The 57433-nt window shown below is 48.4% G+C and carries 66 protein-coding genes, 1 riboswitch and 1 other annotated feature (1 of these 68 cut by a window edge); of the genes, 5 read left to right on the top strand and 61 right to left on the bottom strand.

The genetic code is table 11. The annotated features are described in order from the left end of the window. From spoIVA to CF651_RS03115, 24 genes are all read right to left on the bottom strand, one after another. Nucleotides 1-99: the 5' end (the start) of a stage IV sporulation protein A gene (gene spoIVA / locus CF651_RS03005; RefSeq protein WP_094013323.1), read on the bottom strand. It extends 1380 nt beyond the left edge of the window; the window shows 99 of its 1479 coding nt (coding positions 1-99); its start codon is at nt 97-99; its stop codon lies off the left edge, out of view. A gap of 255 nt (nt 100-354) precedes the next feature. Further along, on the bottom strand, nt 355-1089 hold the full coding sequence (locus CF651_RS03010) for a hypothetical protein (protein ID WP_245855648.1): 735 nt from the start codon (nt 1087-1089) through the stop codon (nt 355-357). Then, nucleotides 1086-1427: a 2Fe-2S iron-sulfur cluster-binding protein gene (locus tag CF651_RS03015; protein WP_094013324.1), complete on the bottom strand. Its 342-nt coding sequence runs from the start codon at nt 1425-1427 to the stop codon at nt 1086-1088. Before CF651_RS03015 ends, CF651_RS03010 begins: the two co-directional genes overlap by 4 nt. Next, complete coding sequence (locus CF651_RS03020) at nt 1427-2053, bottom strand: nucleotidyltransferase domain-containing protein (RefSeq protein WP_179232656.1); 627 nt, start codon at nt 2051-2053, stop codon at nt 1427-1429. The genes CF651_RS03015 and CF651_RS03020 overlap by 1 nt, the downstream gene beginning before the upstream one ends. Nucleotides 2054-2206: 153 nt before the next feature. After that, nucleotides 2207-2500, bottom strand: coding sequence for a 2Fe-2S iron-sulfur cluster-binding protein (locus CF651_RS03025; RefSeq protein ID WP_094013325.1), 294 nt, complete (start codon nt 2498-2500; stop codon nt 2207-2209). Nucleotides 2501-2519: 19 nt separating this feature from the next. Further along, a complete protein-coding gene (locus CF651_RS03030) occupies nt 2520-2699 on the bottom strand; it encodes a DUF2768 family protein (RefSeq protein WP_094013326.1) in 180 nt (59 codons plus the stop codon). A gap of 126 nt (nt 2700-2825) precedes the next feature. After that, entirely contained in the window at nt 2826-3089 is a 264-nt protein-coding gene (locus tag CF651_RS03035; protein WP_094013531.1) for a stage VI sporulation protein F, read from the bottom strand. Nucleotides 3090-3200: 111 nt separating this feature from the next. After that, the gene (locus tag CF651_RS03040; RefSeq protein WP_094013327.1) at nt 3201-4244 is read right to left on the bottom strand and encodes an NAD(P)H-dependent glycerol-3-phosphate dehydrogenase; all 1044 of its coding nucleotides are present in this window, start codon (nt 4242-4244) and stop codon (nt 3201-3203) included. A 16-nt stretch (nt 4245-4260) separates the two neighbouring features. Further along, nucleotides 4261-4854: a glycerol-3-phosphate 1-O-acyltransferase PlsY gene (plsY, locus tag CF651_RS03045; RefSeq protein ID WP_179232657.1), complete on the bottom strand. Its 594-nt coding sequence runs from the start codon at nt 4852-4854 to the stop codon at nt 4261-4263. Nucleotides 4855-4872: 18 nt separating this feature from the next. Continuing rightward, on the bottom strand, nt 4873-6198 hold the full coding sequence (gene der / locus CF651_RS03050) for a ribosome biogenesis GTPase Der (protein ID WP_094013328.1): 1326 nt from the start codon (nt 6196-6198) through the stop codon (nt 4873-4875). A 117-nt stretch (nt 6199-6315) separates the two neighbouring features. Then, on the bottom strand, nt 6316-6507 hold the full coding sequence (locus CF651_RS03055; protein ID WP_094013329.1) for a capping complex subunit for YIEGIA: 192 nt from the start codon (nt 6505-6507) through the stop codon (nt 6316-6318). A gap of 1 nt (nt 6508) precedes the next feature. Next, complete coding sequence (locus tag CF651_RS03060; RefSeq protein ID WP_094013330.1) at nt 6509-7423, bottom strand: YIEGIA family protein; 915 nt, start codon at nt 7421-7423, stop codon at nt 6509-6511. Between the two features lie 15 nt (nt 7424-7438). Next, nucleotides 7439-8074, bottom strand: coding sequence for a YphA family membrane protein (locus CF651_RS03065; protein ID WP_094013331.1), 636 nt, complete (start codon nt 8072-8074; stop codon nt 7439-7441). Between the two features lie 76 nt (nt 8075-8150). Beyond that, nucleotides 8151-9245, bottom strand: a complete 1095-nt coding sequence (gene fni / locus CF651_RS03070; protein ID WP_179232658.1) for a type 2 isopentenyl-diphosphate Delta-isomerase — start codon at nt 9243-9245, stop codon at nt 8151-8153. Between the two features lie 26 nt (nt 9246-9271). Then, nucleotides 9272-10516, bottom strand: coding sequence for a 30S ribosomal protein S1 (gene rpsA / locus CF651_RS03075; protein ID WP_094013332.1), 1245 nt, complete (start codon nt 10514-10516; stop codon nt 9272-9274). A 130-nt stretch (nt 10517-10646) separates the two neighbouring features. Then, entirely contained in the window at nt 10647-11231 is a 585-nt protein-coding gene (locus CF651_RS03080; RefSeq protein ID WP_094013333.1) for a lysophospholipid acyltransferase family protein, read from the bottom strand. 1 nt (nt 11232) lies between these two features. Then, entirely contained in the window at nt 11233-11913 is a 681-nt protein-coding gene (gene cmk / locus CF651_RS03085; protein ID WP_094013334.1) for a (d)CMP kinase, read from the bottom strand. A gap of 124 nt (nt 11914-12037) precedes the next feature. Then, nucleotides 12038-12271, bottom strand: a complete 234-nt coding sequence (locus CF651_RS03090; protein ID WP_094013335.1) for a hypothetical protein — start codon at nt 12269-12271, stop codon at nt 12038-12040. Between the two features lie 62 nt (nt 12272-12333). Then, nucleotides 12334-12987, bottom strand: coding sequence for a flagellar brake protein (locus CF651_RS03095; RefSeq protein WP_094013336.1), 654 nt, complete (start codon nt 12985-12987; stop codon nt 12334-12336). A 140-nt stretch (nt 12988-13127) separates the two neighbouring features. Further along, entirely contained in the window at nt 13128-14486 is a 1359-nt protein-coding gene (gene ypeB / locus CF651_RS03100) for a germination protein YpeB (RefSeq protein WP_094013337.1), read from the bottom strand. A gap of 104 nt (nt 14487-14590) precedes the next feature. Further along, entirely contained in the window at nt 14591-14752 is a 162-nt protein-coding gene (locus tag CF651_RS32145; protein WP_179232659.1) for a hypothetical protein, read from the bottom strand. A 50-nt stretch (nt 14753-14802) separates the two neighbouring features. Then, nucleotides 14803-15495 (bottom strand): glutamic-type intramembrane protease PrsW, encoded by a 693-nt coding sequence (prsW, locus tag CF651_RS03105; protein WP_094013338.1) that lies wholly within the window; start codon nt 15493-15495, stop codon nt 14803-14805. 212 nt (nt 15496-15707) lie between these two features. Next, the gene (locus CF651_RS03110; RefSeq protein WP_094013339.1) at nt 15708-16310 is read right to left on the bottom strand and encodes a genetic competence negative regulator; all 603 of its coding nucleotides are present in this window, start codon (nt 16308-16310) and stop codon (nt 15708-15710) included. A gap of 201 nt (nt 16311-16511) precedes the next feature. Then, nucleotides 16512-16859 (bottom strand): hypothetical protein, encoded by a 348-nt coding sequence (locus CF651_RS03115; protein ID WP_094013340.1) that lies wholly within the window; start codon nt 16857-16859, stop codon nt 16512-16514. A gap of 104 nt (nt 16860-16963) precedes the next feature. Between CF651_RS03115 and CF651_RS03120 the strand changes: the two genes are divergently transcribed. Further along, nucleotides 16964-17896, top strand: a complete 933-nt coding sequence (locus CF651_RS03120) for a polysaccharide deacetylase family protein (RefSeq protein WP_094013341.1) — start codon at nt 16964-16966, stop codon at nt 17894-17896. 31 nt (nt 17897-17927) lie between these two features. On the opposite strand, the gene CF651_RS03125 is transcribed toward CF651_RS03120, so the two are convergent. After that, nucleotides 17928-18143: a hypothetical protein gene (locus tag CF651_RS03125; RefSeq protein ID WP_094013342.1), complete on the bottom strand. Its 216-nt coding sequence runs from the start codon at nt 18141-18143 to the stop codon at nt 17928-17930. Continuing rightward, complete coding sequence (locus CF651_RS03130; protein WP_094013343.1) at nt 18140-18736, bottom strand: CPBP family intramembrane glutamic endopeptidase; 597 nt, start codon at nt 18734-18736, stop codon at nt 18140-18142. Before CF651_RS03130 ends, CF651_RS03125 begins: the two co-directional genes overlap by 4 nt. Before the next feature lie 66 nt (nt 18737-18802). Between CF651_RS03130 and CF651_RS03135 the strand changes: the two genes are divergently transcribed. Then, entirely contained in the window at nt 18803-19723 is a 921-nt protein-coding gene (locus CF651_RS03135) for a hypothetical protein (RefSeq protein WP_245855674.1), read from the top strand. A 79-nt stretch (nt 19724-19802) separates the two neighbouring features. Here CF651_RS03135 and CF651_RS03140 read toward each other — a convergent pair whose 3' ends face one another. Then, nucleotides 19803-20297 (bottom strand): rhodanese-like domain-containing protein, encoded by a 495-nt coding sequence (locus CF651_RS03140; protein ID WP_094013345.1) that lies wholly within the window; start codon nt 20295-20297, stop codon nt 19803-19805. Between the two features lie 154 nt (nt 20298-20451). Then, nucleotides 20452-20694, top strand: a binding site (T-box leader). 96 nt (nt 20695-20790) lie between these two features. On the opposite strand from CF651_RS03140, the gene serA reads away from it, so the two are divergent. After that, nucleotides 20791-22374: a phosphoglycerate dehydrogenase gene (gene serA, locus CF651_RS03150; RefSeq protein WP_094013347.1), complete on the top strand. Its 1584-nt coding sequence runs from the start codon at nt 20791-20793 to the stop codon at nt 22372-22374. Between the two features lie 80 nt (nt 22375-22454). Here the strand turns inward: serA and CF651_RS03155 are convergent, their stop codons facing one another. From CF651_RS03155 to CF651_RS03280, 25 genes are all read right to left on the bottom strand, one after another. Beyond that, nucleotides 22455-24308 carry an ATP-binding protein gene (locus CF651_RS03155; protein WP_094013348.1) on the bottom strand — a complete coding sequence of 618 codons (1854 nt, stop codon included), beginning with the start codon at nt 24306-24308 and terminating at the stop codon, nt 22455-22457. Continuing rightward, nucleotides 24309-25025: a response regulator transcription factor gene (locus tag CF651_RS03160; RefSeq protein ID WP_094013349.1), complete on the bottom strand. Its 717-nt coding sequence runs from the start codon at nt 25023-25025 to the stop codon at nt 24309-24311. It abuts the gene before it with no gap. Between the two features lie 33 nt (nt 25026-25058). Further along, nucleotides 25059-26306, bottom strand: coding sequence for a cytochrome c biogenesis protein CcsA (gene ccsA, locus CF651_RS03165; protein ID WP_094013350.1), 1248 nt, complete (start codon nt 26304-26306; stop codon nt 25059-25061). Next, a complete protein-coding gene (resB, locus tag CF651_RS03170) occupies nt 26303-27991 on the bottom strand; it encodes a cytochrome c biogenesis protein ResB (protein WP_094013351.1) in 1689 nt (562 codons plus the stop codon). The genes ccsA and resB overlap by 4 nt, the downstream gene beginning before the upstream one ends. Nucleotides 27992-28148: 157 nt before the next feature. After that, nucleotides 28149-28673: a thiol-disulfide oxidoreductase ResA gene (gene resA / locus CF651_RS03175; protein ID WP_094013352.1), complete on the bottom strand. Its 525-nt coding sequence runs from the start codon at nt 28671-28673 to the stop codon at nt 28149-28151. Between the two features lie 67 nt (nt 28674-28740). Next, nucleotides 28741-29487 carry a pseudouridine synthase gene (locus CF651_RS03180; RefSeq protein WP_094013353.1) on the bottom strand — a complete coding sequence of 249 codons (747 nt, stop codon included), beginning with the start codon at nt 29485-29487 and terminating at the stop codon, nt 28741-28743. Nucleotides 29488-29508: 21 nt separating this feature from the next. Then, nucleotides 29509-29850, bottom strand: a complete 342-nt coding sequence (locus CF651_RS03185) for a hypothetical protein (RefSeq protein ID WP_094013354.1) — start codon at nt 29848-29850, stop codon at nt 29509-29511. A gap of 55 nt (nt 29851-29905) precedes the next feature. Then, nucleotides 29906-30439, bottom strand: a complete 534-nt coding sequence (locus CF651_RS03190) for a spore maturation protein (protein ID WP_094013355.1) — start codon at nt 30437-30439, stop codon at nt 29906-29908. Between the two features lie 6 nt (nt 30440-30445). Next, nucleotides 30446-31063, bottom strand: a complete 618-nt coding sequence (locus tag CF651_RS03195; protein WP_094013356.1) for a nucleoside recognition domain-containing protein — start codon at nt 31061-31063, stop codon at nt 30446-30448. Nucleotides 31064-31112: 49 nt separating this feature from the next. Then, nucleotides 31113-32285, bottom strand: coding sequence for a D-alanyl-D-alanine carboxypeptidase family protein (locus tag CF651_RS03200; RefSeq protein ID WP_094013357.1), 1173 nt, complete (start codon nt 32283-32285; stop codon nt 31113-31115). A 248-nt stretch (nt 32286-32533) separates the two neighbouring features. Then, nucleotides 32534-33241, bottom strand: a complete 708-nt coding sequence (locus tag CF651_RS03210) for an SOS response-associated peptidase (protein WP_094013359.1) — start codon at nt 33239-33241, stop codon at nt 32534-32536. Next, a complete protein-coding gene (locus tag CF651_RS03215; RefSeq protein ID WP_094013360.1) occupies nt 33231-34337 on the bottom strand; it encodes an HD-GYP domain-containing protein in 1107 nt (368 codons plus the stop codon). The genes CF651_RS03210 and CF651_RS03215 overlap by 11 nt, the downstream gene beginning before the upstream one ends. Before the next feature lie 165 nt (nt 34338-34502). Next, nucleotides 34503-34979, bottom strand: a complete 477-nt coding sequence (ytfJ, locus tag CF651_RS03220; protein ID WP_094013361.1) for a GerW family sporulation protein — start codon at nt 34977-34979, stop codon at nt 34503-34505. A gap of 135 nt (nt 34980-35114) precedes the next feature. Continuing rightward, a complete protein-coding gene (locus CF651_RS03225; RefSeq protein WP_094013362.1) occupies nt 35115-35798 on the bottom strand; it encodes a DUF2953 domain-containing protein in 684 nt (227 codons plus the stop codon). A gap of 127 nt (nt 35799-35925) precedes the next feature. Next, entirely contained in the window at nt 35926-36543 is a 618-nt protein-coding gene (scpB, locus tag CF651_RS03230; protein ID WP_094013363.1) for an SMC-Scp complex subunit ScpB, read from the bottom strand. Beyond that, nucleotides 36512-37300: a segregation and condensation protein A gene (locus CF651_RS03235; protein WP_094013364.1), complete on the bottom strand. Its 789-nt coding sequence runs from the start codon at nt 37298-37300 to the stop codon at nt 36512-36514. The genes scpB and CF651_RS03235 overlap by 32 nt, the downstream gene beginning before the upstream one ends. Nucleotides 37301-37514: 214 nt before the next feature. Next, nucleotides 37515-37982, bottom strand: coding sequence for a 6,7-dimethyl-8-ribityllumazine synthase (gene ribH / locus CF651_RS03240; RefSeq protein WP_094013365.1), 468 nt, complete (start codon nt 37980-37982; stop codon nt 37515-37517). 73 nt (nt 37983-38055) lie between these two features. Further along, the gene (locus tag CF651_RS03245) at nt 38056-39270 is read right to left on the bottom strand and encodes a bifunctional 3,4-dihydroxy-2-butanone-4-phosphate synthase/GTP cyclohydrolase II (protein WP_094013366.1); all 1215 of its coding nucleotides are present in this window, start codon (nt 39268-39270) and stop codon (nt 38056-38058) included. A gap of 28 nt (nt 39271-39298) precedes the next feature. Next, nucleotides 39299-39964 (bottom strand): riboflavin synthase, encoded by a 666-nt coding sequence (gene ribE, locus CF651_RS03250; RefSeq protein WP_094013367.1) that lies wholly within the window; start codon nt 39962-39964, stop codon nt 39299-39301. Next, nucleotides 39965-41077 (bottom strand): bifunctional diaminohydroxyphosphoribosylaminopyrimidine deaminase/5-amino-6-(5-phosphoribosylamino)uracil reductase RibD, encoded by a 1113-nt coding sequence (gene ribD / locus CF651_RS03255; RefSeq protein ID WP_245855650.1) that lies wholly within the window; start codon nt 41075-41077, stop codon nt 39965-39967. Nucleotides 41078-41458: 381 nt separating this feature from the next. Further along, nucleotides 41459-41620: riboswitch (FMN riboswitch) on the bottom strand. Nucleotides 41621-41680: 60 nt separating this feature from the next. Further along, on the bottom strand, nt 41681-42112 hold the full coding sequence (locus tag CF651_RS03260; RefSeq protein WP_094013368.1) for a peptidylprolyl isomerase: 432 nt from the start codon (nt 42110-42112) through the stop codon (nt 41681-41683). 155 nt (nt 42113-42267) lie between these two features. Next, entirely contained in the window at nt 42268-43599 is a 1332-nt protein-coding gene (gene lysA / locus CF651_RS03265; protein ID WP_094013369.1) for a diaminopimelate decarboxylase, read from the bottom strand. Nucleotides 43600-43676: 77 nt separating this feature from the next. Then, nucleotides 43677-45515 carry a spore germination protein gene (locus tag CF651_RS03270; protein ID WP_425436187.1) on the bottom strand — a complete coding sequence of 613 codons (1839 nt, stop codon included), beginning with the start codon at nt 45513-45515 and terminating at the stop codon, nt 43677-43679. A 32-nt stretch (nt 45516-45547) separates the two neighbouring features. Beyond that, entirely contained in the window at nt 45548-45973 is a 426-nt protein-coding gene (locus CF651_RS03275; RefSeq protein ID WP_094013371.1) for a stage V sporulation protein AB, read from the bottom strand. Continuing rightward, nucleotides 45970-46602: a stage V sporulation protein AA gene (locus CF651_RS03280; RefSeq protein ID WP_094013372.1), complete on the bottom strand. Its 633-nt coding sequence runs from the start codon at nt 46600-46602 to the stop codon at nt 45970-45972. Before CF651_RS03280 ends, CF651_RS03275 begins: the two co-directional genes overlap by 4 nt. A 206-nt stretch (nt 46603-46808) precedes the next feature. Here CF651_RS03280 and CF651_RS03285 point away from each other — a divergent pair, with 206 nt between their 5' ends. Together CF651_RS03285 and CF651_RS03290 are read left to right on the top strand one after the other, a co-directional pair. Beyond that, the gene (locus CF651_RS03285) at nt 46809-47018 is read left to right on the top strand and encodes a DUF378 domain-containing protein (RefSeq protein ID WP_094013373.1); all 210 of its coding nucleotides are present in this window, start codon (nt 46809-46811) and stop codon (nt 47016-47018) included. Between the two features lie 135 nt (nt 47019-47153). Continuing rightward, a complete protein-coding gene (locus tag CF651_RS03290) occupies nt 47154-48272 on the top strand; it encodes a nitric oxide synthase oxygenase (RefSeq protein ID WP_094013374.1) in 1119 nt (372 codons plus the stop codon). Nucleotides 48273-48314: 42 nt separating this feature from the next. Here the strand turns inward: CF651_RS03290 and sigF are convergent, their stop codons facing one another. The 9 genes from sigF to deoB all read right to left on the bottom strand — a co-directional run bounded on the left by sigF (nt 48315) and on the right by deoB (nt 57271). Next, nucleotides 48315-49070: an RNA polymerase sporulation sigma factor SigF gene (gene sigF, locus CF651_RS03295; RefSeq protein WP_094013375.1), complete on the bottom strand. Its 756-nt coding sequence runs from the start codon at nt 49068-49070 to the stop codon at nt 48315-48317. A gap of 12 nt (nt 49071-49082) precedes the next feature. Beyond that, nucleotides 49083-49529, bottom strand: coding sequence for an anti-sigma F factor (gene spoIIAB, locus CF651_RS03300; protein ID WP_094013376.1), 447 nt, complete (start codon nt 49527-49529; stop codon nt 49083-49085). Beyond that, nucleotides 49526-49879: an anti-sigma F factor antagonist gene (gene spoIIAA, locus CF651_RS03305; RefSeq protein ID WP_094013535.1), complete on the bottom strand. Its 354-nt coding sequence runs from the start codon at nt 49877-49879 to the stop codon at nt 49526-49528. The genes spoIIAB and spoIIAA overlap by 4 nt, the downstream gene beginning before the upstream one ends. Nucleotides 49880-50000: 121 nt before the next feature. Next, nucleotides 50001-51182: a D-alanyl-D-alanine carboxypeptidase family protein gene (locus CF651_RS03310; RefSeq protein ID WP_094013377.1), complete on the bottom strand. Its 1182-nt coding sequence runs from the start codon at nt 51180-51182 to the stop codon at nt 50001-50003. 163 nt (nt 51183-51345) lie between these two features. After that, nucleotides 51346-52677 (bottom strand): pyrimidine-nucleoside phosphorylase, encoded by a 1332-nt coding sequence (locus CF651_RS03315; RefSeq protein ID WP_094013378.1) that lies wholly within the window; start codon nt 52675-52677, stop codon nt 51346-51348. Nucleotides 52678-52966: 289 nt separating this feature from the next. Beyond that, complete coding sequence (locus CF651_RS03320; RefSeq protein WP_094013379.1) at nt 52967-53344, bottom strand: cupredoxin domain-containing protein; 378 nt, start codon at nt 53342-53344, stop codon at nt 52967-52969. 950 nt (nt 53345-54294) lie between these two features. Then, nucleotides 54295-55149 (bottom strand): purine-nucleoside phosphorylase, encoded by an 855-nt coding sequence (locus CF651_RS03330; protein ID WP_094013381.1) that lies wholly within the window; start codon nt 55147-55149, stop codon nt 54295-54297. A gap of 79 nt (nt 55150-55228) precedes the next feature. Further along, nucleotides 55229-56059 carry a purine-nucleoside phosphorylase gene (locus CF651_RS03335; RefSeq protein WP_094013382.1) on the bottom strand — a complete coding sequence of 277 codons (831 nt, stop codon included), beginning with the start codon at nt 56057-56059 and terminating at the stop codon, nt 55229-55231. Between the two features lie 36 nt (nt 56060-56095). Continuing rightward, entirely contained in the window at nt 56096-57271 is a 1176-nt protein-coding gene (gene deoB, locus CF651_RS03340; protein WP_094013383.1) for a phosphopentomutase, read from the bottom strand. Between the last annotated feature and the right edge of the window lie 162 nt (nt 57272-57433).

Genomic DNA, 57433 nt, shown 5'->3' on the forward strand with positions numbered 1-57433 from the left:
GAACGTTGATTTCCCAGTACGGACCGCTCCAACGACCCCCAGGTAAATATCCCCGCCAGTACGCTCTGCAATGTCCTTAAAGATATCCACTTTTTCCAATGAGAATCCCTCCTACAGGTTGTTTAAGACGAAACTCGTACCCATGCTTTCTGGACTAGTAAAAATATATGTACTAGCAGACGAATTATGATGAAATATTGTCTTTTATTTATGAATCACTCCTTAGCTTATCGCGGCATCTCGCGCCACAGGTTCATCTCTATGAGAATATATGAACCAAGAGGAGGGGTTATTCTTTGCAAAATAAAAAAACCTCTATCTCCCTTTTATTTCAGGTTGATAGAGGTTCCATTCTCACTTCAGCGAAGGTGTAGGCTGTCCGTTAATCCAGTGATAGGCCACCGTCCGGGCCGGAACGAAAAACGATTCCTTTACTAACAGCTCTCTTAGATCCTGCGTGGCGTTGAGCCCGCTTTGAAGCGATTTTTTATCAATTAGTCGCATGAGCTCTTCCGTGTAATCTATCGATACTTGTCCATTCTCGTCCATGAAGAAAGGAAGCATCACATTCCTTGTATACATACTTTGCGCCTGCACAGCCTTTTTGTTCATTTTGGCAAAATCGACCCGATAATAAGAAGGCGCGATTTGCTCTCCTAACGGAAGTTTTCCGAAATTTTTGGAACGAAACTCGTCGACCAGCTTTTGCACTTCTACTGTAAGCTGAAAAGAGGCCAGATCCATCATTTTTACAGTCGGCTTCGTTTCAGCATCCACAAGCACGTACATGGCGCTGCCGCCGTTTTCAAACGCATTGGCCGGCACATTGCTCAGTACGCCGCGCTCCTTCATCTTTTTGAAGTCAATGGGGTATTTCTCATAAAGAGGAGTTGTTTCCTCACTGTTTTTGATGGGGAGCACACCGGTTTTGGCATGGTACTGATCCACTGCGTTTTGAACGACGACAACATATTCACCTGTAGCGACCTGATTTTCTTTTCGCATTTCATTCGGATACATGCAGCCTGCACTTAGGACACACAACAATAGAAGCATCCAGGCTGCACTTGCTTTTTTCCATCCCTTCAAATCCCTTCCTCCTCCTGCTGTCTTTCCAGCTGCTTTCTTACCGCCGCCTTCAGCGGGTCTTCGGGCAGCTCCGCAATAACATGACCGACAACCTTGGCTTGGCAAGCAAGCCGGTATCCTTGTTCCTCCAGCCCGCCAAGCTTTAGCCGTTCATTCTGGTTCATCGGTGCAAGCCCGGCTGGATCCGCCACACGCACTTTGCACATTAAACATGCGGCTTTGCCTCCGCATCTCGTACGAATTTGAACCCGCACCTTGCGGGATGCATCCAGGATGGTTGTTCCCGGTCTCACTTCAATCGATTTGCCGTCAGGCACGAAGGTCACTCTTGCCCCCATCATTCGGCGACTCCTTTCCTGCCGACCGGCCCATTCCCCGCAACAAGTTCTCTTAGCCTGGCATCCATTTCCTCAGTCCAGCAATGACGAATCAACAGTTCTTCCAAGACTCCGGTCAGGCCCGGCTCCTGATTTCGCGCTTGGATCACCTGTGCAATACTCTCATAACGGTCAGGCCTATTTCTTAATACGTTAAATACAAGCTCATGCTCCAGAGGCATCAGCCTTACTGTGTCTAATGAATAATCGGTGCCATGAGGTAAACCTGCGTAATGATGAAACAAATAAGCCGCCTCCACCTTGTAGAAGCAGCCGTAAGCCTTCACCTCGAAACCGCCCACAAGCTCTACTTTCACATCATGAATTACATAATGGCTTAAGACAGAACGATACAAGCCGGAGCGATCCTCTGTCTGCTCATCTATCGAATAAGCGGCTAGAGCGGCATGAATCACCTTTGCCCCTTCATCATCAGCGTAAATATCCAAATCTCTGGGCGCTGCATCAAGCGGTACTCCCTGCAGAAGCAGGCCCGTGCTGCCACCAACCAACCAGGGGACACCAAGCGGTTCAAGCCGCCGCCGGATCGTCGCCAGCGCTTCTATAAGCTTGTCCATCATCTCCATACCAGAAACCCCTTTTCCAGGCAAAGCATACCCTTAATGAGAAAACCTTTATCAAGGCCTCTCGAGGTGAGCGACCGCGTTAAGCGGTAGGTTTTATCGCCAAATATAATTTCCACATCCGATGACCTCGGAAGCTTTTAAATTCTATTGTGGTTAAAAATAAGGCTTATGCGTCACCGTTACCACTCCCAATTGTTTCACAGCTGCCTGACAGGCTAAACGAAAGCCTTGCTCGATCTCCTCCGGCTCCAGCCTGTCCAGCTCCGCGTCCGTAGGTTGATTGAGGAATTCCATACCCTCCGTGACCAAGCAGCGGCAGCGGGCGCAGGTCCCTCTCGTACAGGAAAATGCCCAATCCACCTGATGCTTCATTGCCAAATCCAGCAGTGTCAGCCCTGTATCCGGCTCAACCTGCTTTTGATTTTTACGTCCTTTAATAGTAATCACGATGCCCTGCGCCCCCGGTTTACAATATAGATACAATCATATAAAGCAGAATAGGTAAAAACAGCATAAACGCGACCATGGAAAGCACGATGCGGAGCACTCCCTTGGTTTTGCTGCGCGCAAAACTAATCAGGAAAGATGCAAGCACCATAAGTCCGATCGCAATAAACGACGCCCACATTTTATCCATCGGTGACATGTAACGACCTCCCTAATGAAGCGCCTTACTTATGTAAGGTCATTCTTCGATCCCCAAAATATTCTAAGCTATTATAGCACAAAAAAAGCACAAGCGCGCCGTATGGCTGCCTGTGCCATGAAACTGTTACTTTTTACTGATCATTTTCATAAGCTGTTCCATACTGTTGCCGTTCATTTTGCTGCTCTTGATCGCTTGAATGAGTTCATTCATCGTCGATTCAGAAACCGGAACATTCACGAGTCCGGAAACCTGCTTAATCAACTGCCTCAGTTGGGCATCGCTTTGCATGGTGGAAGGCTTCACGCCACTGGCCAGCTTGTATATGTCCTTTTCACTGACGCTTTTACCGGTTTTCTTCTTAACGACGTTCAGTACGTCCTTGGACATGTTTTTATTGGTCACTGTCCTGTCCCTCCTTAGTCATCTAACTGCCAAGAAACTGGCTGATGAGTCTAAGGTATTTTATGAACAGAAGCCCTAAGCCGTGTAGGCGGTTGTCTAACCGAACCACTTTGTTTGAACAGGCTTGGCTACCTCTTCAATCTCATGAGTCCGCCCGCGGCCCATCAGGTCCTCCACAGCTGCCTCCGGCGATTTGCCTTCGAACAAAACCCGGTATAATTCATCCGCTATCGGCATCGTCACATCGTATTGACGCGATAAGGTATAGGCGGCTTGGGTCGTCTTCACACCCTCAACTACCATTCCCATCTGCTTCAACACTTCTTCCAGCGGATGCCCTTGCGCCAATAAATAACCTGCCCGCCAATTGCGGCTGTGCTTGCTCGTGCAGGTTACAACCAGATCACCAATCCCTGCCAAGCCTGCGAAGGTAAGGGGATTGCCGCCCATGGCCGTTCCCAACCGGGAAATCTCAGCGAGCCCCCGTGTCAAAAGTGCGGCTTTGGCATTATCGCCGTAACCCAATCCATCTGTCAGCCCGGCGCCAAGGGCAATGATATTTTTCAAAGCACCGCCGACCTCAACCCCAACGACATCCGGATTCGTATAAACACGGAAGTAGTTATTGATGAGCAGATCCTGCACCGCATCGGCGGCCTGCTCTGAAGCTGAGGCTACTACCACCGTCGTAGGACACTGCCGGATGACCTCCTCCGCATGGCTTGGTCCCGAAAGCACGACAATTCTGGAAGCGTCGTAATCGGGCAGCTCGTCGGCAAGCACGGATGACATCCGTTTCAGGCTTCCCGTTTCAAAGCCTTTGGTCGCATGGACCAAAAGCGTATTCTCAGTAAGATAAGGTCTAATTTGTACAGCTACATCACGCATGGCCGCAGAAGGAGCAACGACGAAGACAGCATCCTTCCCGCTTAATGCCTCCTGGATTGAGCTTGTGGCACGAATTCTTGGAGATAACAGCGCATCCGCCAAAAAACGATGGTTCCGATGCTCCCCGTTGATTTCCGCAACCTGCTGCTCATTTCGTGACCAAAGCGTTACGTCCAAATCATTATCCGCCAATACAGAGGCAATGGCCGTTCCCCAGCTTCCGGCAACCAGCACCGATACTTTATTGGCCAAATCTCAACACCCCCGATCATTTTTTGGAGCCGATTTTGTTCTCCTGACCTTTAATAAGCTTTACAATATTGGTCCTGTGACGGAATGCTGCGAATGCAAAGAGCAGCAGGCTTAACCAGAATACTTCCTTCGGATACCCCATAAACCAAATAAGAATAGGTAAAATTGCAGTAAGTAAAAGAGATCCGAGGGATACGTAACGGGTCAATGCAATGGTAAGAATCGCCACAATACCTGCATACACTACCGGCATGGGAGCCAAGAAGAGCATGACTCCAATTGTCGTCGCAATGCCTTTGCCGCCCCTGAAACCGAAATAAATCGGCCAGTTGTGTCCGGAAATAGCGGCTAGACCGCATAAGGTTTCAACAAGCGCATCTCCGCCGGACAGCCATCGGCCGATCCAAACAGCAACCAAGCCTTTCACTGCATCCAGCAGAAGCACGGTAATGGCGGGTCCTTTACCAAGAACCCGCAAGGTGTTGGTTGCACCGGCATTGCCGCTTCCGTGATTACGAATGTCAATACCTTTTAGTAATTTCCCTGCCAAGTAACTAAAACTGATTGAGCCTATTAAATACCCTATGATTATGGGCACGACGAACCACACGGGTCATCTCTCCTATCATTATTCATCATCCGAAGATTTTTTGCGTGTAAACAGACGAAGGGGTGTTCCTTCAAACCCGAAAGCAGCCCGAATTTTATTTTCCAAATAACGCTCATAGGAGAAATGCATCAGCTCCGGATCGTTTACGAAAAGGACAATTGTCGGCGGCTTCACCGATACTTGGGTAGCATAATTGATACGCAGTCTTCTTCCCTTATCCGTTGGAGGCGGGTTGATCGCTACGGCATCCGAAATGACATCGTTCAATAAATGCGTCTGGATACGCATCGCATGAGCTTCGGCCACCTGATTCACGACCGGAAGCAGCTTGTGGAGCCTTGATTTCGTTAATGCGGAAAGGTACACGATCGGTGCGTAGGTCATGAACAAGAAATGATCGCGAATTTTTTGTGTAAACTGCTGCATGGTTTTATCGTCCTTATCTACGATATCCCACTTATTTACAACAAAAATGGCCGCTTTCCCTGCATCATGCGCATAGCCTGCAATATGCTTATCCTGCTCGATAATGCCCTCTTCCCCATTGATCAACACCAGAACCACATCGGCGCGTTCTATCGCTTTGAGAGCCCGCATCACGCTGTACTTCTCCGTATTTTCGTATACTTTACCGCGTTTACGCATCCCTGCTGTGTCGATAATGACATACTTCTGATCGTCTTTCTCAAAAGGTGTATCGATGGCGTCCCTTGTCGTACCCGCTACGTTACTTACAATAACGCGTTCTTCGCCTAGAATGGCATTCACCAAGGATGATTTCCCTACGTTCGGTCGTCCGATGAGCGCAACACGAATTACTTCTTCGCCATACTCATCGTCCTTGGTGTCCGGAAAATGCTGAACTACCTCATCCAGCAAATCGCCCAGACCCGTTCCGTGCGAGCCTGAAATACCAAATGGCGTGCCGAAGCCTAAGCTGTAAAATTCGTAAATATCGTCCTGACGCTGGATATTATCAATTTTGTTTACGGCCAAAACAACAGGCTTCTTGGAGCGGAACAGCAGCTCGGCTACTTCCGAATCATTAGGGGTGATCCCCGCTTTCCCGTCCACCATAAAAATAATTACATCCGATTCCTCGATGGCAAGCTCGGCCTGTACGCGCACCGATTTGAGAATCTCGTCTTCTCCATCGATTTCAATCCCTCCGGTATCAATCACGCTGAATTGGTGATCGAGCCATTCTCCTACTCCATACAAACGGTCCCGGGTCACACCGGGCATATCTTCTACAATCGCAAGTCTGTCTCCGATAATACGGTTGAAAATCGTTGATTTCCCCACATTCGGACGACCGACAATAGCAACAACGGGTCTTGCCACTAGACTTCATTCCCTTCCTGGCTGCACAAACCGCACATACCGACAACTTGAAAAATTACACAACTTACATCATAGCATTTGCCTGCTGTGAAATCAATGGAATGGCGCTGCATCCTATTATTCCGGCGAGCCTTTATGATCAACTAATATCATCGTTCCGTTCTGCAAATCATGCGCTGACGCATCCAAAATTTTTTCCAGCTTAAAAGCGACCTTCTGCTGCTCCTCCGCATTTTGTACGATAAAAATCGGTGCCCCGCCGGCTACCTGCGATTTATCTGCCGTTACTACAGCCATGATTTTACCCATGTTATGCCCCTTCCTTTCCCGCTTGCTGTACATCCGCTTCAGAAGGCATCCTCACTGCGCTTTCAAGTACAGGGGATTGCAGCAGTACCTTCCGGGCTTTCTCCACGTCCATTTCTTGAGGCAGCAGAAACACAGCAAGCCTGCCATCGGCCATATCCAGCTTCGCCAATGGGAGCAAGGATGGCTCACCCTCGTCACGATAAACGCCCAGGATGGTCGAAAGATCGTGAAGCAGCGCTTGCCGCTGGCCTATATTCGCGATAGTCACGCGGCAATTTTTATTTTTGGGGATGAGAATGAGACCAATCCCCCGCTTGCGAATAATTTCACGCGTGTCATCCAAACCGACATTCATAATATAAATATCATTCACATACAGGTTCGGCCCGTCCATCCGAACGTTTGCCGTTTGTACATCCGCAATATGATGAATACTTTTGCCCGATTTGAAGTGGTTTGTAATCAGGATAGCAATGATCCCTGCAACAATTCCCCAATACCATGCGAGAATGATACTGAACAAGGCGGTAACGAAGGAGGTGAAAATGACCATGTAGTTTCGGCCTTCAAATACCATCGCGATCCCTTCAATGTATGTTGCTCCTCGGGGAACCAGCTCCATACTATCGATTTTCGATAAGGTTTGCCGCTCCATATTACGAACATCCCGAAATTGCTGCGCAGCAACGGTTAGAAACGTGACCGCCGTATAATTTTTATCCAGCAAAGAGGGCACCGCTACGGAGCCGAGTGCCGCTGCAATGACCCCGAGTGAAATATGTATAATTTTCCCGTGAGGATAGGTCGGGTATTGGCGATAGTCCGTTCGCAGCATGCTAAGCCGAGCCAGCATTCCGAATACGGCACCCAATACAATGCCGACCGTATACTTCTGATCTATAATCCAATGCAGCATAGATTCGTTCCTTTCTTATTCCCGGCCACCGCTTCGGCGACGAATTCCTTGAATAATCCACTGAATGCTTTTTTTACAAGACGTGACAATGCCAGCTAAGACCAGTGAAATGCCCCTTGCCAAAAAAACAGTCAACCACCAACGATCCTGAAATGCCAAATTGCCTAATTGAAACCCAATGTGCTCCCGATGCAGGTAGCGGTAATAAGTTTCACCAATCAGCAGCCCCATGGACGCCACAGCGATTTGGACAGCTGTATTACGTGTCATAAAGCTGACTAAAAGGGCAACGACAAGTGCGATGGAAGTATCCTGGTTAATAATCACGAGAAAAGGCACCAGATGCAAGGCTTCCAGCATAAAAAAAGTAACGGAACCCAATAAAATGCCGATGGATATCAAATGAAGTCTATACATTTGGCCATGCGCACGCCACAGCGCTCCAATAATAACTAGGCATAGCAGCAAAATGATGGGACTGCATTGTCCGAAAGCAAACACAAGCGGAAATTTCATCCCAATGATCCATGAGACAAAAAAAAGAAGTATGACCTTATTAGTTATACCTCTTGAAATGGAGTCTTTCCAGCCGCTTGCGAACAAAATCAACGTCACAACCATCAATACTAATGACAAATATCCTGAATTCATTCGCACCACCTAAGAAGCATCGTAAAATTGTAGGTAAGCTTCCCTTTCGCTTTACTCGCTTCTTAGTATGGCTAGATTATGTAGTTTTAATCAAACCTGTTCGATTTGCAAAGGTTTGGATTGAAATCCCCCTTGCACTGCACCATTCTGCCGTCTGCCCGGTAATCACCAGAGGGTGCTGCCAAAGCTCCGCAATAGTCTGCGCTCCCATAGCAGTCATCACGAGTCGAAGCTCTTCGTGCATCCGTTCAATTTGTTGAATGAGTGCCTCTCTTCCGTTGGAACGAAGTGTTCTAAGAAAAGCCCCTGCCATGCCAACGGCCGACGCGCCTAATGCCAACGCTTTACACGCTTCCATTGTTCCTTGTATGCCTCCAGAGCCTATGAGCGACATGGCAGCAGGTGTCCCCTTCCCTATCGAAGCCGCCAAAGCGTTCGTCGCTTCTATGAGGGATACCGCTGTCGTACAACCCCATTCATTGAGCCAATCCATAGGCGACGTGCGGCGTGCATTTTCTATGGCCGCAAAATTCGTTCCGCCAGAGCCCCCGACATCTATGACGCGAACTCCAGCCTGACACAGCAGCGAGATACTTTCCCTTGTCATGCCGAAGCCCACTTCTTTTACAATAAGAGGCACTCTCAAATGCTCTTGAATAAGCCGGATCCTCTCCAGCATGCCTTGAAAGTCACGGTCCCCCTCAGGCATGATGAGCTCCTGCATCACATTCAAATGAATTTGAAGCGCATCGGCTCGGAGCATCTCAACCGCTCTTTCGGCTTGTTCCACCGCAGCCTCGCTGCCCAGATTGCCAAATACGAATCCGTTCGGATTCATTTCTCTCACGACCCGGTAGCTTGAGGCTACCTCCGGGTTTTTGATCGCAGCCATTTGTGAGCCAACCGCCATCGCTAGCCCGGTTTCCCGGGCTGCAATAGCGAGATCCCGGTTAATTTCCTCCGTCTCGTGAGCTCCTCCGGTCATCGCATTAATAATAATAGGCGAGCTCAGATTGAGCCCGCCTATTATGGTCTGTAATGAGATGAGCCGCGTTGAGGATTCAGGAAGGCAGTTGGGAACGGGCTTGATATCAGAGAAGCCTTGTTCTCCGGACTGCCCAAGATTCAGAGCATGATGAACATGCTCCATTTTCCTAGGTATTCGCACCATGATTCCTCATTTCATCGCAGCATAACTTATTTAAATTTACTCAGCTTATCGCCAAAGCGTTCGCCAAGCGTCAGGTTCAAGCCTTGGTTTTGATATTCCTCGGCAATGACAGTTTCTTTCGGTTGACGTGCAGGACGGTCGGATTTTGCAGATGGAGCCGGAGCTTCAGGAGCCTCTTCCGTTTCTTTAATGCTCAAGCTGATGCGTTTCTCATCCGTGTTCAGATCCAACACCTTCACTTGAACCTCTTGTCCTTCTTTCAATACTTCATGAGGCGTACCAATGTGGCGATGTGCGATTTGGGAAATATGCACCAAACCTTCAACACCAGGAGCTACTTCAACGAATGCGCCAAACTGAGCAAGACGCTTAACCGTACCTGTCACGATATCGCCTACGTTGAACTTCGAGCTTACTTGCTGCCATGGTCCAGGCTGAGTAGCCTTAATGCTCAGGCTAATTCGCTCATTAGCAGGATCCAGCTTCAAGATTTGCACCTTCACTTGATCGCCTTCTTTAACTACTTCGGAAGGCGTTTCAACATGGTGCCATGCCATTTCGGAAATATGCACCAAGCCGTCAACACCGCCGATATCAACGAATGCACCGAATTGAGTCAGGCGCTGCACAGTGCCTGTTAATTCCTGGCCTACAGAAAGCTGGGAAATAACATCCTTCTTCTTGGCTTCGAACTCTTCATCCAGAACATCCTTTTGGGAAAGGATAACTTTGTTCTTCTCACGATCCATTTCTTTCACGCGAAGTCTAAGTGTACGGCCTTTGTAATCGCTGAAATCTTCAACAAAATTGCGCTCTACCATCGATGCGGGAACGAATCCTCTCAACCCTACATCTACAACAAGTCCGCCTTTAACCACTTCGGCAACCTTTGCTTCAAGAATCGTTTTGTTTTCCATATCCGCTTGCAGCTGATCCCATGCTTTCTCGCTATCGACTACACGCTTGGACAGCACGAGCTTTTCTTTATTATCATCAATAGTCAATACTTTCAACTCCACATCTTGTCCTACTTGAATACCTTCGCCTGCACTGCCAAGATTTACGGAAGAAAGCTCGCGCACAGGAATGACGCCATCATACTTATAACCTACGTCAACGAATGCTTGATCATCGTCGACTTTAATAACTTTACCTTTAACGGTATCTCCCTTTTTCAGTACCGATACATTTGCCATGGATTCCTCTTGGGATAACTCTTGCTGCGCTTCTTCTGCTTGTAAGTTTTGTTCCACTTTTGTTTCCTCTGACATGGTTCAATACCCTCCTTGATTAGCAACCCTCAACCAATGAAATATTAGTTACAATTGCTGCTATCGTATATAATTTACCAACGTATAGAAAATACGCGGTCAATTGTTTTTTTAAGTATTCCACAATTTATCATTTCGATTCGTACTGTTTTACCAAGGCCCGAATCTCGCCCATAATCTTGTCGGTAGCCTGTTCCAAGCCTTCTGATCCCAACTCGGCGAATTCACTGATATCCACCGGCTTGCCGTATACAAGGGTCATCCGTCGGAACAGCTTGTAGCCGCCGACAATGCCTGCAGGGACAACGGTCGCACCGGACTTCATGGCCAGCATAGCGGCCCCTTTTTTCCCCATGCCTCCTGCATTGTTACGAGAGCCTTCCGGGAAAATACCAAGAATCTTGTTCTCCTGCAGCAGCTGCAGCGACAAACGGATGGACTCTTTGCTGACGCCGCCCCGTTTTACAGGAAAAGCACATATTCTAGGCAGCACCCAGCCCAGAACCGGAACATCGAACAGCTCCGCTTTGGCCATATAATGCACTCTCCGTCGAGTAAGCGGACTTCCTAATAGCGGCGGATCAAAATTGCTTGTGTGGTTCGCACACAATATGACAGGCTTTCCTTCGGGAATATTGTCCATACCGACAACTCTCAGCCTGTACAATACGCGGAACAAGAAATGGAATGTTGCGCGCAGCGTAGTGTAAAGCATCCTACTTCCCCCCGCCAACCTTGGATCTGCACAGCCCTAAAATATGCTCTACGACTTGCGGAATCGTCATGTTCGTCGTATCCAGCAAAATGGCATCGGCGGCCTGGACCAGGGGAGAGGTTTCCCGCTGTTCATCCATTCGATCCCTAGTAGCAATTTCATGTTCCAGCTGCTCTAATGTCACTTCCGAGCGTTGATCTTGAATTTCTTTAAAGCGTCTCTCGGCACGAATTCGTACGCTGGCTGTCAAGAAAACCTTCAGCTCGGCATCCGGAAGCACATGACTTCCAATATCTCTGCCGTCCATCACTACGCCTTTATCAGCAGCGAGCCGCTTCTGTTTATCTGTCAAGATGCGACGTACTTCGGCTATCTGCGCGATTCGGGAGACATTCCCGGTGACTTCAGCCGAACGGATGTCGGACGTCACCTCCTGATCATCCACGAAAACCTGCTGTCCCTGATCGCCAGGCGCCAGTCGGATATCCAACCGTTCAGTGAGAGCGATCACTTCCGATTCCTGATCCGGACTCAAACCGGAACGAAGAACACTCCAGGTTACTGCTCTATACATAGCCCCTGTGTCAACGTATACAAACCCTAACGCATTGGCAACAAGCCGGGCGATCGTGCTTTTCCCTGCTCCTGCCGGGCCATCTATAGCAATATTAAATTTGTCCAAAACACGGGCCTCCCAGCAATAATAAATAACAATGATGCTTTTGTAGAATACAGACCCTGCCTGTGATCGAAGAAAATTATACCATAGGTAAGAGAAAGATTGCAAAACGCAAACCGTCCCCTAGCTATCCGGCACTGTCGGATCCTGAAGAACGTTGGAAGCGGATTCCCTCCAGCTGTTCTACTTTAACCAAATAATAACGAATAACAGGAATTTGAATGAGCAGTTGCGAAATAACGAGCAGCCCGAGAATAAGGGCCAGCGCGCGCAGAATCCATTTCTCCACCATTTTGGAAAATTGAATGAATAGGTCTTCGTACCCGGAATGAACCTCGCTTACTTCTTCGTCATGCCTCATGGCTACCACTCCAAGACATCGGTTTGGGTGGTAGTGTACCCATCTTTCGCCAAAATATGCGTTTATCGCTTGCGAAACTCAAGCTGTCTTTCGAAGCAGTAACGAATAATCTTTTGCCGGTCCCAGTCCGTAATTTCCGCAAACCGCATCATCACTTGCTGTTTGCCTGTCTCCAAAGTCTTGATCCGGACCAGCTCTCCTTTGAAGGGAACATGCTCGACCTGTCCGTTTTTAAAAGGAACCAGCAGCCAGCAGCTCACGATTTGCTGAGTTACCATGGTGACATAACCCTCACATAGGAACGAAATGCCCCCGCCCCCGACATCGTCTGTTACCGCAACAAACTTTAGCTGGTCCGAGTATTGAACAGCAATTTCAAGCTCTGCGGGCACCCTCAGGAAATTACGACGCTGAACCTTCGTGATCGCATCCGGCTCAGGTTTCTTGATTAGCACCAGTCGGATGACGTCATCCGTGAAACCGGTAACCGAGGTGGTAAAGTAGTTTTTCACACCGCCGTCTGTAATAAAATAAGCGGAAATCTCATCTCCGGCGTATAGACGCTTCAATTTGCCGGTTTTCTCGTTAATAGGAATTTCCATGCTGATGAAGTTATCCTTCACGTCAGCAATTCTTGATTTATACTCTTGTTTGGCTTCCTCTTCATCAATGGAATTTACTTGTATATGTAAGATTGCGTTCACTTTTGGCAACAAAAACCTGCACCTCCCGACATTGTTGTCGAAACCAGTACTGAAGTACTAGAATCCTGCATTTTATTATACCATGTAGACAACATATGGGAAGCACAAAAAGAAGGAGCCTTTAGAAGACTCCCTCCCAAACATATGCCGGATCAGGTTTGACTCACCTGAGCTTCTTCTTTTCGCAAGTGCTCGACCTTCTCTTCCGTTCCGTTATCCGCATTAATGTAAATCCGGTACAGGCCTCCGTTGATCGTTCCTAAATATTGATAGCACAACACTTCCTCTTTTACATCATTGCGAATTAAGGCAAGGGTTTCATTGCTGACCTTCAATTGAGGATTCAACGACTTGCGTGCTTCCTCCGCTGTCAGCTTCGGTGCCTTCATCTGCCTGTCTTTATGATTGAACACATAATCCGTTGCTTGAAGTCCGATAACCTCGCCGTCATCCAAGGCAACCTTAACCCCAACCTTATCAATAAAATTAACGACATTTTGGTTTCGGCTGGCAAAAATAATGTTTCCGACATTTCCATACTCGTCATAACTTACGGCTGTCATATCCTTATAATTATGGGCATCCAAAAATTCAGCTGCGGCATCTCGCGCCTGACGTATGTCCAGCTTTTTCTCTGTGACCGGTCTAGTGGACGAAAACCACAGCAGTTCTCCCCCTTTGCGCGCAAAATCCATATGAATCCCATCCGTCGTGTTCTGCTTGGGAACCGAAACGCTGAAGGATTGGTATTCCGTGCCTTTACCGTTCTCAACCACCTGGATTGCTGACGGATCCTGCAGGTTGAGAAATTGAGCTGCCTTTTCCTTGATTTGATCCGCATTCATTTCGGCACCGGACAGCATGTTCATATCATTTTTCTGAAACACATTAAGCAGTGTCGGACTCCATTTCACATCAGAGTATTCCGAAACCTTTTTATCTACCGTCTGAAAACCGTCAATGATCGCATTATCCAACGGCTGCTTCTCCGTTGCGAGTGCTGTCTCCACGTCCATCCACCGCAAATTATTTTGCAGCACCTTGGACTGCATATCCCTCAGATCCGTCGAAATTTCTGAAGAATGCTGGTACAGTGCATTTAATGTGGACATTTCCTCCGGAGTTAGCGGCGATTTACTTAAATCACGCACCGCTGCGCGGTAAGAGAAATTGGCCATATTCGCCAAAAACTCCTCGGTTTTGTTAAAAGGCAGCAGCGTGAGCGGCAGCTGGCTAATTTCATTTTGTGCCTGACTCGTAATGCGCCAAACATTAATCAGCCCTTTTTTGTACGCATCCTGTGATGTGGTATTCACTGCAAGCGTGTTGCCAAGCTCCGTATGTAGCTTATCCACGTGGAAGGACAAGTCATGAAAAGCTCGCTGATACGAATTTTCCGCTTTAATCAATATCGAGTTTTTTTCTTGATGCTCCAAATATCCCCATACACCGGCCCCAACCAAGGCGACGAGCAAAATAGGGAACATGACGATGCTTAACCTTTTGTACATGTCCTTCATTCTCCCTTCATCAGCCAAACTTGGTTGTAGTTTTTGCCCGGAATTGGAGTCTTATGCAAAAAAACAAAAAAGAAGCCGCGCGGCTTCTTTATGCTCTACATATCATGATTCTCGATCTCGAAATCTCTGTCATTGTTGCAAATGCACTGCTTAAACCCCGTATCGATCTTTCCTTTATCTCTGCGCCCTCTAAGAACAAACTTTTCTCCGCACATCCTGCAGCGGATCGTTACTTTTACCCGTTCGTTTCCTGTCATACCTGTCCTCCGGTTTGTTGGTCTAATACAAGTCATTATGGACAAACCGTTTAAATTTTAACCTGCTCCTCCGGGTGAACAACCCTTAGCGGCGACTTGGCATTGGCCCGGTTCACCTTCCACAGGCTGCGAATCCATAAATAACTCATTAGCGGAATCATGAACCAGACCCAATAAGTCTTAGTCGTCAGTAAAATATAATCGAACACGCCGTGCCAGAAAATCGGCAGAGCCAATGAATAGATCAAGTGTCTTGTCCTCCGCTGCGGATCAAATTTGGCTCTCCCCAAATGATACCCCATGATGACACCAAACATCGCATGCCCCGAAACGGGAAGCAGCGCCCGGTAGATCAAGCTGGAAATGGACGCGGAATTCAGGAACGCATAAAACACATTTTCGAGTGTGGCAAAGCCCAAGGAAGCGGCTACGGCATAAACGATTCCATCATACGGCTCATCAAACGAGGTATGCTTGTAAATGATGAAGTATACAAGAAACCACTTCAGAAATTCCTCCAGACCGGCGGAAATGACGAACGAGAAGACAAACGGATTCTCGCCAAGCCCATGGACAAAGGCCCGCTGCAACACCATGACAGGAAAAACAAGCATAACGCCAAATAAAAACACCTTAGTCACAAGGTGGATCGGTTCCGTATCGTATCGGTCTTTTAAATAAAAATAAATGAGCAAAGCGACACCTGGCGCAATCGCCGCCGTTAAGACTGAGAAGACGCTCATGTGTCCCCCTCCGTTTTCGGGTATTTCAATCATTTCTTAATAAAATCCTGTTTCATTTATTATAGACATTTTCAAAGTGTTTTGCCATTGAATCTTTCTGGCTGGAAGGAACGAGCCTGGAATAACCGCCGCTTAAAGCAAAAAAGCACCGACCCAGCATGAAAGGCGGGATCGAATGCTTTTGGCAGGAATTCAATGCTAACTGTTACCATTTATTTGAAATGCGTACAAAGTACCTTTACAGCATCAGCTGCAATAACCGTCTTGCCGTACTCTTCCAGTACTGCACGGGTTACGGAAGCTGCTTCCCCGAATTCGGACAAAACGGCAATAACTGCTTGATAGCCGCTTTCGTCCATATCAACGGCATCTAACTGCAGGAACCATTTGTTCTTGTAAGAGAACAGCATGCCTCCGTCAGTAATCAACGGATTTAATACTTTGGCCATACGCAATAAATCTTCGAAGTCATGGAACACATAAGAAATCTGGTCTGTTTGCTCAAGTGTTACCTCAAGCTCATACATTTCCTCGACTTCCTCATCCAAGGAATCCACGGAGTGATGAAAGTCCATTTTACCGCGGGTCACAATGACGACCATACCCTGGGCAGGAAGTGCAAGCACTTCGACGGCCAAAGGACCGGAAGGTTCGAAGCCCAGCTCGGTGTATGCCTGGTCCATCATGTCACTGAACAGCTCATGCACCTTTGGAATTTCTCTCCACATGTCATCCTTTTGAATGCCTCGCTCCGTCAAGTCGTCGAATGTGAGGAAAATCCGTATCTTGTCCTGACTTAAACGCTCCATTTTCATACAGAATTCCTCCTTGCCGACACGTATAATAACAGCTTATGAAGTAAGGTCAAAAAGGTGAGTAAGCTTCAATAGCTTGTATTCAATTATATGACTATTATAACACAACATAACAAAAATGTACGAATGCCTGATAAAAAAACAAAAGGACATCAGCGGAAAGATTCCACTTATGCCCTTCAAAACCTACCCTTATTCGTCTTATTGAATCGTGTGAACTTCTTTTTGATCATTTTCTGCCAATATCTCGTTCACCGTGCTCTTTAGCTGAGGATCTTCCTTCACGATATCCTTGACCTTCTCCAATCCACCGCCAGCCGTGTTAAATGGATCGTCCTTTTTAAAAGAGGTATTTGCAGCTGCTTTCGATTTCGCTTTATCTTCTGCAGATTGATCTGTAAAACGGTCTTTCGCTTTATCCATTACATGGCCGAGTGACTGATTGTTGCTGGTAAAGGCCGAAAGAAGCATGGATTTACTTTTATTATTGAAATAAACAACGGCCGCCGCACCTACCAAGCCTCCAAGTAAAAATGAACCGAATTTCATTGCCATCCCTCCATCAGTTAAGTTTCCAAACATATTTTCCGCTATGAACCGGGGTTCCATGCATGATAAAATAAGGAAACCAACCAAGAGAATGGAGATTTGTAATGAACAAGAAAGCATTATATATTGCATCTGCCGCCCTGCTTCTATTGATCGCCGCCTGTCAGAACAAGGATGGTGCAGCCCCACCGCCTGTATCCTCGCCATCAGCGCAGCAGCAGACCGAAAAAGGGGATACGTCTCCGCAAATGAATGATACCGCCCCATCCCAGGTACCACCCGATTCCAAGGTTCAGCCGATAGCTGCAGCCGATAGCAGTGCAAATCAAGCTCCTGCCGCGCAGCCTGCTTCTTCGGATAATAAAGAAACCGTTCGCCAAAGCGCGTCCGTACCCAAGCTGTACAAGCTAAATCCGAAATCGTATGACATTGTGCCCGTTGACCCGAGTACGACGGAGAAGAAGGTGGTTCTGCTTACATTTGATGACGGTCCTAAAGATCATGATATGCTCGAATCCATGTTGACTACATTGGACAAGCATCATGCCAAAGCCATATTTTTCGTGAATGGGTACCGCGTAAAGCAAAAGCCTGAGCTGTTGAAGCTCATTTTGGAGCACGGACAAACGATTGGAAACCATTCCTGGGACCATATCGATTTAAAGAAGGAAAGCAAGGAAAAGGTAGCTCAACAAATTGACGAGGTTCAGAAGATCGTGAAGGATGTAACGGGGATTACACCTCAATTTTTCCGGCCTCCTTTCGGTTCCGGCAGTGATGAAGTGCGTGCAAAAGTAAAGGAAAATCAAATGCTCTTTATGACTTGGTCCAACGGCTCGTTGGATTGGGACATGACTACAAAGAATAACAATCCCGACAAAATTGTATCCAATGTGCTTGAGCAGCTGCGCCCCGGCAGCAACATTTTGATGCATGAGCTGCCATGGACGGATAAAGCGTTAGACAAGCTGCTGACGGAATTAGAGGCGAAGCAGTACGGATTTGTCGATCCTGCCTCAATTGATATCACTCCATGACACGGAAATTCGTACTTGGGGAGAATTCTAGTTAAATCTCCCCTCTTACTCTTCTCCAGCCCCATACGAGCAACCCCACGACCAATAAAATAAATAACCACAGCAAGGTCCTGTAGAAAATTCGAAGCCATCGTTCTCTTTCCGTTGAATGCAATGCTTTTCGCGGCGGCAGGGACAGCTCATCCGGCTCCGCTTCAACAGGTCCTTGTTTATTTTCAGTCTCCAAAGGTCTTGTTTCTAAACTCATTCCTCTTCTCTCCTGTAACGAATGATACAACCCATGATGAGATCAATTACAAAATGGGCAACGATCGGTGTCCATAATGAACCGGTTTGAATATAAATCCATCCCAGCCCGTAGCTAATACCGAACACCAAGCCAGTCATCAGCCAATGCTGCAAATACCGGATATGTATGGCTGCAAACAAGATGCTGGTCCAATACGGGCCCCAGGATGCTTGAATCGCTCCACGAAATAACCATTCCTCGCAAAAAGCTACAATAGCCGACATGACAATAATGTGCCATAACGGACGGTTTTTGAAAAGCATCTCATTAATCCCGCCGTCATCCGTCACCTCTGGCGGAACCCAATTCGAGATGAGCAGATCCACGACAAGAACGGCTGCTGCGAAGGCAACTCCCCACAAACCAATGGAAAAAGTATTATTCCAAGACAGCATTTGCGCTAAAGAGGGTTTCTGAAAAAGCATGATGATTGTACCCAAAACCAAAACTCCGAGCTGGGTTAAGTACAGATTGATGAGTAAAAAACGGTCATTCATGTTGTTCATGTCCACTTTTTGAAGCTTGAACCCTTTAAAGTTAATTTTTTTCATCCATAGATTCCTTTTTTCGACAAAATCACCTATACTATCAATTAGAAAAAGACGACAAGGAGCTTGATGATGGACAAACGGCTTACACGCTCAGATTACTTATTTGCCGTAACCTTTATTTTTATGCTGGTTTTCGCACTTGGAACCTTTTTCTTCGGTTTAAAGATGGGACAAGAACGTTCCGCAGCCAAATACGAAGAACTATTAACCAAGCATAATGAAGAAACGAAACAGTACGGCGCATATCATCAACAGTATTTGGTGTCCTACTATCATACCATTTATCAGCCTTACAGGGAATTTCACAAGAAATGGTTTGATAAAATGAGTGAATTGGAGTCCAATCAATCCGCAGACGCTTCACTAATTCTAAAGGATTTGGGCAAGCTGTCCAAACAAAAATACGATGAACTGAGTTCTAAAACGATGCCGGACTCTTCTCCGCTGCTTCAGGAAGGTTTGCAAAACTATGCCAAAAGTTTGAAGCTTTTTAATGAAGCTTTGGGCAACTTCCAAGCAAAAGCCAACAGCATCAAAGGTAGCGACCTGGTGGCGGAAATGGAAAAGGATACATATTTCACAGAAGCAAAGAAGTTTTCGTTAGCCGCCCAAAAAAATTATTACGATGCCATAATTAAATGGAACGAAACTGAAAATGCGCAGCTTAAGCATGTGGATGTCAATAAACCACTGAATTTAAAAGATTGGGGCGCGCTTTCTTTAAATGTAAAAAACGATTATATTGCTGCAGCTCTTGCCGCAAGTAAAAACTTTACATCTTTCACGCCGCAGGATCTGACCACGCGAATTGATGAAATGATCGCGTCAGGGCAATCTGCCAAAATGAACCTTGCGAATGTGCAGCAGGTCATTGAAATTCTAAACGCAACGGGCGCTACACGCTCTGGAGATTTCGTCCGCAACAAAAGCAAATGGTATGCCAACGAGGTACTGCCTCAATTACCGTTCTTTTTCAGTCAAAACTAATGTGAAAAGCCGTTTCTTCCAGGAGACCTAACATAAAGGCTCCCGGAAAAACGGCTTTTTTTCTGTGATGACGTTAACGTCAATCGTACTGAAATCCTTTCAGCGCAGCTACAGCCGCCATTCCACCCTCAACATTCACCACATCTTCGTAACCCTGATGCTTCAGATAATAGCATACGTTTGCGCTTCTGACTCCGTGAGCACAGACGATATACAATTTGCGATCCGCAGGCAGCTCGCTCATTCTTGCGGGAATTGTGCTCATCGGCAGCAAGGTCGCTTCCTCCAAATGATAATAATCCCATTCCATTTGTTCGCGAACATCTATAATTAACGCGTCTCCCAAATCATGATCGTTTAATTTCGCCACAAATTCTCTTGGATCAATGAAATCAAAGTCATCCAACGTGGTTCCAGCTCCTTTTCCTTCTATATTCTTGTTGTTTAGAACAATAACGTAAACGAAGGTATTGATCAAGTAAAAAAAGATATAACTAAGAAAACCTTTGTAGTTCTTGATGACATGACAGCCATCCGCAGAATTAACAGATAATACACAAAAAAATCGTTGCATTCATATCTGAATTCACCTAAAATATGATCATGAACACACGAACGATTATGGGTAGTTGACCAATAATTATTAAGATTTTCAACTCATCCTAATCGATTCGACACCTATTGACATGGCCTTTGCGGCATGTTACGCTAAGAAAAATTTCAATCGCAACAAAACATTGACGGAGACAGTGTAGATGAGTAATGCGCAGAGAGCCGATGGAAGGTGCGAATCGGACATTATCGTTTACATGGAGCACTCCAGAGTTGCTGTTCCGAAAGGCGTTCTTTACGCATGTAGGCGCAGCCGGGTAGAAACCGTTAACTTTCTGGGTCAGATGACTCATGAGGCTGTACGTGCGAACGCGCAGCGAATTAGGGTGGCACCACGAAAGTAACTCTTCGTCCCTTGTATACGGTAATCGTATGGGGATAAAGGGTTTTTTTATTGTGTCTGCTTATCTTACTTGGGAAAAGCGCACAAATAATTTCTTGGAGGTTAGAGCGAAATGTACAAAGTGTTAGTCATGGATGGTATTAGCGACCTGGGGATTCAATTATTGAATGATGCGGCAGACGTTACTGTAGAAAAGAAAATCGGATTGTCTGAAGATGAATTAATCGCTATTATTGCAGATTACGATGCGCTGTTAGTTCGCAGCCAAACCAAAGTTACCGAAAAAATTATGACAGCAGCGAGCAAGTTGAAGGTTGTCGGCCGCGCTGGCGTAGGCGTAGATAATATTGATCTGGAAGCTGCAACCAAACGCGGTATTGTTGTTATCAATGCTCCTGACGGTAACACCATTGCGACCTGCGAGCTGACATTTGCCATGATGATGTCTGTTGCCCGTTCGATCCCTCAAGCATATAAAAAGACAGTTGGCGGCGAATGGGACCGCAAAACGTTCGTTGGCGTCGAGCTTCGCAATAAAACATTGGGTATTCTCGGTATGGGCCGTATCGGAAGCGAAGTGGCTAAACGCGCGAAAGTATTCGGCATGAATGTCATCGGCTACGATCCTTTCCTGACTGAAGACCGCGCTGAAAAAATCGGGGTCAAGCTTGGCACCGTAAACGAAATTGCCGCTCAAGCTGATTTTATTACCGTGCATACTCCGCTTACGAACGAAACACGTCACATCATAGCCCGCCCGCAATTCGAGCTGATGAAAAAAGGCGTACGCATCATCAACTGTGCCCGCGGCGGCATTATTGACGAAATGGCTTTGGTAGAGGCGATTGAATCCGGTATCGTTGCAGGCGCTGCATTTGACGTGTTCGAAGAAGAACCGCCTCGTGCCGAGCATCCGTTCCTGAACAACCCGAAAATTATCGTTACACCTCACTTGGGTGCTTCTACCGTAGAGGCACAAGAGAATGTGGCGATCGACGTATCAGAAGAGGTACTGCACATCTTGCGCGACGAACCGTTCAAAAATGCGGTAAACATGCCTCCGGTTCCAGCAGTCGTTATGAATAAATTACAGCCTTACTTCAACCTGGGTGAAAAACTGGGACAATTCATCGGTCAAACGACAGAAGGCGCAGTGCAAGAAATCATCATCAGCTATTCCGGAGACCTGGTTGATGTGGATGTTAACCCATTGAACCGTTATATCGTTAAAGGTGTTCTTGCCAACCAGCTGGAAGGCGTTAATATCGTTAATGCGATGCACCTTGCCAAAACACGTGATGTGAATGTTGTCATCCAAAAATCAACGACTTCCAAAACGTTCACTAACTTGGTATCCGTAACATTAAAAACAAAAAATGAGGAGCGTCTGGTTGCCGGTACCTTGCTTGCAGGCTATGGCGAGCGGATTGTACAAATCGATCAATATCCAGTCGATATTGCACCTCACGGCAACCTGCTCCTGATTTCCCATAACGATAAGCCGGGAATCATTGGTAAAGTAGGAACGCTGCTCGGAAGCAATGACGTGAATATTGCAACCATGCAGGTCGGTCGTAAAGGCGTCGGCGGTTCCGCAATTATGGTATTAACGACAGATAAATCGACTCCAAAAGAAGTTCTGCAGCAATTAGTTGAGCTTCCTGAATTAATTAATGCCAAAGAGCTTTCCATTTAATTGTTTCACGAACAACAAGATTTGCCTCACTTTTTCAACAAAAATAAAGAGCTTCCGATATTGAATCGGAAGCTCTTTATTTAATTTCTTGCAGGATTGCAAGGAATAAGCACAGAAAATGTCGTTCCTTGTCCAACCGTACTTCTCACCTGTACTTTTCCATGATGGGCTTCAACCAGATTGCTTACAATCGACAGCCCCAGCCCGGTACCGCCTGAAGCACCCCTGGTGCGGGCTTTATCGGCCTTGTAGAACCGCTCGAAGATATAGGGAAGGTCTCCGGCTGGAATCCCTTGTCCCTGGTCTGTAATCTCAATAAGAACCGCGTCTTTGCCCTGATACGAATCCGAAGTGGCTTTCATTACAATTTCGGCTTGTGAAGGGGTATGACGGATTGCGTTATCCAACAAATTCGTCATAATTTGTTCCAGCCGGTCCTCATCTGCCTGATACAGCAAAAGCTCTTCCTCCGGCAGGTCGCAAATCATCGTGATTCCCCGTTCCTTGGACAGTACTGCGAATTTCCGGTGCATCCGTTTCATGAAGCTATTAACGTCCACTTCACGGAAATGCAGCTCCAGATTCCCTGTCTCCATCCGGGCTAAATCCAGTAAATCCCTAACGAGACGCCCCATTCGCAGCGACTCGTCATGAATTACTTGTGCCAGCTCCTTGCGTTCCTCCGGAGTACCTGCAATATCGTCCAGCAGCGCCTCGCTGTATCCCTGCAGCATGGAAAGCGGCGTACGAAGCTCATGAGACACATTAGCGACAAAATCTTTGCGCAGTTTATCCAGATGGAACTCCTCGGTAACATCCCTCAAAACGGCTACAGCACCGCGAACTGCTTCCCTGGAATATAATGGAGCCATGACAACCGACCATACCTCGCTTTGCACATGCAGGTTCGTCGTCATATCCCGGGAAGCCTGAATGACTTCTTCAAATAACGGCCGGATTGGGGGCGGAATTTCCTGCTGCTGTGCGAATGCAGTTTGATCATCCGGCCTCGGATCGACCGAATCCTCCGACCACTGAATCCGGCTCCAGTCACGAACGATTTTATCTCCCTGAGGGTTGGTTAATATGACTTTGCCTTCGGCATCAAAGGTGATTACTGCATCCGTCATACTCCTAAGCACGCTGGAAAGATGCTCTTTTTCATGGCTCAAAGCCTTGATCGTATCGGATAATTCCTCACCCATATGATTAAACGTTTTGGCCAGCTCCCCTATCTCATCTACAGATGCAATAGGTACCCTGGTGCCGTATTCCCCATGGGAGATCATATCCGCCGCTTTTTTCAACTGCAGCAGCGGCTGTGTGATTTTAGTCGATAGGAAGAAGGCGAAGAAGGTAGTCATCAGAAAGCCGATAACCGAAACATAAGCGAATAACCTTTTCACATAAGCCTGTGACGCTTCTACAGACTGGGTTGATTGATACAATACCGCTGCACCGATAGTTTTGCTCTGGGAAGCATCCATCAAGGGAACGGCTACGGCAGAGTACAAGCTGTTCGTCCGATGCTTGCTCGCAATTTTACCGGTCACCTGATTGTCAATGATTTCACCGGCAAATACCCTCTGTAAATCCTCTTTGGAAAAAAAGTCTTCGTAATGAAGCTCGCCCGTTGCCGAACCGACTGGAAAATCCATCTGCTTCAAATCCGAGCTGACCAGAAAGACAGTCGCCTCCTGGGCGCTCAGCAAATCGTTAACCAAAGTAATATACCGGTCATCCTCCATATGAATGGAAATGCCGCTGGATACTTTAACCGCAAGCTTACGCAAATTTTCCGTCTGGTCTTGAGACTTAGGAAATGACGTTTCAATGTACTGCCCCAGAAACAAACTGAGGACTAACAAAACGACAGCAACTAAAGCGATAATCGTCAACCACAGCTTACCGACTATACTTTTTAGACTGAACACTTACTTCGGCACCTCTAGCTTGTAGCCAACGCCCCAAACGGTTGTGATCATGGCAGCAGCATCCGGGGAAACCTTGTTCAGCTTCTCGCGAAGGCGCTTTACATGGGTATCCACCGTCCGCAGGTCCCCGAAAAATTCGTAATTCCATACATCCTTCAGCAGCTCCTCGCGGGAAAACACTTTATCCGGGGAAACAGCCAAATAATGCAGCAGCTCGTATTCCTTAGGTGTGAGGGCAACCTCTTGTCCCCCTGCCGTTACCCGATGCGCGTCATGCTCAATGACCAGGTTAGGGAACACGATGTTGTTGCTTGAGTTCACTTCTTTAGATAAATAGGCAGTAACGGACGAGCGGCGCAAAATCGCTTTGACCCGGTAAATCACTTCCCGAGGGCTGAAAGGCTTCACAACGTAGTCGTCTGCCCCCATCTCAAAGCCCTGTACCCGATTGGTCTCTTCGCCTTTAGCTGTCAGCATAATGATCGGTGTGGACTTGGATTGACGCAACCGCAAGCAAACCTCATTGCCGTCTATTCCCGGAAGCATTAAATCAAGCAAAATGAGGTCGTAGTCGGTTTCCATCGCCATTTTCAATGCGCTTTCCCCGTCCTCTGCTTCCTCGATTGTGAAATTTTCCTTTTCCAAATACATCCGAAGCAAACGGCGGATCCGTTCCTCATCATCCACTACCAAGATTGTAGTTTTGATATCTGTCATCCCTTTTCAACCCTTTCATGTATAGGATAGCCATCACGTACCGGAATAAGAATGAAGCCCGGCAATAACCAAATTGACGCCGATCAAAGTGAACATTACAACCATAAACCCGATCACGGACAACCAGGCGGATTTCTTCCCCTGCCAGCCTCTGGAAAGTCTAAAGTGCAAGTAAGCCGCGTAATACAGCCACGTGATTAACGCCCACACTTCCTTCGGGTCCCATCCCCAGAAACGGCCCCATGCTTCCGCCGCCCAGATCATAGCAAAAACCAGAGCCCCCAAGGTAAAAATAGGATAGCCTATCGCGATCGCCCGATAGCTGATTTCATCAATATCCTCCGGATCAATACCTTGCAGCAAAGGTCCTACAAGAGCTCCTAACGGCTTACGAATGATCAATCGAAGCAATCCATATAAAATTAAACCGCCAATGACAGACCAAATGACCGTATTCAGCTTCCGTCCGCCATTCGCTCCGGTGATCCAGGAAGGTGCTTCAAAGAGAGGCTCCGTCATGCCTAGAAACGGCTGCATTTGAATAATTTCCGCTTGATGCGGCTTCACAATCGGAGGCAGTACGTAGTCTACATTTTGCTGTGTCTTCTGTTCAACATTGTTGGCATCCACTGTTGTCGTGTAAGTAGCAAACTTCGCATGATAGCCCGACGCATTAAACCCGAAAATGGAAACGACAAATGCGACGATCATCACTAGAAAAAATATCGTCACTTCAACACCGAATTGTTCTTTCCGGTGCTGGCGCTCCTTACTTTTGAAATTGACCGTGCGAAGCAAATACATAAGGCCTGCTGCAAAGCCGACAGCGAAAAAGGCTTCGCCTGTGGCAGCTGTCGTGACGTGGATTTTGAGCCAATAGCTTTGCAAGGCTGGAATGAGCGGCTGTACTTCCTTAGGAAATACGGACGCATAGGCAATGATGATAATACTGACCGGCATCGCGAAGATGCCCAAAGCCGGCGCTTTATAGAGCAGATAAACAATAATAAAAGCAAGGGAAATCATCATGCCCAGGAAGGTCATAAATTCAAACATATTACTCGTTGGGATGTGCCCTGCTTCAGCCCACCGGGTGAAGAAGAACGCAGCGTGGCCGGCAAAGCCGACAATCGACAGGATTAAGCCTATTTTTCCCCATTTCTTTGCGTGACCTTCCATATTATCCGGGTTCCAATGTTTGCCTAAAACAGCAACGACGAAGCTGAGAAAAGCCAAATTGTATACGATAAAAGCAATCAATAAAAAGGAACTGCTGCTCACTGCTCTACCACTCCCGCCTCTAGCGACTTAGGATCGACATCGATCCCTGATTTATGAAGAAATTGAGCCACTTCCGTTCGCATGCCAAACCAGTTCTTATTCGTATGCGCTCCCAGAACCAGCTGCCCCTCATCGATCCGCAGCCAAATTCTGCGGTGATGCCAATAAAAGCCCATAACCAAACCAATCATGGATATGGCCGCCCCTACCCAAATAAACGGAAGTGCACGGTCAATACGGATATTCAAATAGCTCACATAATTGGAGAGCTTCACATCATTCATGGAATTAACAGAAAGCTCCAGCTTGTTAGCCAGGTCCCCGTTCAGCAGATCCTGCTTAAAGTTTTCCTTGTCAATTTGACGCGGGAAGTAGACAAACGTTCTGCCCTCTGCCGGCATATCAGGCCCTTTCAATGTGAAAATAAAGGCAGGTACGTTCGGCTCATTGGATTTGGTCATCGGTACGCTCTTCTCATCAAGAGCAAAATCGGGAAAATACGCTTTCAGCTTCAGAGAATATGGTCCGACCTCATAGCTGTCCGCCGGACGAGTCATCGACAGCTCTATCGAGCCGTAAACTTGACCGGTTTGTTTATTTTTCAATGAAGGCTTTACCGAAATGAGCATGGGAGATTCTTTGAAGTCATATTGATAAGCAAGGAACCCTTTATAATTTAACGGTTTATTGACAAGGATGTCCTGCTTATATACTTCTTCCAGCTTCGGCTCCTTCATAGGATCGTCGCAGTCAGCCTTACATTTGTATAATACAGCTTGCGTTTCATAAACTTTAGGAACAGCCTGCTGCTTAGCACGGAATTCCTCAGACATTTCTTCTTCCTTGTAAAATTCAAGTGTAAACTTCTCATTCTCGAGATAAAAGGAAGTGCCCGGAACTTTAACCGGCTGCCCTTCCGGAAAAGCAAGATGCTGATCCATATTCCAGCCCGGCAAGCTGCGCATTAATACCGCCATCAAAAAGATAATAAGTCCAATATGGTTAATATAAGGCCCCCAGCGGCTAAAGCGATTCTTCTCCGCTAGCAGTGCCGTACCATCTGTGTGTACGCGGTAATGCTGCTTCTGAAGCTTCTTGGCTGCGGCTTCAACCCAGGCCTTTGACGCCTCTTCTGCGTGTTCGTCATCTGATACGTACATGGGGAGCTGACCGGTGTAGGATACTTTTTGACGCTGTAAAAATTGAACGTGCTTACGGATCTGCTGCTTGCTTAACGCACGGTAAAGAGGGAGAACCCTGTCCAGACTGCATACAACCAATGAGATGCCGATCATGAAAAGCAGCGTAATAAACCACCACGACTCATACGTGTGGGACAAGCCGAGCAAATAGTAAATTTTACCGATCATACCGTACTTTTCTTCGTAGAAAGTCGACGGATCGAAATTCAAAAACAAGCTCTCCTGCTCGAAAACGGTACCGAGTGCCGCACCTGCCAATGTTATGATAATCAAATAAATGGCGATTTTTACAGAGGAGAAAAAATTCCACACTTTATCCAGCCATCCCGGATTTTCCTTCTGCGAACGTCTGGCCACCCCATCATAACGCATCTCCAGAGGTGTCGTTTCATCGTCCTCGTACAATGGCTTACCACAGGATTCGCAAAGTACGGTACCGACATGATTCTGATGGCCGCATTCACATTTTGTATTCTGAATCATGGTGCCTCCTAATGCGTTGTTTTAGAAGGTTTGTACTTCATTATGTAAAGAAGTGAACCTTAAGCATATTTACAGTCGGTGAGACCCGTTAGCTTTTACCTGGTTCACCCCTTTACAAGGATGGAAGCATACAAATAAACCAAAAAACGCAAGATCGTTATTTACTAGAAATTGAAGCGATGGTCTTCTCAATGAGGGCTTCATCCATTTCACCGATATGTATCTTCGCAATTTTGCCGCTAGGCGCGATGAAGAAGGTCGTCGGGTACTGCATGACTCCGTAGCGCTTTCTAATCTCTTCGTTATCGTCAAGCAAAATCGGAAAGCTTACTTTGTATTGATCGATGAAATTTTTGACCGTTATGCTGCTTTCCCCTAGATTTAGGCCGAGGAATACGACATTCTGCTGGTCTCTTTTCTCGTACTGATGCTGAATGGCCGGCATTTCGTCCTTACAGGGAGGGCAAAATGTTCCCCAGAAATTGACCATAACCGTCTTTCCTTTGTAATCGGACAAATTGTGCTGCGTACCGTCCAATGCCGTTAAGGTAAAATCAGGAGCTTTAGCCCCCTCCGTCGGCTTTTTATCCTTAGCATATAAATTATTGAATAATGTTAAGGCGCCGATCAGTACGACTACAGAAAAGATGGCGATTTGAACCCATCTTTTATTTTTTCCCATTTGCAATACACCTCAATCGATAACTAGTCAAACCTACCCTCATTATATCGAAATTTAGTGCCAGCGCTTATTTCCCTTTTTGAATTTTATGTGTCGAGAGCGCACTGTCCTTCAGCTCTTTCACTTCCTTGGGGCTTAAATGGCGAAATTTGCCGCGGGGCACTCCGGTCAGAAAGATCGGACCAAACTTTACGCGCTTCAGCTTGATAACCGGAAATTGAATCGCATCAAACATCCGGCGCACTTGACGGTTCCGTCCTTCGTAAATCGTGATGGAAACGATGGTCTCGTTCTTGTCTTCACTGATGTCGTGATAATCGACCTCCGCCGGCGCCGTCATGCCGTCCTCGAGCTGAACGCCGTCTCTAAGCTTGTCCAGCAATGTCCCGTGCGGCACCCCTTTGACGGTTGCGTGATAAGTACGGGGCACATGATGCTTCGGATGCGTTAGCAAATTCGCGAATTCGCCGTCGTTCGTTAGCAGCAGCAGGCCTTCCGTATCGTAATCCAGCCGACCGATCGGGTAAATCCGTTCTTTGACCGGCTTTAGAAAATCCGTGACGATTTTGCGGCCGCCCGGGTCCGATGCACTTGTAATAACCCCTTTCGGCTTGTTAAACAGCACATATACTTTCTGCTCTTGTTTAATCGTGCGTCCGTCTACTTGAATGATGTCTTTGGACGCATCGACTTTGACCCCCAACGTAGTAATAATTTCATCGTTGACCTTTACCCGGCCTGCGGTGATCAATTCTTCACACTTGCGACGGGAGGCCACTCCCGCTTCAGCCAATACTTTCTGTAATCGTTCCATTAGTCTCCATTCACCTCAACCCTAATGATACCTATCCTCCGGTGAAATCACAAGTTGGGACCACGGAAAAAAAGATCCGGGACATGAAAGAGTATGAGGAAAAAGATCATCCGGTTGAAATCGGAACGTGCCGGCAAGACGGAAGACGAGCTTGTGCAGCAAAAAAAACTGTTCTTTTTCTTCGGAAGTATACATGTGGCGGGGCTCGGAAAAATTGCCCTCCAAGCAAATGTGGACATAGTGCGGATCGGTTTGATCCGGGGATGGGATGATGGAGCCGTGGCGGGTAATGTAGAAGTCGAAGCCTTTGCCGTTAATGGACGGGCAGGCGGAATGATGAATCACAACACCATAATACTGCACGCAGCTCACCTCCTTCGGTTGCTGGTACAGTATATGTGCGGAGATCGCCGGGGTTCTAGGCGAAAACCAAATAACAGATGAGGATGGAAGCGACAAAGCCGACGGCATCCGAAATGAGCCCAACTTTTAATGCATAGCTCGCCTTCCGGATCCCGATCGCTCCAAAATAGACCGTGATGACATATAAAGTCGTGTCTGTACTTCCCTGGATCGTTGATGCGATTCGTCCTACCATAGAATCCGGACCGAACTGCTGAAGCAGGTCGGTTGTAAAAGCAAGCGACCCCGCTCCGGTAATGGGCCGGAGAATGGCTAACGGGAGAATCTCGCTCGGAATGCCAAGCATCGCACAAAATGGACGAATCCACCCGATCATCAGTTCCATTGCACCTGAAGCCCGGAAAACACTGATCGCCACCATCATCCCAACGAGATGCGGAATAATGCGGATGGCCGTATCGAACCCTTCCTTGGCCCCATCGACAAAGGATTCATAAACCGGGATTTTACGGTATGCCGCGTACAGCGGGATAAACACGATAATGACGGGAATGGCCCAAGCCGAGATCAGATTCACCCAGGAGTACAAGCTCGATCATCCTTTCCTTTTGAAATTCCGGGGCGGTCCGCTTAAGATCAAATGCCTGCGGCGGTACCACTTGTCTACGATGATTGCTGCAAGGGTGGACACGAAGGTGGCCAACAGCGTTGTCCCCACAATTTCCGCCGGATTCATTGAATTGTAATTCATCCGTATGGCGATGAGCGTCGTTGGAATGAGGGTGATACTTGCGGTATTCAGCGCAAGCAGCGTACACATGGCGGGACTCGCGATCTCCTTGTTCGGGTTTAACAGCTGCAGCTCCTGCATCGCCTTAATGCCCATCGGTGTGGCGGCATTGCCGAGTCCAAGAATGTTCGCGCTCATATTCGACATGATATAGCCGAGCGCCGGATGATCCTTGGGCACACTGGGAAACAGGAAGCGGATGAACGGCTGCAGCAGCCTGGACATCACCTGAAGTAAGCCCGCATCCTCTGCAATGCGCATCATGCCCAGCCAGAATACCATAATACTGATCAAGCCAAAGCAAACCGTAACACCGCTCTTCGCTCCGTCAAACGCCGCTTGGGTGACCAGCTCGATCTTGCCTTGCAATGCAGCAACGATAAATCCAGCAACGATAAAAAATAACCATATGAAATTAACCATTTTCGTAAAGGCCCCCTCTGTTACATCGGCTGGAATTCTCCAATGAAGCTTAAGAACTGCGGCCTGTAAACACAATCCGGAATAAATACTGCACAATAAACAGCCACTTGTCCGCTCCGCTGGACGTCCCGCCCAGAGAGCCGGAGAAGGAAAACGCGCCATGATCAGCCAGCTTTAGCCTAGGACTGCCCTTCATATATAAAGGTACCGTGCCGATCAGCTGGCCATTCATACTGTAATTCAACACACCGGCCTGCCCCAGCCTGTAATTCGCCGAAGTTTGGTCATTCAGCTTGACCTGCGACGTGAATTGGTTTTTCTCCGATTCCAATGCAGGATAGCCGAAAGAGCTGCCCGCAACATAAGGCGTGCCTTGAATCTCATCTCCCTTGTTCACCAGGGGAAGCAGCGGAAAGTTCTTGAACCCGTAATCCAGCAGCCTCGAATGGTCTGACCAATCGTCCGGATCGTTCAAGGTAACAACCGCCAGCTGCTGTCCATTACGGGTTGCCGAAGAAACAAGGCATCGCTTCGCAACCTTGGTATAGCCGGTTTTCACACCATCAGCTCCATCGTACAGGTTAAGCATTTTGTTTTTGTTCAGCCAAGTATAATCCCATGATTCATTCGGATTGGGCGCTTTTTTGACTTTGGTTTTCACAATATCGCGAAATACGGGATTCCGAAGCGCATACGCCGTTAGCTTGGCCATATCATTGGCAGTGGAGTAGTGCCCCTCCTCATCCAGACCGGAAGGATTTTTAAAGCTGGAGCGATCCATACCGATCAGTCTGGCTTTCTCATTCATCATATAAGCAAAACCCTCTACCGAGCCTCCGACATGCTCCGCTATGGCTGTTGCCGCGTCATTCCCTGAACGAAGCATCATGCCGTACAGCAGATGCTGCAAACTCATTTCCTCGCCCAGCTTCAAATAAATCGACGAGCCTTCCTTGCCGGCAGCATTGCGGCTTACCGTAACCTGATCCGACAGCTTTCCATGCTCAATGGCTACGATCGCCGTCATGATCTTCGTTAGGCTCGCAATCCTCATGGACTTGTCCCCCTGTGTGCTGTACAAAATCCGGCCTGAGCTTACGTCAATAAGAGCAGCAGCTTCTGCATGGATTGAAACGGAGGGAGCGGCTTGTACGGTGTAAGGCCCGCTCAGCAGGGAGCTCGACAGTATGAGCGCAAGCATGAATAGAACGATTCTTTTCATGAAATCCTCCTGAAATTAGAACTTAATTTCGCCTCCTCCGCAGCAACAGAAACCGAATGCACTGCTTGAAGAGCATCTTGTACATGTATATGCCCGTCCGCCCGGGTTATGTCCATAAGCAGCGCTGCTTCATTACTTGATTCCTTGTGAATCTGCTGATCAATCACAAAAAAGCCCAAGCAGAACGATAGGTTCCACTTGGACATGGTTGTTTATTTTTCACTTGCCCGAAATGTTGTCTTGATTGTTCACCATAAAGCGTGGAGCGGCGCGATGCATTCAGGTCCGTCGTTTCGTACGTTACCAACCACCGGATCTACTTCATAGGAGATCATTTCTTTCGCGGCGTAGGGCTTGCACAGCGGCAGCAGCTCTTCGGCTGACGTCATGCTCCGATTCAACCAGACCGACTCATCCTCATGACGCAAAATGACGGGCATTCGGGTATGTACCTTCGCAACGACTTCATTCGGTTCCGTAGTTAAGATTGCACAAGTATGCAGCTTCGTCCCATCGGCCATGCCCCATGTATCATACAATGCCGCCATCCCGAACAGGGACCTGTCTTTCAACATGAAACGAACGGGCTGCTTCTGTTTACCCCCGGTCTTCCATTCAAAAAATCCGTCGGCGGGGACTATGCACCGTTTACGCTCGAGCATCCTGCGGAATGCGGGCTTTTGCTGCGCCGTTTCCAGCCTCAGGTTCATTGGCTTGCCTCCGCTGCTCTCCTCCTGAGACCAGCTGGGCACGAGCCCCCAGCGAAGCTCCCCTAATCGGCGGGGCATGGGCTGCTGAGACGCAGCGGCGGGGGTATCACCCAGGATCGCGGGAATCCATTGGCCGGGTGCCACATTGTAACGTGGAACATAGCCGCCGACCACAGGTGCGTTTCCCAGCAAGAAACGCAGCATCAGCTCTTCCAGCGTCACTGTAATGGTATACCTACCGCACATTCGCTTCACTCCAATCATCCACATCGCTGACAAATACCGTCAGCCGTTCCGATAAGTCCACCTCATAAGGCTGGCTTACCTTCTGTCCGTCCGGATCTGCCAGCACCCTGACGATAGGCCGCTGAGGCACATTCGGATTGATCCGGACCACGACTCCTTTCTCCCCGGTACTCAATACAACCGTGAGCCCTAACGGATAAATAGCGACATTGTCGCGGAACAATGCCACCTTTTTATGCTCATATAAGGTGCCGACCCCAGCGAACAGCACCTCCATCGCTTGATGGGGAAGCATTGCCAAGCGATGCGGGCGGTGCGTTGTCATTGCATCGTAGCTGTCCGCAACGGCAATCCATTTGGCAAAATCAATGATTTCATCGCCCTTGATTCCGCGCGGATAGCCGCTGCCGTTTTCCCGTTCATGATGCTGAAAAGCACAGTGTGCTGCCAAAAGCGGCATGTTGGGCTCGTCCTTTAACAATTTAAACCCATATTCGGTATGTTTGCGAACCTCAGCCCATTCCTCGTTCGTCAGCGGTCCCCGTTTCTTAATAATTTCCTGATTAATCTTTGTCTTCCCGATGTCATGGAGAAGCGCGCCAAGTCCCAATGTCGTTAATTCATCTTTGCTGTAGCCCTGCACCATTCCGAGCATCGTCGCATAAATGCAAACATTGAGCGAATGCTGAAATAAATAATTGTTTAACACATTCATATTCATTAACATAATCATTGAGCCTTCACGGGAGTCCAGATCATCCATAATCATTTTGATGACATTCCCGAAGGCTTTACCCATAAAATGCTGCTTGGAAAACTTCGATTTGCTGTTCCCTTCCATTATCGTTCGAAATTGTGTCCGAACCTCACCCAAAGCTTTAATTTTTGTCTCATCCGAAATAACATCCTCAATGACAATGTCATCCGTATCCGGATCCATAATATACACAAAATCCACGCCAAGCTGCTGCAGCCGCTTAATCAAGGATTCGGTTAGCTCTACCTGTTCATTAAGTAAAATCAGTCCATCCTCGTTATAAATACATTTTCCTAAACGCATTCCGGGGCTACAGGACCTCGTAGGAATCAATCTCACGTGAAAACCTCTCTCATCGTAACATTTGCTGACACAGAATAAATATATCAAGAAATATTTAGTCAGAGCAACACCTAATTCCAGAACAATGAGATTCAAGGTCCTAGTTCGAAAAAAAGAGCCGTCCGTAAATATGGACAGCCCCAGCCTCTTTATCCTGCAAAATTAGACGATAAAGTTCTGATTTTCTATATTGTTCGTCACTTGAGTCCCATGCTCGTTCATATCTGCCGCACCCTTGTTTCTCATCATGCTTTGGATGCGATCCACCACATGCGGAGCTGAATCGATCAGCCGTTCAAGCAGGTGGGTTTGGTTGTCCAGCGGCACAATTTTCACACCTTGTTTCCCTACAACCAAAAATGCGATCGGTGTAATAGAAACTCCGCCGCCACTTCCTCCGCCAAAAGGAAGCGCTACGTTCGCGTTCATTCCGTCATGACGGTTTACGCCGTTCGTTCCTTCTTCCGCGCCGAATTCGCTTCCCCCCGCCGCGAAACCAAAGCCTACTTTGGAAATCGGCATAATGACACTTCCGTCAGGGGTTTCAACCGGGTCACCCACAATCGTATTGACGTCTACCATTTCTTTGATGTTTTCCATCGCTGTCTTCATCAAGCCTTGTATCGGATGATCTGCCATCGTGATGTCCTCCTTATATCCTTTTGAAATAAGGTTCTGTTAAGCATTTGTTAGGATGCCCTGCAAACCAATGCGGTATTCTGCCTACTCATTGTCAAAAGTTCACTCAGTCCTCTGAACTAAACAACGGGTGCCTCAGACTTTGGACGGTTTCAACAGCACACGCTGCCAGGTTTTCAGACCGCCTTTGACGCGTAATATGCGAACGAATAACCGAATCCCGGAAAGCAGTATGTAGAATATCCGGATTTTGGCGATACAGATGATCTCCGTAGCGAAGGCCCATTCATTATATTGCGGGACGACCATCAGCTGGGGGCGGGTATCCAATTGAATAAATTGAAACACGAATCCCAGAAGGGACGATTTCAGGCTCCACACAAGTCCCGTGGCCATGGCGGTTTCAGCCGCATCCCCAAGACCGACATTCGTTTTCCAATACAGCTTTGCGCAGTGCACTTGCTTCAAGGTATCCAGCACCCATTTATGAAATTGAAAGCAATGCTCCAGCAACAGGTTCACATCTGAGTAGGCTTTCCTTATTTTTTCCATCGTTATGTTACCTTTAAGCCCCTGCTCCAGATTGTTATTGGTTTTATCCACGACTTCGGTCGTTACCTGAACGGAGTTTACCCAATTGGATAGCTTCAATACCGGAATCGAAACCCGTTGTTTGATTAATCCCCCCATTGCATGGACATCCACTACAATTTCATCATCCGCATGTCTGCGCAACAAGGTTAGTCTGCATTTTATGCTGCTGGAGAGTACCAGTATGACAACTGCGGCCACTGCAACAGTTACCCAGACCCATATCATAGTTTGCCTCCTACTGCGCTGAATAACGACATTTCGTTAAATGCAAAATAACCCCATGATGAAAGGAAGCCTTCAGCTTCGATTCATTTAGGAGTTAGTATAGCCCAGCGATGGTAAAACATGCGTCTTATTCCGAATCCGATACATCCTCAAAAGTAATCTGTTCCGTTTGTTCGGCATCCAGCTTTTCAAACAACAGCCTGGTTTCTTCTTCAAGACTTTCGTCGTTTTGGAATAAGGAGGATTCCGGCAGTTCTTCTATGCTGCTTAGGGCAAAATAATCGAGAAAGGCTCTCGTCGTGCCGTACAAAATCGGCCTCCCGGGTGCATCGGCCCGATCCACCTCTTGGATCAAATCCTTGGCAACAAGCGTTTGCAGAGCCCGGTCCGCTTTTACACCACGTATTTCTTCAATTTCAACGCGGGTAATAGGCTGCTTGTAGGCTACGATCGCAAGTGTTTCCAATGCGGCCTGGGATAACGATGAGCGTGAAGGCGAATGAGCCAAACGTTCAAAATAGGGTGCATGTGCAGGCAGCGTTGTGAGCTGATACGTTCCGGCAAGCTCGATGATCTGCAAGCCTCGTTTTCCCGCACGCAGATCCCCCTGCAGGTCAAGCACAAGATCACGGACGAAATCAGTATTCTGCTCCAGCACCTCAGCTAACTGCTTGGCATCCAGACCCTCGTCTCCCGCCACAAACAGCAAGCCTTCAATAACTGATTTCATCTGTTGAAAATCCATGTGCATTTCCTTCCTCTCTTGCCTGTATCACAATTTCCTCAAACAAACGATGCTGAAAGCAAACGATGACTTTAACCTTCATCAGCTCAAGCATAGCCAAAAATGTCGTAACAATCCCTTCACGGGATGCGTCGTGATCAATGAGCCTGGAGAACAAAAGCTTGCCCCCGGCTTGTTCCAGCAGATGAACGACTTCCTTCATCCGATCTTTAACGGAAATTTCGTCCTTGCGGATTTTGGCGACCATGTTGCGGCTGGACATGCGTCTTAGCGCTCTTTGGAAAGCGTGAACCAGATCCGCTACATGCAGACCTTTGACAGGATTCTCAATAACGGCAGGGATGTAGGGTGTCAGGTCCTCCGGCTCCCGCGTATAAATAAGGCTGCGCTCCAGCTCCTTGTCCCGCAAATGATCGGCTATCGCTTTATATTTACGATACTCGATCAGTTTGGCTACCAACTCGGCACGCGGATCGTAATCCTCGTCCATCATATAGTCGTCATAGTCCAATTCGATGACAGGGGGTTTAGGCAGAAGCATCTTGCTCTTGATCGATAACAGTGTCGCCGCCATCACCAAAAACTCGCTTGTCAATTCCAGTTCCAGTTCCTGCATCGCATCCAGGTATTCCATGTACTGATCCGTAATTTCTTTGATCGGAATATTGTAAATGTCAACTTCGGATTTATCAATTAAATGGAGCAGCAAATCAAGGGGGCCTTCGAACGTATCCAGCTTGTAAGTTACTTTTTCCAACCAGTACTTCCCCCTAAGATTTTTCGTAGAAAAATCGACTTCGTAAGCTTTACTGAGTTTGCAAGGCAAACTTTCTTCGTAAGCATAAGCTTGATTTTTCGTAGAAAAATCGACTTCGTAAGCTTTACTGAGTTTGCAAGGCAAACTTTCTTCGTAAGCATAAGCTTGGTTTTGCCTGAGCAAAACCAAAGCTTTATGCTAAGATATCATTGAATTAAGACAATTGTCTAGTCAGATTCGCCATTTCGATAGCCGCAGTAGCAGCATCCCAGCCTTTATTTCCCGCTTTCGTGCCCGCACGCTCTACCGCCTGCTCAATGGAATCGGTCGTCAAGACACCAAAAATAGTCGGCACGCCGGTTTTTAGATTAATCGCGGCTACCCCTTTGGCAACCTCATTGCATACATAGTCAAAATGCGGTGTGGAGCCGCGGATGACGGTTCCTAAAGTAATTACCGCATCGTATTTGCCGCTTTCGGCCATTTTTTGGGCGATCAAGGAGATTTCAAATGCTCCCGGGACCCATGCAACCTCAACCTCATCGTCTTTGGCACCGTGCCGTTTTAATGCATCCAGTGCGCCGCCGAGCAGCTTGCTTGTAATAAATTCGTTAAACCTGCCCACAACAATACCGTATCTCAAGCCTTCTGAAACTAAATTTCCTTCGTATACTTTCGCCATAATTCGTCAACATCCTTCCCGGAGGGTTATTTTTTTTGACATAAACCATCATCTGACCAAGATAAATTAATAATTATATTTCAAATTCGAGGAGATGTCCCAGCTTTTCTTGCTTTGTGTGCAGGTAATTAGAATTGGACTCGTTCTCCTCCATCTGGATCGGCACCCGCTCCACCACTTCCAGGCCATGGCCTTCCAAACCTTTAATTTTGCGGGGATTGTTCGTCAGCAGACGAATTTGTGAAATGCCCAAATCCTTCAAAATTTGCGCTCCAATGCCATAATCCCTCAGGTCCGGGGCAAAACCCAGCTTAAGATTTGCGTCAACCGTGTCCAAACCTTGCTCCTGCAGCACATACGCCTTCAGCTTATTAATTAGACCGATGCCGCGCCCTTCCTGGCGCATATACAGCAGAACACCCGAGCCTTCTTCATCAATTTGCTTCAAGGCTGCAGCCAGCTGAGGCCCGCAATCGCAGCGGTGAGAGTGGAACACATCCCCGGTCAAGCATTCGGAATGCACTCGAACCAGGGTCGGCTTCGAGGCATCAATATTTCCTTTTACGAGGGCCACATGCTCTTTTTGATCCACTGCATTGGAATAGGCAATAGCCTTGTAAACCCCAAAGTCTGTCGGAAGCTTGGCTTCCACCTCGCGCTGTATCAGCTTTTCCTTGTGGTTGCGGTATTGTATCAGATCTTGGATTGTGATCAGCTTCAGGTTATGCTTCTCGGCAATTTCAATCAGCTGAGGGACACGCGCCATTTCGCCGTCTTCCTTGATCACTTCGCAAATAACTGCAGCAGGATAGGCACCGCACAGTCTCGCCAAGTCTACCGCAGCCTCGGTATGACCCGCCCGCCTTAAGACACCGCCTTTTTTGGCAATCAGTGGGAACATGTGACCGGGACGGCGGAAATGCTCCGCCTTCGTGCTTGGATCAATCAAGGCTTGAACAGTCATGGAACGCTCCGTTGCCGATATCCCGGTTGTCGTATCCGCATGGTCGACGGAGACGGTAAAGGCTGTGCCGTGATAGTCGGTGTTTTTGGCCACCATTGGAGGCAAATCGAGCTCCTTTGCACGCTCCTCCGTGAGCGGTACGCATACCAGACCGCGCCCTTCTTTGATCATAAAGTTAATCACCTCAGGCGTTGCTTTATCTGCCAAGGCGATAAAATCGCCTTCGTTTTCCCGGTCCTCATCATCTACCACGATGATGACCTTGCCCTGCATTAAATCGTCAAGTGCTTCTTCGATCGTGTGAAATTGAATCGATTTCGTCATATTGGCACTCCCTTCCTTGGATCGCTGCTTACATAAAGCCATGCTCGGATAAAAAGGACTCCGTGAGCGAGCCGGACTTGCTTGAAGCCGGTTCCCCAGCGGTTCGGTAATGCAGCAGCTTTTCGATATATTTGCCCAGCACGTCGGCCTCCAGATTAACTTCATCCCCTGGCTGCTTTTGCTGAAGCACGGTTTGCGCAAGCGTATGAGGAATAATGGATACCGTAAACCGCTGCTCCGTCACCTGAACCAGGGTCAAGCTAATCCCATCGATCGTGATGGAGCCGTGCGGAATTAAATATTTTAATATACTGCGGTCCTGAGGCTCTACCTGGAACACAACTGCATTCTCTTCGGGTTTACGTGAGGTAATCATCCCGATGGAATCAACGTGACCTTGCACGATATGACCGCCGAATCGACCTCCTGCAGCCATAGCTCGCTCGAGATTAACCCGATCCCCGACACGAAGCCGCTCAAGAGACGTCCTTCGGAACGTTTCGGGCATCACATCGACTGTAATGGAGCTGTCGTTAAACTCAACCACGGTCAAACATACACCATTGACAGAAATACTGTCACCCAAGTGAACATCCTCCAGAATCTTCTTGGCCCCGATCGTTAATATCATTGCCTGTCCCTGCTTCGTAATACGGCGCATCGTACCGATTTCTTCAATAATGCCTGTGAACATTTATTTCACCTCATTCCTGTAACGCGGGTACCCTGTGAGGCATACGTCACTGCCGAATTGCTGCACGGTCAGGCGCTCCAGCTCAATCGCATCCTTCATGAGCTCGAACCCGCCGAAGCTGAAGTTGCCGGGCGCCCCATTCCCGCCAATAATCTTCGGCGCATAAAACAGCAGCATCTTGTCGATAAGGCCGTTCTCCAGCATAGCCCCGTTCAGCTTCCCGCCGCCTTCCAGCAAAAGAGATCCGATGTCCCGCTCACCGAGCTTCACCATCGCCAGCCTCAAATCCACCTGCTGTCCGCTGCCGCACAGCAGTACGGTGATACCAGCCGCCTCCAACGCCTCCCGCTTGGCAGCATCTGCGTTCTCAGTCGTCAGGACTATCGTTTCAGCCGAACGATCGGTTACAACCTGAGCCGTTAGCGGGAGCTTTAGACCCGAATCCACAATGACGCGGATGGGATGTAACGCCGGTACCTCCAAACGCGTCGTCAACAAAGGATCGTCGCTCAACACGGTCCCGATTCCCACCATAATGGCTTGATTCCGGTGGCGAAGCGTATGAACATAGGCTCGGGCAGCCGGCCCCGTGATCCATTTGCTGTCTCCGCTCCGGGAGGCGATTTTGCCGTCCAGCGTGCTTGCGGTCTTTAGTGTGACAAAGGGGCGCCGCGTCTGGATAAAGTGGGTAAATGCCTCATTCAGCTGCGAAGCCTCCGCTTGAAGAACACCGACATCAACATCCAAGCCATGACTCCGCAAACGTTCAAACCCGGAACCGGCAACTAACGGATTCGGATCCGAGCATGCTACCACGACACGTTTGACCTTTTCTTTGATCAGCCGATCGCTGCAAGGAGGTGTCTTGCCAAAGTGGCTGCACGGCTCCAGCGTCACATAAGCGGTACTGCCCTCCGCCTCGGGTCCTGCCATTTGCAGGGCATGTATTTCCGCGTGAGCGGTGCCGCGTTTCAAGTGGGCTCCCATGCCGACGATGCGTCCGTCTTTGACAAGCACACATCCGACTACGGGGTTAATTCCCGTTTGTCCGCTGGCTCCTTCAGCAAGCTGAATCGCCAGTCTCATGTAAAACTCATCGTTGAGCAGTTCCACCTTTCCTCCTCCTCCCTAATGCTTTTTGTAACAAAAAAAGCCCTCTTTTTCCAAAGAAAAAGGGGCTTGGCTAGACAGGATTATGTAAACGCAGAGTGATGAAGGACATACCTATTGCTGTCCAGCTTGCTTGAAGCATTCATGAGAAAAAAAGCATCACGAAAAAAGAAAAGCTGCCGCTTCAGGTGACAAGGAAGGCCTCCGATTAGCTGTTGCCGCTGACGGACATGAAAACCAAGACGAATGTCGTAGGTTAAAATGCTGTCTCACAGCAACCCAAATAAACGGTGTACGCAACTCCGCTGTGCCCATTGAGCATCTCGTGAATATCATTTTCAACTCTTGTTGATTCAAGCAATAGCAAATAAGCATGTGATCTACGTTTTCCTTCTCCCATCCAGACTATACTGTCGGTCTCGGAATTTCACCGAGTCAGCCGGCCGCGGCAAAGCTGCGGACGGGTCACGGACTGAACATCAATGCGAGAGCTCGCATTGACGTATCACCGCCGGTAGGGAATTTCACCCTGCCCCGAAGGAAACTTACTTTTGTTTAGTATATAATCAAAACTTCGTTTTGTCCAGCGTTGGCCTGGAGCTTAAATCATACTTCAACGACTTTAACGGATTCCATTTTGTCACGGCCTTGGAATGCATCAACGTGCTCCATACCGGATGCAACTTTACCGAAAACGGTATGCTGTCCATCCAAATGCGGCTGCGGCTGGTACACGATATAGAACTGGCTTCCGCCTGTGTTGCGTCCGGCATGAGCCATTGCAAGGGAACCGCGCTCGTGCTTGTTCGGGTTGATTTCGCAGTTGATTTTGTAGCCTGGACCGCCAGTTCCGGTTCCAGTCGGGCATCCGCCTTGAGCTACGAAGCCAGGAATTACACGGTGGAATACCAAACCGTCGTAAAATCCTTCGTTTGCTAATTTCTCAAAGTTAGCAACCGTATTCGGAGCATCCTTTTCAAAAAGATCGATGACGATTTCGCCACCGTTTGCCATTTTAATTTGAGCTTGCTTTGCCATATCGGGGAACACTCCTTTATTATTTCAATGAGTCCTATTGTACTATAATGCCGACCTGTGCACAAATGCAGAATGTGAACAGGTAAAAAGAGGCCGCCGCAGAATGTTCTCCACGGCAGCCGGTCCTTTAGCAGGTCCAGTGTTCCTAACACAGCCTATACGGTCGGTGAAACCTGTTTCATCCGCGCGGGAATCACATCGTTGCCTACGATATCCTCGAACGATTCACGTTCGACGACCACATCGGCCGTACCGTCCTTGACGAATACAACTGCCGGACGGCGGATCCGGTTGTAGTTGCTGGCCATCGCATAATTGTAGGCGCCTGTGCAGGAAACGGCAAGCAAGTCGCCGGACTCTACCTTAGGAAGCTCTACATCCCAGATGAGCATATCGCCGCTTTCGCAGCATTTGCCCGCTATCGAGACCAGCTCTTCATTCTCTTCGTTCGCACGGTTGGCGAGCATCGCCTCGTAACGAGACTCATAAAGTGCCGGACGAGGGTTATCGGTCATTCCTCCGTCGACGGCCACATATTTGCGAACGCCTGGAATATCTTTATACGTGCCAACCGTATAAAGCGTTGTGCCAGAGTCCCCTACGATGCTGCGGCCCGGCTCCACCCAAATTTCGGGTGTCGGATAGTTGAACTTCGTAAAATTCGTCTTGATCGATTCGGTTATAGCTTTGACATACTGTGCCACAGGCAAGGGGGTGTCTCCCTCCACGTAGCGAATGCCGAAGCCTCCGCCCAAATTGATGACGGAGAATACGACATTCAGCTCGTCACGAACGTTAGCGGCGAAGCCAATCACTTTGTCCACAGCCATTTGGAAGCCCTCAACCTCGAAAATTTGCGAGCCGATGTGGGAATGCACGCCCAACAGCTCAATGTTCGGAAGCTCTACAGCTTGCTGCACGGCACGGAACGCCGAACCATTATCGATATCGAAGCCAAATTTGGAATCCGTTTGACCTGTGGATATATATTCATGCGTATGCGCCTCGACGCCAGGCGTGATGCGGAATAAAATTTTGACCTTTTGGCGTTTTTCACCCGCTATGGCATTCAGCATATGCAGCTCCACCATGTTATCGACGACAAAACAGCCGATTTTGGCATCGATGGCCATGCCTATTTCATACGGCGTTTTGTTGTTGCCATGAAAGTGAATCCGCTCTGCAGGAAATCCTGCCTGCATCGCTGTATATAATTCGCCATCCGAGACCACGTCCAGAGACATGCCCTCTTCTTCTACAATACGGCACATGGCCATGACGCAAAACGCCTTGCTGGCATAAGCCACTTGAAATTTCAATCCGGATGCACGAAATGCTTCAACATATTCGCGGCAGCGCTGACGGATTAATGCCTCATCCATGACGTAAAGCGGCGTACCGAACTGCTGAGCCAATTGTTGCGTATCACAACCGCCGATTTGGAGGTGTCCTTTATCGTTAATCATACTTGTTCCATGTAAGTACATCGTCCGTATCCCTCTTCCCCCTAAGCATTACATCTAAAGTACCATAGAAAAGGATATGCTGACAACATGAGGATTGCTTATTGTTCAGGCTGTCTTGTGCTATCCGAAGTTTTGGTTAAGCTCATGCGTGTCTTCACGGACAGGAACGGCTTACGGACCATAATATGGTTCAAAGCTTTGAAATTAAACGGAATAAACGGCCACATATAAGGAGCGTTATAGGACCGGCGTGTCGCTAAGTAGATAAACCAAACCGTGGTTCCAATCACAAGTCCCGGTACCTTGAACACGGCTGCCAGCAATAGCAAAGCCAACCGGGTCAATCGGTTTGCCAGGCTTAGCTCGTAGCTTGGGGTCGCGAAAGTTCCGACCGCAGCCACAGCCAAGTAAAGGATAACCTCGTTGACAAAAAGCCCGGTCTTGACGGCGACATCGCCTACCAAAATGGCTGCCACCAGCCCCATGGCCGTCGCCAAAGGAGATGGCGTATGTACTGCGGCCATTCGCATCAGGTCGATCCCGAGCTCCGCTATCAGAAACTGAAGCAGCAGCGGGAGCTTCGCGGCCTTTTGCGGACCGATGAATTCAAGCCCGGCCGGTTTCAGCTCAGGTGAGGTTACCAGCAGAAACCATAGAGGCAGCAAAAACAACGATGCCATAATCCCGATAAACCGAACCCATCGCAGGTAGCTGCCCGTCATTGGCGTTTGGCGGTATTCCTCTGCATGCTGCACATGATGGAAGAAGGTTGTCGGCATGATCATAACGCTCGGGGACGTATCCACGAAGACGGCGACATGTCCCTCCAGCAGATGAACGGAAACGACGTCGGGACGCTCGGAATAGCGAACCATCGGATACGGATTCCATCCCGTACCTACGATGGCTTCTTCCAGCTGCTTCTCAGCCAAGGGAAGGCCGTCTACCTTGACCGTTTTAATTTTGTCGCGAATCGCTTCGACCAGATCATGGTCGCAAATATCATCGATGTAGGCCAAGCAAATATCGGTGTGCGTGCGCCTCCCTGCCCTCATGATCTCCAGCTTCAGCCGCGGGTCGCGAATACGGCGCCGGACCAGCGTCACATTCGTCAGCAAGGTCTCGACGAAGCCGTCGCGCGAACCCCGAACAACCCGCTCCAAATCGGGCTCTTCCGTGGAGCGGACCGGGAAGTTTTTGGTGTCTACAATAATAGCACTGCTCGAGCCTTCAAAGAAAAAGGCGGAGGCTCCCATGGACACATTGTCGATGACCTCGCTCAGCTTGTTCGTCTGCTTTACCTGAATATGCGGAATGAGCGCATCCATGAACAGCTGCACTCTCTTATCCCCTTTTTCTTCGGTAATCGCATGATGAATCGGGGAATCGCTCAAAGTCTTTTCTTCGGCTCGATTCGAATTGAGGCTATCTCCCAATCCATCAGCATAAGATAACCTGTCCAGGATAGCGGTCAGGACCGTATCTTTGGCAAAGCCGTTATAGTAAAAGATTCCAACCTTGCTTCCCCCGAACACCATCTCACGGAATACCACGTCAAAGCTTTTATTCAGCCCGACCTGTTCCTCCAGGGCTCTCTTCAGCTCCCTGAAATCCGGCATAATATGGTCTTCCTTTTTGTACTTCATTTCTTCTCGGGTAAGCTTGTCCTCGGTTTGTTGTGACGGCGCTTCCTTCCGTGCTCTCTCCCCGACATGGTGAGACCCGTCCCGGTCATCCCCATCAGCCTGATCCTCCCGAGTATTCGTCCGCTTCTCCCGCTCAAGCTCCGCCTCGTGCTCGCTCCTGTGCTCCTCAGCCGGTTCATCGTGGGGCAAAATATTGCCTTCTTTATCGATCTCAAGCTTAGGCTCTTCCTTGGAAGCGGCTCTTTCACCATTGAATATTTGTTTGGGTCTTATAGGTATTTTACGCATCATTTGTGCTCCTTTCATGAATGGGATGTGCCCTGTTAACCGAGAAAATGAAGCCAATCCAGCAGCGAACCGAGAACTTTACCGAAAATCATTGCCATAAGCAGCCATATCATATACGATCCCATACCAATCCGTTTGGCCAAAATCGGCAGTACGTTAATCACTTCCGTGAGCGCACCCGCCAGCATCCCGACAAAGCACCCGGCAAACAGGCCGAAGAAGGCCGCAGCCATAGGAAAGAAGGAAAAGGACCAATCAAAAAAATCGGTACATGTAAAAAACAGCGAGCCGCCAATCACCGCCCCCTCGTACCAGCGAATCAGATGATATGTACGGCTAATTTGCGCCAGCCTGGGGATAATATCCAGTACCACGAGAAAGGCAACCATGCCGCTGCCTACGGCGATCCCGCCGGCCAATCCCAAAAAAACTTGGAGAGGCGCCGCCCACCACAAGGTCATTGCTTCTCCCTCGTTTCATGTATCTTGCAGTATTCCTCCGTTACAACGTAGGTGTTCACGTTTTCTTGGTACATGAACATTTCAACCTCCAGCGGACTTGGCTCCTCGTTAAATTTCTTTTTGAACAAATGGTTGAAAAAGACAATCATCCCGACCCCGATCCCGATGGAATAAGGTATTTGCAAGAGCAATGGATGTTGAATCCTCTGGCCTGTAAGAAGCTGGTACATGCGCTGGTGCACCTCCGCCATACTAACATCCGCATGGAAATTCATAATGGCCAGCCCCGAACCGACGAACAATAAAAGCCAAACCATAGTAATGAGAATTAAATTAGGCGGCTTTCGTTCTTCGAATACTTCAACCAAACAGTGCGGCTCTCCGAAATGCTCAATTTGGAGCCTTGGATATATTTGTTTTATTTTCTCCACTATAAGCATCATATCGACGAGCACGATGTTGCCCTCCCGCTCCTTCGGCTGATGCAGCAGCAGCTTATGCAATGCCTCTTCATACTCCGGTTCGACGAGCAGTTGGGCAATTCGCCCCAAATAGATCGCCTCTCCCCTTCGTACGGAAATTCGTTTACGTAATCGAATGTAAACAGTGGAGCTGATAGTTGCGTTCATCCGCCTACCCTCCCTTGTGCATTTATCCCATAGTATGAAAAAAAAGCGCTGTGCATAGTCATAACCCGTTATGGCAATAATTCACTTGAAAGCATGTATAACCTTTCACAGCTTTAGGAAGATTAACTGTACAAACCTAAAGACATTCCATGGAAAAGCGGCTTCGAGGTTCTTTGTTTACACAAACCAAGAAAGGGTGTTTTTAAATGGGTAAAGTAGCACTTACGCTTGTCATTATCGGCGCACTAAACTGGTTGCTAGTCGGATTGTTCGAGTGGGATCTCGTTACGGCACTGCTTGGTGGGGACATTCATCGCGAATCTTCCGGCATCAGCCGAATCGTGTATACATTGGTCGGCCTGTCCGGCTTGTATTGTTTAAAATATTTGTTCATGGACGAATCCAGAGCAAGATAAAGCTGTTTGGAGCTCTGGAGTGTGCGACAAATGCCACAAAAAAGCCCTGCGTTCCAAAACGCAGAGCTTTTTTTTATGATAAAATTTTAGAGTAACCTATGGTTGGACAGCAAAGGAAAGCGGTGTGAACACCTGATGAACCAAACCTTAACCACCCTATACGAAGAAGCCGTGCAATTCATTCGATCCTGTTATGCAGAGCTGGATCGAACCGAGCTTGTAACAGCGCGTCTTGCACAAATAGAACAAGCTATTCATTCAAATGGAACCTACGAACATACATTCGAAGAGCTGGAGCATGGAGCAAGAATGGCTTGGAGAAACAGTAACCGCTGTATCGGCAGGCTGTTCTGGAAATCACTGCAGGTCGTGGATCGGCGTCATCTCCATACGGCCAAAGAGGTTTGCGAAGCTTTATTCCAGCATATCTCGCAAGCTACAAACCATGGCAAGATCGTTCCAACGATCTCCCTATTTGCACCTGAACCTGCTTCTTCATCCGCATCGATTCCCACACCTGCTTCGGCCCCCGTCCGGATATGGAACCATCAGCTGCTCCGTTATGCAGGGTATGAAACAGAAGAAGGCGTTGTTGGAGACCCCGCTTCGCTAAAGCTGACGGAGATCGCACTGCGGCTTGGATGGAAAGGGGCAGGCACACCTTTCGATATTCTTCCGCTGATCATCCAGATCAACGGCGGGGAGCCGGAATGGTTCGAGATCCCTGAGGAGATTGTTCTGCAGGTTCCGCTTCGCCACCCGGAATTCGACTGGTTTGAATCCTTGCAGCTTCGATGGTACGCTGTCCCGATGATCGCGGATATGAAGCTCGAAATCGGAGGCATTTCTTATGTTGCCGCCCCTTTCAACGGCTGGTACATGGAAACCGAGATCGGGGCCCGCAATTTGGCGGATACTTTCCGGTACAATATGCTGCCTGTCATCGCCAAGCAGCTGGGATTAGACACCCATACGAACACGAGCTTGTGGAAAGATAAAGCGCTGATCGAGCTCAATATTGCCGTCTTGCACTCCTTTAAGGAAGCAGGCGTCAGCATTGTCGATCATCATACAGCCGCAGAACAATTCATGCGGTTTGAGAAGAGCGAAGGACAAGCCGGCCGGGATTTGACCGGTGAGTGGAAGTGGCTGATTCCACCGGTTTCACCGGCAACGACCGGTATTTTCCACAAAGGGTACCGCAATGAAATCGTGAAGCCGAATTATTTTCACCAGCAGCCTCCCTACGAATGAGGAGCAGCCCTTCGCTATGACACAAAGAAAAAGACCAAACAGCTATTGAGCTATTTGGTCTTTGATCGACTGCAGTATTTTTTTCTCCAGCCTGGATACCTGCACTTGGGATATCCCCAGTCGGCTGGCTACCTCGGACTGCGTCTGATCGCGGAAATATCGCAAGTAGACGATCAGACGCTCCCTTTCGTTCAAGCTGCCGATCGCCTCGTTCAGCGCCAGCTTCTCGAACCATTTGTCCTGTCCCTCGTCAGCGATTTGATCCATTAAAGTAATCGGATCGCCTTCGTTCTCGAACACGGTCTCATGGATAGAGGACAGCGGCTTGTTTGCCTCCTGGGCAAAAACAACATCCTCGGGCGAAATTTGCAGCTCCTCGGCCACTTCCTTAATGGTCGGCAGACGGCCGTTCCGCTTGGACAGCTCATCCTTCGTCTTGCGAATTTTGTTCGCAAGCTCCTTAAGGGAGCGGCTCACCTTAAGTGTCCCGTCATCCCGTAAAAACCGCTGAATCTCGCCGATAATCATAGGGACCGCATACGTAGAAAATTTTACATCATACGATAGATCGAACTTATCCACTGATTTCAACAATCCGATGCAGCCAATCTGAAACAGGTCCTCCGCTTCATAACCCCGGTTCAGGAAACGCTGCACAACAGACCACACCAAACGGATATTGCAGTTCACCAGGGTTTCTCTGGCGAGCGCATCTCCGGACTGGCTTAAAGCAATGAGCCGCTTGACTTCCGTATCATCCAAATAGCTATGGGAGGCATGCTTCAAATCGACATCCATAAGAATCGACCCCTAATTGAATAAAGCTTTTTTAGATTCAATTCGCTTTTTCATTTTGATTTTTGTACCGATCCCGACAGCCGTCGAAACTTCGATCTCATCCATGAAATTTTCCATGATCGTAAAGCCCATCCCTGAACGTTCCAGCTCCGGTTTGGAGGTGAACAGCGGCTGCTTCGCCAGCTCCAGATCGTCAATACCCTCGCCCTGATCCTCAACCGTCAGGTAAATGGTATCTCCGTCCATTTCGGCGACAATCGTCACAATCCCGTCCGGCCGATTGTTGTAACCATGGATAATCGCATTCGTTACCGCCTCGGAAACAACCGTCTTCAAGTCCGTCAGCTCATCAAGGGTCGGATCCAGCTGAGATACGAAAGCTGCCACTGTCACCCGGGCAAAGCCCTCGTTCTCTGAACGGCTGGCAAACTCGAGCTTCATAAAATTTCGCTCACTCATGATACAACCTCCAGACTGGTAAGAGCTTGTCTTTCGTTATCTTGAATGGACAAAATTTTGAAGAGCCCCGACATTTCGAACAAGCGGTATACCGACGGATTCACGTCACAGACAACCATTTTCCCGCCCCGGGCCGTAATTTGCTTGTATCGTCCAAGAATGACGCCCAAGCCGGAGCTGTCCATGAAGGACAATTCTTTCAAGCTGAGGACGATATGGGTGGTGTTGCCCTTCATCAAGGCTTCCTCCATCCGCGTCTTCACAGCATCGGCCGTATGATGGTCCAGCTCGCCCTTCAGTCGGACGATTAAGGCTTTGCGATGATGCTCCAGTTCGATATGCAGACTCAAGCTGCTCACTCCTTCCCTTTCATGCACACTCATTTCTACACGGGATTTGCCATTTCCTGCCTCCCGACAAAACTAGAAGAAATGCGCTAGAATCAGAAGAAATGCGACAACGGACGCTGTTTTAGTCGATAAAGAACAATTTCTTGGCCGTCCGCTTCGTCAAAGTCCACCAGCCTGCTTTTTTCACATCGACAGGCGCCTCCAGAGGGAACTCCTTCAGCATTTGATCCCCTTTATACACGACGATTTTGCCGATCGGCTGACCTGCTGCGACAGGCGCTTTGATATCCGGGTTAAGCTGAACTTCGTGGCGGATGCCTGCTCCCTCTTCGCCCTTTTTCAATAAAATGCCGTATTGATGCTTCGCTGTCAGAGGAATGACCGGCTGCTCGCCCTTGCTGATCTTGAGCTCACCCAACGCATCACCGGTTTTATAGATCGGATAATTCGTATATTGAGCGAACGCATAGTCGAACAGACTGGACACTTCCGCATTGCGCGTCTTCGTATCCGGCTCACCCATCACTACACTGATCACACGAAAATTATCGCGCTTTGCCGTCGCCGACAAACAAAATTTCGCTTCGCTCGTATAGCCTGTTTTCAGCCCGTCCGCTCCGCTATAGAAACGAACCAGTTTGTTGGTATTGACGAGCCAAAACGGCTTAGGCGTATCTTTACGCAGGTAATCCTGGTATGTTCCGGTAAATTTCGTAATTTCCTCATGCTTCAGAAGCTCCTGGGACATCAGTGCAATGTCATAGGCTGAGGAGTAATGTCCATCCGCAGGTAGTCCGTTCGGATTGGCAAAATGCGTGTTTTTCATCCCTAGCTGCTGTGCACGGTCATTCATCTGCTGTACAAAGGCTTTCTCCGAGCCGGCCAGCTTCTCCGCCATCGCAACGGATGCATCATTGCCGGACGCCATGGCGATTCCTTTGAGCATATCCTGAACCGTCATTTCTTCTCCGGGCTCAAGGAAGATTTGCGATCCGCCCATCGAAGCGGCATATTCACTTGTACGAACCTTATCATCCATCTTAAGCTTGCCTTGGTCCAACGCTTCCATCACGAGAAGCATCGTCATAATTTTGGTAATACTGGCCGGAGGCAGCTTGGCATCCTTATTTTTCTCAAATATAACGGTACCTGTGTCCGCATCAATAATGACCGCAGAAGTTGCATTCGGTGCCATATCCACCGTGGGTTCCGAGGCCTTCTTCTCTTCCGCGAACACCGCCGGAACGAGTATTGCAGTGATAAGCTGGATAGATATGCATAGCTTTACGACTTTATTGAGCATAGCTGTTCTTTCCCCTCCAAAATAAGTTAGTTTCCTGCTTATCAGTTTGGACGAATTCATTGGAAAATATTCCATTTCAGGCGATAAAAAGAAAAAAGCCGAAGGGCTATTTGCCCTCCGACTCATTGAAACTTCTTTTGAACCACTTATTACAGCAAAAATTCTAAAGCATTTGAACGCCTTGCTTGGAAACAACAGCATACACCAGCTTGGCTTTGGGCACTTCGCTGGAGCTGAATGTGAAGGCATCCCGGATGCGCTGTGTCATTTCTTCCGTAAACATAGGCTCGTTGCGGTTCATATGCATTTCCGCCAAGGCTTCCCCGGCTTGTACGCGGTCACCGACCTTCTTCTTCAGCACGATGCCGACCGCGAGATCAATCCGGTCCTCTTTCGTCGCTCTGCCAGCGCCCAGCATCATCGCAGTCAAGCCTAGCGACTCCGCATCGATATGGGATACAATGCCATCCTCCGGTGCAGCAACCGGAACCTGATACGAAGCCGTTGGAAGCAGCTCAGGCTGATCCACCATCGACTCATTGCCGCCCTGCGCAGTGATCAGCTGTTTCAGCTTCTCCGTGCCGTAACCTTCCTTCAGAAGCCGTTCCGCCAAGCCTCTGGCTTCTTCATAGGTTTGGGCCTTTCCTCCTAGCCGGATCATATGAGATCCTAGCGTCAAGCATAGCTCCAGCAAGTCATCCGGGCCCTGACCCTTCAAGGTTTCAATGGCCTCGCGCACCTCGAGTGCGTTCCCGATGGCCAGACCAAGCGGCTCATCCATATTGGTGATCACAGCTACCGTCTCGCGGCCGACCTGCTCTCCGATCTCCACCATCGCCTTTGCAAGCTGAATGGATTCGTCAAGGGATTTCATGAAGGCTCCACTACCGGTCTTCACATCCAATACGATGGCATCCGCCCCTGAGGCAATCTTCTTGCTCATGATGGAGCTTGCAATCAATGGAATCGATTCGACTGTAGCTGTAACATCTCTAAGCCCGTACAGCTTCTTGTCCGCAGGCGTCATATTGCCGGATTGACCGATGACCGATACGCCGATTCGACGGACCTGCTCAAGAAATTGCTCCTTCGTCAGCTCCACCTGAAACCCCGTCAGCGCCTCTAATTTATCTATCGTTCCACCTGTATGGCCTAATCCTCTGCCGGACATCTTCGCAACGGGAACACCTGCCGCAGCCACAAGCGGTCCCAAAATAAGCGTTGTCGTATCCCCTACGCCACCCGTGCTGTGTTTGTCCACCTTAATGCCCGGGATAGAGCTCAAATCCGCTTGATCTCCCGAACGAGCCATCGACATCGTTAAATCCGCAGTTTCCCTGGCTGTCATCCCATTGAAATAAACAGCCATCGCCCATGCGGACATCTGATAGTCCGGTATATGCCCGTTACTGTAGCCTTGAACGAGAAACTCAATCTCTTCGGTCGACAACGTTTCCCGGTCCCGCTTCTTCTGAATGATGTCAACTGTTCTCATTGTGAACCTCCTCATCAAGGTTAATCATCTGCATCGCATGTTTTGTCCTATGTACCTCTTACCATCATTTCTATTAAATTTTAACATAACCTTCCGAATGGGCCAACTCAACCAAGCATAACCGGCTTCGCCATCTTTCAGGATGGCATGCGCTTGTCAAGGCAGACGAAGGCTGTCAAGCTTATACATTCCTAGCTGCGCAAAAAACCTGCCGAGCATGCCCGGCAGGCGATCGAAGCTTATATTCCATGGTTTCGTTAACCCTGTATCCGCTTCGCGTTCATTCTTATTATTGAACTACCAGCTTTGTTTTCATTTCAGCATGCCCTGGTCCGCAAGGCAGTACGCAGTGTACTTCATAAGTTCCCGGTTTATCAAAGGTCACTTCTGCAGACTTGTTCGTACCATCCAGCTTAACGTTCAAGCCTACGATCTCCATAGCGTGCAAGCCTTCTTTGTTTTGGAACGAAACCGATACTTTCTCGCCAGCTTTCACTGTATATTCAGGCTTGTCGAATTGATAGTTCGAAGCCACGAATTTCAATTGAGGTCCGGCATGTGCTTCTTTGGCCATCTCGGCTTGACGCACACTAATATTTTGGAACAGCACTCCTGCGCCCAACAAACAGGCAACGATGAACAAACTAAACATGATCCACTTTTGCATTGGAAAAATCCCCCTTACAGTTTTACCATCAGACGTATAGCTTCATTGTACATAATCATGCAGACTTTACCTATTCCTTTTCAGGGTGTTCCGGTGAAAAATTTGTGACAATTTTGTCCACAGTTCGTTTCCTAAGCCATTTTATCATAACTTCACAAAAAACAAAAATCCCCTTAACATGATCCGCGCTAAGGAGATCCCACTCTATATGTTACTATCGATCGAGCCGGCTGCGATATCCGATTCCTATGGCATACACCTTGGAGTCTTTTGTTTGAAGCTCACGGATGTCCCGAGTCAAGCGGGTACTGCAAGCAAAACATAATTTTTGATGCTTAATGGGGTCACCGCAGCTATCGCATGGATATGTTAAATTCGGATAATCATTAATAGAGAGGCGCTTAGCCTTAATCCAACTGAATATTTGCCGAACAGATACGCCGGTTGCAGATGATAATTGCTCCGTCGTAGCTCTGCGATGGGTACGTAAATAGGCGTAGCACTCATCGTATTCATTCTCCAAAACTCGGATGCAATCCATGCACAGATTACGCAGGTTCTTCTGGTATACCTTACCACAGCAAGGACAATTGGCCACTGCCAGAATACTCATGCTTATCACGTCCAGTTCGATGATTAGTTCCTTGTGCCTAATTATAACACGAGATGTTCTAGTTTGTAAGACCCATCACTTAAAGTTCTGTTAGGAATATCACATTTCTGCTTTAGTAACGCTGTTCTTTATGTATATGAACTTCCCCTGTAATCCAGACTAAGAAATGATGGAGGTGAAAGTCATGTCTGACAAACAGCAAGGTCATGCCAACCAAAACACCACAACTCGCACAAGTGATAAAGGTTCCAAAAAATCATCGAAGTAAACGCCAAAAAGACTGCCCTCTCCCTTCAGGAGTTGGGCAGTCTTTTCGGTTCGTGTCGGAAAATCCGCCTTACGACGCCAATGTTACATTCCGCACAAACGTACGTACCAGCTCAATAAACAATGGCTTCGTCCGATTCGCAACCTCGACAACCTGCTCATGTGTGAGCGGCTCCAGTTCTTCGCCTATGGCCATATCCGTGATACAAGAAATGCCAAGCACTTTAACTCCGCAATGTCTGGCCGCGATCACTTCTCCGACAGTGGACATGCCGACGGCATCGCCCCCCAATCCAGCCAGCATCGTCAGCTCAGAGGGAGGAAGATAACTAGGTCCGCTAATCCCGCTATATACGCCCTCCTGAAGACGAATAACACTTCCGGCTCGCTGCATGGCTTGTGCGATATCCTTGGCCATCGTCCGGTATTCGTGGCTATAGCACTCGGACATATCGGGGAAACGGACGCCAAGCCCGGGATCATTCACACCAATTAATGGATTATCCCCGGTCAGATTCAGATGGTCGCTTATCAGCATCAGATCTCCCGCCTGAAACGCACGGTTCATGCCCCCGGCCGCATTCGTAATCACCATGGCTTGCACACCCAGCCCCTTCATCACATAAACAGGGAGGACCACTTTTTTCATCGAGTAGCCTTCGTAATAATGAAACCGCCCCTGCATTGCAATGACTTGCTTGCCTTCCAAAGTACCGATAACGAATTGCCCTTCATGCCCCTCGACGGTGGACACAGGGAAATGCGGGATTTCATCGTATGGGATGATGACAGGCTGCTCCACCTGCTTCGCCATATCGCCGAGCCCCGAACCGAGAATCAGCCCGATTTGAGGGACAAAGCCCTCAAGCTTCTCCCGTATGTATTGAACCGCTTCTTGTAACTGGTGCTTGGAATGGATATCCAACTTTACCCGCTCCCCTTTCGTCCATGCCTGCTGCCATACACTCTCCCTAAATAAGGGAAGGCTTTCTCTTCAGCAGATGCTAGCCTAATTTTGCAACAATACCGAGAATCAGCTTCAAAAATTTCGGTTTCACGCGCTCGGTCGTTTCCATGACTTCCTCATGGGACAATGGCTGATCCAAAATACCCGCAGCCATATTGCTGATACAAGAAAAGCCTAATACTTGCATTCCCGCGTGGCGGGCGACGATAACCTCGGCTACGGTGGACATCCCAACGGCATCCGCCCCTAACGTGCGCATCATACGAATTTCAGCAGGGGTTTCATACGAAGGACCGAGCAGACCGATATAAACGCCCTCCTGCAGCTTCACTCCCTGCTCGGCAGCTACATCTTTGGCGACCTGGCGCAGCTTGCGGCTGTAGGCCTCTGACATATCAGGGAAACGTACCCCAAGCTCATTGAAGTTCGGACCGATGAGCGGGTTGCGGAAGGTAAAGTTAATGTGATCCTTGATCAGCATCAAGTCGCCTACCTCATAGGAGGTGTTCACACCGCCCGCTGCATTGGTTACCAGCAGCGTATGAACCCCCAGCTCCTTCATTACCCGTACCGGGAAGGATACGACTTCTACGCCATACCCCTCATACATGTGAAAGCGGCCTTTCATCAGCAGCACGTGCTTGCCTTGAATCGTACCCAGCAGCAGTTCTCCTGCATGGCCTTCCACGGTTGACACCGGAAAATGCGGGATGCTGTCGTAGGTGATCACTTTTGCGTTCTCCACCAAGTCGGCAATAACCCCCAAGCCGGAGCCGAGGATCAAACCGATTTCCGGAGCGGTTGGATACTGTTCTTTTATGTAGGCAGCCGCCTCTTGAATTTTGGTTAATAAGTTCTTGTTTTCCATCGAATCATGTCCTCCTTCATCAAATAAAGCCAATATTTATTGAAGCTGCTGTAAAAAGCTGACTCCATTGCCTGTAGAGGCGGTGCCGAAATTATCAGCAACCGTAGCACCGATATCTGCAAAAGTAGCCCGCACCCCAAGATTGCCCGGCGCGGTCAGTCCCGGGCTGTACACAAGCAGCGGCACATACTCCCGCGTATGATCCGTACCCGGATGGATAGGATCATTCCCATGATCTGCGGTCAGAATGAGAAGATCCTCGGGTCCCAGCTGCTCCATCAGCTTGGGAAGCCATTGATCAAACTCCTCCAACGCCTTGGCATAGCCCGCAGGATCGCGGCGGTGACCGTATAAGGAATCGAAATCGACGAGATTCGTAAACAACAAGCCTGTAAAGGATTGCTCCAATTGCTCGATCGTCGCCTGAATCCCGTCCAGATTGCTCTTGGTCGGACGAGATTTCGTTACCCCTTCGCCCGAATAAATATCGTTGATTTTACCGATTGCGATACTATCCAGCCCCGCTGCCTTCAAATGATTCATAACAGTGGGCTCGGGCGGCTTGACCGCGTAATCGTGACGGTTCGGCGTCCGTTTGAACGCCCCGGGCTCGCCCACATAAGGTCTCGCAATAACACGTCCGACTGCATAAGGCTCCTCCAGCGTAAGCTTGCGTGCGATTTCGCATGCTCGATACAGCTCGTCGAGCGGAATGATCTCTTCATGTGCAGCCAGCTGAAACACACTGTCGGCGGAGGTATAAACGATCCAGGCTCCCGTCTTCATCTGCTCTTCTCCGAGCTCATCCAAGATCTCCGTACCGGAAGCCGGTTTATTCCCTATGACCTTACGTCCTGTTTCTTGTTCAAAGCGTTCTATTAGCTCCTGGGGAAAACCATCGGGAAACACATTGAAAGGAATCGTCACCTTGAGTCCCATAATTTCCCAGTGCCCAGTCATTGTATCTTTTCCGACCGATACCTCCGCCATTTTTCCATAAAATGCAAGCGGATCGCTGACCGCACTGATTTTATCGAGCGGTGCAATATTGCCCAGCCCCAGCCGCTGCATATGCGGAAGTGAAAATGAAGCATTCGATTCGGCAATATGGCCCAGCGTATGCGCGCCGGCGTCACCGAAGGAGGGAGCATCAGGAAGCTCGCCAATACCTACGCTGTCCAGAACGATTAAGCAAATGCGTTTGAATTTCAAGAACGTGCACCTCCTGTGAATACATCCATCTTTTGCTATTATCGCAAAAGCTTCTTAGGTTTGCAAAGGGTCCCGCACCTTCTGCTCCAGACCTTTCCCAGCCGGAGCCGATACGAGGTAACCCGCCAGCGAGGTCTGGCGAAGATGCTCGATCGCGTTCAG

It is taken from the genome of Paenibacillus rigui (genome assembly GCF_002234615.1).
Classification (GTDB): Bacteria; Bacillota; Bacilli; order Paenibacillales; family NBRC-103111; genus Paenibacillus_S; species Paenibacillus_S rigui.

Excerpts from the sequence above, each read along its gene's own strand:
- CF651_RS03140 (WP_094013345.1), bottom strand. The coding sequence starts at position 20,297 with ATGCAACGATTTTTTTGTGTATTATCTGTTAATTCTGCGGATGGCTGT.
- CF651_RS03200 (WP_094013357.1), bottom strand. The coding sequence starts at position 32,285 with ATGAAAAGAATCGTTCTATTCATGCTTGCGCTCATACTGTCGAGCTCC.
- resA (WP_094013352.1), bottom strand. The coding sequence starts at position 28,673 with ATGGGAAAAAATAAAAGATGGGTTCAAATCGCCATCTTTTCTGTAGTC.
- fni (WP_179232658.1), bottom strand. The coding sequence starts at position 9,245 with ATGGTGCGAATACCTAGGAAAATGGAGCATGTTCATCATGCTCTGAAT.
- CF651_RS03225 (WP_094013362.1), bottom strand. The coding sequence starts at position 35,798 with ATGATATGGGTCTGGGTAACTGTTGCAGTGGCCGCAGTTGTCATACTG.
- CF651_RS03020 (WP_179232656.1), bottom strand. The coding sequence starts at position 2,053 with ATGGAGATGATGGACAAGCTTATAGAAGCGCTGGCGACGATCCGGCGG.
- CF651_RS03115 (WP_094013340.1), bottom strand. The coding sequence starts at position 16,859 with ATGAAATTCGGTTCATTTTTACTTGGAGGCTTGGTAGGTGCGGCGGCC.
- resB (WP_094013351.1), bottom strand. The coding sequence starts at position 27,991 with ATGATTCAGAATACAAAATGTGAATGCGGCCATCAGAATCATGTCGGT.
- prsW (WP_094013338.1), bottom strand. The coding sequence starts at position 15,495 with ATGAGCGTCTTCTCAGTCTTAACGGCGGCGATTGCGCCAGGTGTCGCT.
- CF651_RS03210 (WP_094013359.1), bottom strand. The coding sequence starts at position 33,241 with ATGTGCGGTAGGTATACCATTACAGTGACGCTGGAAGAGCTGATGCTG.
- CF651_RS03270 (WP_425436187.1), bottom strand. The coding sequence starts at position 45,515 with ATGATGCGTAAAATACCTATAAGACCCAAACAAATATTCAATGGTGAA.
- CF651_RS03280 (WP_094013372.1), bottom strand. The coding sequence starts at position 46,602 with ATGAACGCAACTATCAGCTCCACTGTTTACATTCGATTACGTAAACGA.
- CF651_RS03035 (WP_094013531.1), bottom strand. The coding sequence starts at position 3,089 with ATGTCCAAGGACGTACTGAACGTCGTTAAGAAGAAAACCGGTAAAAGC.
- CF651_RS32145 (WP_179232659.1), bottom strand. The coding sequence starts at position 14,752 with ATGACAGGAAACGAACGGGTAAAAGTAACGATCCGCTGCAGGATGTGC.
- CF651_RS03125 (WP_094013342.1), bottom strand. The coding sequence starts at position 18,143 with ATGAGTTTAGAAACAAGACCTTTGGAGACTGAAAATAAACAAGGACCT.
- rpsA (WP_094013332.1), bottom strand. The coding sequence starts at position 10,516 with ATGTCAGAGGAAACAAAAGTGGAACAAAACTTACAAGCAGAAGAAGCG.
- serA (WP_094013347.1), top strand. The coding sequence starts at position 20,791 with ATGTACAAAGTGTTAGTCATGGATGGTATTAGCGACCTGGGGATTCAA.
- CF651_RS03120 (WP_094013341.1), top strand. The coding sequence starts at position 16,964 with ATGAACAAGAAAGCATTATATATTGCATCTGCCGCCCTGCTTCTATTG.
- CF651_RS03180 (WP_094013353.1), bottom strand. The coding sequence starts at position 29,487 with ATGGAACGATTACAGAAAGTATTGGCTGAAGCGGGAGTGGCCTCCCGT.
- CF651_RS03335 (WP_094013382.1), bottom strand. The coding sequence starts at position 56,059 with ATGGAAAACAAGAACTTATTAACCAAAATTCAAGAGGCGGCTGCCTAC.
- CF651_RS03110 (WP_094013339.1), bottom strand. The coding sequence starts at position 16,310 with ATGAAAATGGAGCGTTTAAGTCAGGACAAGATACGGATTTTCCTCACA.
- CF651_RS03320 (WP_094013379.1), bottom strand. The coding sequence starts at position 53,344 with ATGCAAAAGTGGATCATGTTTAGTTTGTTCATCGTTGCCTGTTTGTTG.
- CF651_RS03260 (WP_094013368.1), bottom strand. The coding sequence starts at position 42,112 with ATGGCAAAGCAAGCTCAAATTAAAATGGCAAACGGTGGCGAAATCGTC.
- CF651_RS03290 (WP_094013374.1), top strand. The coding sequence starts at position 47,154 with ATGAACCAAACCTTAACCACCCTATACGAAGAAGCCGTGCAATTCATT.
- CF651_RS03245 (WP_094013366.1), bottom strand. The coding sequence starts at position 39,270 with ATGACGAAATCGATTCAATTTCACACGATCGAAGAAGCACTTGACGAT.
- CF651_RS03275 (WP_094013371.1), bottom strand. The coding sequence starts at position 45,973 with ATGACCTTGTGGTGGGCGGCGCCTCTCCAAGTTTTTTTGGGATTGGCC.
- spoIIAB (WP_094013376.1), bottom strand. The coding sequence starts at position 49,529 with ATGAGTGAGCGAAATTTTATGAAGCTCGAGTTTGCCAGCCGTTCAGAG.
- CF651_RS03030 (WP_094013326.1), bottom strand. The coding sequence starts at position 2,699 with ATGTCACCGATGGATAAAATGTGGGCGTCGTTTATTGCGATCGGACTT.
- CF651_RS03015 (WP_094013324.1), bottom strand. The coding sequence starts at position 1,427 with ATGGGGGCAAGAGTGACCTTCGTGCCTGACGGCAAATCGATTGAAGTG.
- CF651_RS03285 (WP_094013373.1), top strand. The coding sequence starts at position 46,809 with ATGGGTAAAGTAGCACTTACGCTTGTCATTATCGGCGCACTAAACTGG.
- ypeB (WP_094013337.1), bottom strand. The coding sequence starts at position 14,486 with ATGTACAAAAGGTTAAGCATCGTCATGTTCCCTATTTTGCTCGTCGCC.
- ytfJ (WP_094013361.1), bottom strand. The coding sequence starts at position 34,979 with ATGGCAGATCATCCGATACAAGGCTTGATGAAGACAGCGATGGAAAAC.
- CF651_RS03310 (WP_094013377.1), bottom strand. The coding sequence starts at position 51,182 with ATGCTCAATAAAGTCGTAAAGCTATGCATATCTATCCAGCTTATCACT.
- CF651_RS03315 (WP_094013378.1), bottom strand. The coding sequence starts at position 52,677 with ATGAGAACAGTTGACATCATTCAGAAGAAGCGGGACCGGGAAACGTTG.
- ribE (WP_094013367.1), bottom strand. The coding sequence starts at position 39,964 with ATGTTCACAGGCATTATTGAAGAAATCGGTACGATGCGCCGTATTACG.
- CF651_RS03065 (WP_094013331.1), bottom strand. The coding sequence starts at position 8,074 with ATGAATTCAGGATATTTGTCATTAGTATTGATGGTTGTGACGTTGATT.
- CF651_RS03080 (WP_094013333.1), bottom strand. The coding sequence starts at position 11,231 with ATGCTTTACACTACGCTGCGCGCAACATTCCATTTCTTGTTCCGCGTA.
- sigF (WP_094013375.1), bottom strand. The coding sequence starts at position 49,070 with ATGGATGTCGATTTGAAGCATGCCTCCCATAGCTATTTGGATGATACG.
- CF651_RS03055 (WP_094013329.1), bottom strand. The coding sequence starts at position 6,507 with ATGGGTAAAATCATGGCTGTAGTAACGGCAGATAAATCGCAGGTAGCC.
- ribH (WP_094013365.1), bottom strand. The coding sequence starts at position 37,982 with ATGGCGAAAGTATACGAAGGAAATTTAGTTTCAGAAGGCTTGAGATAC.
- CF651_RS03160 (WP_094013349.1), bottom strand. The coding sequence starts at position 25,025 with ATGACAGATATCAAAACTACAATCTTGGTAGTGGATGATGAGGAACGG.
- lysA (WP_094013369.1), bottom strand. The coding sequence starts at position 43,599 with ATGTACTTACATGGAACAAGTATGATTAACGATAAAGGACACCTCCAA.
- scpB (WP_094013363.1), bottom strand. The coding sequence starts at position 36,543 with ATGGATTTTCAACAGATGAAATCAGTTATTGAAGGCTTGCTGTTTGTG.
- CF651_RS03060 (WP_094013330.1), bottom strand. The coding sequence starts at position 7,423 with ATGCTGCATTGGATTATAGATCAGAAGTATACGGTCGGCATTGTATTG.
- CF651_RS03130 (WP_094013343.1), bottom strand. The coding sequence starts at position 18,736 with ATGAAAAAAATTAACTTTAAAGGGTTCAAGCTTCAAAAAGTGGACATG.
- CF651_RS03195 (WP_094013356.1), bottom strand. The coding sequence starts at position 31,063 with ATGGTTAATTTCATATGGTTATTTTTTATCGTTGCTGGATTTATCGTT.
- CF651_RS03135 (WP_245855674.1), top strand. The coding sequence starts at position 18,803 with ATGATGGACAAACGGCTTACACGCTCAGATTACTTATTTGCCGTAACC.
- CF651_RS03090 (WP_094013335.1), bottom strand. The coding sequence starts at position 12,271 with ATGAGGCATGACGAAGAAGTAAGCGAGGTTCATTCCGGGTACGAAGAC.